The 57,671-nt window shown below is 49.6% G+C and carries 48 protein-coding genes, 5 tRNA genes, 2 rRNA genes and 2 pseudogenes (2 of these 57 cut by a window edge); 45 read left to right on the top strand and 12 right to left on the bottom strand.

Annotation, left to right across the window (positions count from 1 at the left end; translation table 11 throughout):
• The 25 genes from EL645_RS08880 to EL645_RS08765 form a co-directional block, all read left to right on the top strand.
• Window positions 1–637 carry the 3' portion of a cytochrome c oxidase assembly protein gene (locus tag EL645_RS08880; RefSeq protein ID WP_126549686.1) on the top strand. Its footprint begins 272 nt before the window's first position, so 637 of the gene's 909 nt are visible here — the last part of the coding sequence; its start codon lies beyond the left edge, outside the window; it ends in the stop codon at window positions 635–637.
• 261 nt (window positions 638–898) lie between these two features.
• Window positions 899–2,041 carry a cytochrome c oxidase subunit II gene (gene coxB / locus EL645_RS08875; protein WP_246035528.1) on the top strand — a complete coding sequence of 381 codons (1,143 nt, stop codon included), beginning with the start codon at window positions 899–901 and terminating at the stop codon, window positions 2,039–2,041.
• A 53-nt stretch (window positions 2,042–2,094) separates the two neighbouring features.
• Entirely contained in the window at window positions 2,095–3,789 is a 1,695-nt protein-coding gene (gene ctaD, locus EL645_RS08870; RefSeq protein ID WP_126549684.1) for a cytochrome c oxidase subunit I, read from the top strand.
• A 50-nt stretch (window positions 3,790–3,839) separates the two neighbouring features.
• Entirely contained in the window at window positions 3,840–4,214 is a 375-nt protein-coding gene (locus EL645_RS08865) for a hypothetical protein (protein WP_126549683.1), read from the top strand.
• A gap of 56 nt (window positions 4,215–4,270) precedes the next feature.
• Complete coding sequence (locus EL645_RS08860; protein WP_126549682.1) at window positions 4,271–4,885, top strand: cytochrome c oxidase subunit 3; 615 nt, start codon at window positions 4,271–4,273, stop codon at window positions 4,883–4,885.
• A gap of 234 nt (window positions 4,886–5,119) precedes the next feature.
• Window positions 5,120–5,536: a hypothetical protein gene (locus EL645_RS08855; protein ID WP_126549681.1), complete on the top strand. Its 417-nt coding sequence runs from the start codon at window positions 5,120–5,122 to the stop codon at window positions 5,534–5,536.
• Between the two features lie 185 nt (window positions 5,537–5,721).
• Complete coding sequence (locus EL645_RS08850) at window positions 5,722–7,749, top strand: ATP-binding response regulator (RefSeq protein ID WP_126549680.1); 2,028 nt, start codon at window positions 5,722–5,724, stop codon at window positions 7,747–7,749.
• 168 nt (window positions 7,750–7,917) lie between these two features.
• Window positions 7,918–8,562, top strand: coding sequence for a response regulator transcription factor (locus EL645_RS08845; protein ID WP_126549679.1), 645 nt, complete (start codon window positions 7,918–7,920; stop codon window positions 8,560–8,562).
• A 173-nt stretch (window positions 8,563–8,735) separates the two neighbouring features.
• The gene (locus EL645_RS08840) at window positions 8,736–9,350 is read left to right on the top strand and encodes a type 1 glutamine amidotransferase domain-containing protein (RefSeq protein ID WP_126549678.1); all 615 of its coding nucleotides are present in this window, start codon (window positions 8,736–8,738) and stop codon (window positions 9,348–9,350) included.
• 177 nt (window positions 9,351–9,527) lie between these two features.
• Complete coding sequence (locus EL645_RS08835) at window positions 9,528–10,139, top strand: TlpA family protein disulfide reductase (RefSeq protein WP_161977239.1); 612 nt, start codon at window positions 9,528–9,530, stop codon at window positions 10,137–10,139.
• A 13-nt stretch (window positions 10,140–10,152) separates the two neighbouring features.
• On the top strand, window positions 10,153–10,611 hold the full coding sequence (locus tag EL645_RS08830; protein WP_126549676.1) for a hypothetical protein: 459 nt from the start codon (window positions 10,153–10,155) through the stop codon (window positions 10,609–10,611).
• A gap of 13 nt (window positions 10,612–10,624) precedes the next feature.
• Window positions 10,625–11,083, top strand: coding sequence for a cytochrome c maturation protein CcmE (locus EL645_RS08825; RefSeq protein ID WP_161977238.1), 459 nt, complete (start codon window positions 10,625–10,627; stop codon window positions 11,081–11,083).
• 9 nt (window positions 11,084–11,092) lie between these two features.
• On the top strand, window positions 11,093–12,988 hold the full coding sequence (locus EL645_RS08820; RefSeq protein WP_126549674.1) for a heme lyase CcmF/NrfE family subunit: 1,896 nt from the start codon (window positions 11,093–11,095) through the stop codon (window positions 12,986–12,988).
• Window positions 12,988–13,125 carry a hypothetical protein gene (locus tag EL645_RS39180; RefSeq protein WP_161977237.1) on the top strand — a complete coding sequence of 46 codons (138 nt, stop codon included), beginning with the start codon at window positions 12,988–12,990 and terminating at the stop codon, window positions 13,123–13,125. Before EL645_RS08820 ends, EL645_RS39180 begins: the two co-directional genes overlap by 1 nt.
• Entirely contained in the window at window positions 13,122–13,328 is a 207-nt protein-coding gene (locus tag EL645_RS44050; RefSeq protein ID WP_126549673.1) for a cytochrome c-type biogenesis protein CcmH, read from the top strand. The genes EL645_RS39180 and EL645_RS44050 overlap by 4 nt, the downstream gene beginning before the upstream one ends.
• 8 nt (window positions 13,329–13,336) lie before the next feature.
• Window positions 13,337–13,717: a cytochrome c-type biogenesis protein gene (locus EL645_RS44045; protein ID WP_126549672.1), complete on the top strand. Its 381-nt coding sequence runs from the start codon at window positions 13,337–13,339 to the stop codon at window positions 13,715–13,717.
• Window positions 13,717–14,085 carry a hypothetical protein gene (locus EL645_RS08805; RefSeq protein ID WP_136625186.1) on the top strand — a complete coding sequence of 123 codons (369 nt, stop codon included), beginning with the start codon at window positions 13,717–13,719 and terminating at the stop codon, window positions 14,083–14,085. Before EL645_RS44045 ends, EL645_RS08805 begins: the two co-directional genes overlap by 1 nt.
• Window positions 14,063–15,313 (top strand): transthyretin-like family protein, encoded by a 1,251-nt coding sequence (locus tag EL645_RS08800; RefSeq protein ID WP_126549670.1) that lies wholly within the window; start codon window positions 14,063–14,065, stop codon window positions 15,311–15,313. Before EL645_RS08805 ends, EL645_RS08800 begins: the two co-directional genes overlap by 23 nt.
• Window positions 15,310–16,083 (top strand): heme ABC exporter ATP-binding protein CcmA, encoded by a 774-nt coding sequence (gene ccmA, locus EL645_RS08795; RefSeq protein WP_126549669.1) that lies wholly within the window; start codon window positions 15,310–15,312, stop codon window positions 16,081–16,083. Before EL645_RS08800 ends, ccmA begins: the two co-directional genes overlap by 4 nt.
• Complete coding sequence (locus tag EL645_RS08790; RefSeq protein WP_218031792.1) at window positions 16,080–16,769, top strand: heme exporter protein CcmB; 690 nt, start codon at window positions 16,080–16,082, stop codon at window positions 16,767–16,769. Before ccmA ends, EL645_RS08790 begins: the two co-directional genes overlap by 4 nt.
• Window positions 16,770–16,862: 93 nt before the next feature.
• Window positions 16,863–17,609, top strand: a complete 747-nt coding sequence (locus tag EL645_RS08785; RefSeq protein WP_126549668.1) for a cytochrome c biogenesis protein — start codon at window positions 16,863–16,865, stop codon at window positions 17,607–17,609.
• Window positions 17,610–17,626: 17 nt separating this feature from the next.
• A complete protein-coding gene (locus EL645_RS40225; RefSeq protein WP_174845295.1) occupies window positions 17,627–17,779 on the top strand; it encodes a hypothetical protein in 153 nt (50 codons plus the stop codon).
• Between the two features lies 1 nt (window position 17,780).
• Complete coding sequence (locus EL645_RS08775) at window positions 17,781–18,281, top strand: DUF3054 domain-containing protein (RefSeq protein WP_126549667.1); 501 nt, start codon at window positions 17,781–17,783, stop codon at window positions 18,279–18,281.
• A 276-nt stretch (window positions 18,282–18,557) separates the two neighbouring features.
• Window positions 18,558–19,664, top strand: a complete 1,107-nt coding sequence (locus tag EL645_RS08770; protein ID WP_126549666.1) for a DUF4097 family beta strand repeat-containing protein — start codon at window positions 18,558–18,560, stop codon at window positions 19,662–19,664.
• Between the two features lie 117 nt (window positions 19,665–19,781).
• Complete coding sequence (locus EL645_RS08765; protein WP_126549665.1) at window positions 19,782–21,035, top strand: DUF4097 family beta strand repeat-containing protein; 1,254 nt, start codon at window positions 19,782–19,784, stop codon at window positions 21,033–21,035.
• Window positions 21,036–21,143: 108 nt separating this feature from the next.
• Here the strand turns inward: EL645_RS08765 and EL645_RS08760 are convergent, their stop codons facing one another.
• Window positions 21,144–23,123 carry a S1 family peptidase gene (locus EL645_RS08760; RefSeq protein ID WP_161977236.1) on the bottom strand — a complete coding sequence of 660 codons (1,980 nt, stop codon included), beginning with the start codon at window positions 23,121–23,123 and terminating at the stop codon, window positions 21,144–21,146.
• A 463-nt stretch (window positions 23,124–23,586) separates the two neighbouring features.
• Between EL645_RS08760 and EL645_RS08755 the strand changes: the two genes are divergently transcribed.
• The 5 genes from EL645_RS08755 to EL645_RS08735 all read left to right on the top strand — a co-directional run bounded on the left by EL645_RS08755 (window position 23,587) and on the right by EL645_RS08735 (window position 28,722).
• Window positions 23,587–24,645, top strand: coding sequence for a coiled-coil domain-containing protein (locus EL645_RS08755; RefSeq protein WP_126549663.1), 1,059 nt, complete (start codon window positions 23,587–23,589; stop codon window positions 24,643–24,645).
• Window positions 24,611–25,891, top strand: a complete 1,281-nt coding sequence (locus tag EL645_RS08750) for a DUF2851 family protein (RefSeq protein ID WP_161977235.1) — start codon at window positions 24,611–24,613, stop codon at window positions 25,889–25,891. Before EL645_RS08755 ends, EL645_RS08750 begins: the two co-directional genes overlap by 35 nt.
• A 464-nt stretch (window positions 25,892–26,355) precedes the next feature.
• Window positions 26,356–27,153 carry a pseudouridine synthase gene (locus tag EL645_RS08745; RefSeq protein ID WP_126549661.1) on the top strand — a complete coding sequence of 266 codons (798 nt, stop codon included), beginning with the start codon at window positions 26,356–26,358 and terminating at the stop codon, window positions 27,151–27,153.
• A gap of 127 nt (window positions 27,154–27,280) precedes the next feature.
• On the top strand, window positions 27,281–27,967 hold the full coding sequence (gene cmk / locus EL645_RS08740) for a (d)CMP kinase (protein WP_126549660.1): 687 nt from the start codon (window positions 27,281–27,283) through the stop codon (window positions 27,965–27,967).
• Window positions 27,964–28,722, top strand: coding sequence for a lysophospholipid acyltransferase family protein (locus EL645_RS08735; protein ID WP_126549659.1), 759 nt, complete (start codon window positions 27,964–27,966; stop codon window positions 28,720–28,722). Before cmk ends, EL645_RS08735 begins: the two co-directional genes overlap by 4 nt.
• 79 nt (window positions 28,723–28,801) lie before the next feature.
• Here the strand turns inward: EL645_RS08735 and EL645_RS08730 are convergent, their stop codons facing one another.
• The gene (locus tag EL645_RS08730) at window positions 28,802–29,044 is read right to left on the bottom strand and encodes a DUF2630 family protein (RefSeq protein ID WP_126549658.1); all 243 of its coding nucleotides are present in this window, start codon (window positions 29,042–29,044) and stop codon (window positions 28,802–28,804) included.
• Between the two features lie 81 nt (window positions 29,045–29,125).
• Window positions 29,126–32,806 (bottom strand): UvrD-helicase domain-containing protein, encoded by a 3,681-nt coding sequence (locus EL645_RS08725; protein WP_126549657.1) that lies wholly within the window; start codon window positions 32,804–32,806, stop codon window positions 29,126–29,128.
• Window positions 32,807–33,172: 366 nt separating this feature from the next.
• On the opposite strand from EL645_RS08725, the gene EL645_RS08720 reads away from it, so the two are divergent.
• The gene (locus EL645_RS08720) at window positions 33,173–33,856 is read left to right on the top strand and encodes a hypothetical protein (RefSeq protein ID WP_126549656.1); all 684 of its coding nucleotides are present in this window, start codon (window positions 33,173–33,175) and stop codon (window positions 33,854–33,856) included.
• Window positions 33,857–33,877: 21 nt separating this feature from the next.
• Window positions 33,878–34,624, top strand: a pseudogene (locus tag EL645_RS45315) (type III pantothenate kinase); the annotation flags it as partial.
• A 221-nt stretch (window positions 34,625–34,845) separates the two neighbouring features.
• Here EL645_RS45315 and EL645_RS08710 read toward each other — a convergent pair.
• The 7 genes from EL645_RS08710 to EL645_RS08680 all read right to left on the bottom strand — a co-directional run bounded on the left by EL645_RS08710 (window position 34,846) and on the right by EL645_RS08680 (window position 37,861).
• Window positions 34,846–34,919 (bottom strand) — tRNA-Ile (locus EL645_RS08710).
• A 48-nt stretch (window positions 34,920–34,967) separates the two neighbouring features.
• Window positions 34,968–35,041: transfer RNA gene (locus EL645_RS08705), tRNA-Ile, on the bottom strand.
• A gap of 34 nt (window positions 35,042–35,075) precedes the next feature.
• Window positions 35,076–35,192 (bottom strand): 5S ribosomal RNA (gene rrf / locus EL645_RS08700).
• 40 nt (window positions 35,193–35,232) lie between these two features.
• Window positions 35,233–35,305 (bottom strand) — tRNA-Ala (locus EL645_RS08695).
• A 3-nt stretch (window positions 35,306–35,308) separates the two neighbouring features.
• Window positions 35,309–35,382, bottom strand: a tRNA-Ile gene (locus EL645_RS08690).
• 198 nt (window positions 35,383–35,580) lie between these two features.
• Window positions 35,581–37,058 (bottom strand): 16S ribosomal RNA (locus tag EL645_RS08685).
• A 311-nt stretch (window positions 37,059–37,369) separates the two neighbouring features.
• Window positions 37,370–37,861 (bottom strand): DUF6249 domain-containing protein, encoded by a 492-nt coding sequence (locus tag EL645_RS08680; protein ID WP_126549655.1) that lies wholly within the window; start codon window positions 37,859–37,861, stop codon window positions 37,370–37,372.
• A 132-nt stretch (window positions 37,862–37,993) separates the two neighbouring features.
• Between EL645_RS08680 and EL645_RS08675 the strand changes: the two genes are divergently transcribed.
• The 4 genes and pseudogenes from EL645_RS08675 to EL645_RS08655 all read left to right on the top strand — a co-directional run bounded on the left by EL645_RS08675 (window position 37,994) and on the right by EL645_RS08655 (window position 41,279).
• The gene (locus EL645_RS08675) at window positions 37,994–38,530 is read left to right on the top strand and encodes an RNA polymerase sigma factor (RefSeq protein WP_161977234.1); all 537 of its coding nucleotides are present in this window, start codon (window positions 37,994–37,996) and stop codon (window positions 38,528–38,530) included.
• Between the two features lie 82 nt (window positions 38,531–38,612).
• The gene (locus EL645_RS08670) at window positions 38,613–39,182 is read left to right on the top strand and encodes an anti-sigma factor family protein (protein WP_126549653.1); all 570 of its coding nucleotides are present in this window, start codon (window positions 38,613–38,615) and stop codon (window positions 39,180–39,182) included.
• A 263-nt stretch (window positions 39,183–39,445) separates the two neighbouring features.
• A pseudogene (locus tag EL645_RS08660) lies at window positions 39,446–40,149 on the top strand (UbiA family prenyltransferase).
• Between the two features lie 59 nt (window positions 40,150–40,208).
• Complete coding sequence (locus tag EL645_RS08655) at window positions 40,209–41,279, top strand: class I SAM-dependent methyltransferase (RefSeq protein ID WP_126549650.1); 1,071 nt, start codon at window positions 40,209–40,211, stop codon at window positions 41,277–41,279.
• 186 nt (window positions 41,280–41,465) lie between these two features.
• On the opposite strand, the gene EL645_RS08650 is transcribed toward EL645_RS08655, so the two are convergent.
• Window positions 41,466–41,539: transfer RNA gene (locus EL645_RS08650), tRNA-Pro, on the bottom strand.
• 930 nt (window positions 41,540–42,469) lie between these two features.
• Between EL645_RS08650 and EL645_RS08645 the strand changes: the two genes are divergently transcribed.
• From EL645_RS08645 to EL645_RS08620, 6 genes are all read left to right on the top strand, one after another.
• Entirely contained in the window at window positions 42,470–43,039 is a 570-nt protein-coding gene (locus EL645_RS08645) for a DUF11 domain-containing protein (protein WP_126549649.1), read from the top strand.
• Window positions 43,040–43,579: 540 nt separating this feature from the next.
• The gene (gene pheS, locus EL645_RS08640; protein ID WP_126549648.1) at window positions 43,580–44,626 is read left to right on the top strand and encodes a phenylalanine--tRNA ligase subunit alpha; all 1,047 of its coding nucleotides are present in this window, start codon (window positions 43,580–43,582) and stop codon (window positions 44,624–44,626) included.
• A gap of 47 nt (window positions 44,627–44,673) precedes the next feature.
• Window positions 44,674–47,208 (top strand): phenylalanine--tRNA ligase subunit beta, encoded by a 2,535-nt coding sequence (pheT, locus tag EL645_RS08635; RefSeq protein WP_126549647.1) that lies wholly within the window; start codon window positions 44,674–44,676, stop codon window positions 47,206–47,208.
• A 540-nt stretch (window positions 47,209–47,748) separates the two neighbouring features.
• Window positions 47,749–51,342 carry a BACON domain-containing protein gene (locus tag EL645_RS08630; RefSeq protein WP_126549646.1) on the top strand — a complete coding sequence of 1,198 codons (3,594 nt, stop codon included), beginning with the start codon at window positions 47,749–47,751 and terminating at the stop codon, window positions 51,340–51,342.
• 231 nt (window positions 51,343–51,573) lie between these two features.
• Window positions 51,574–53,727 carry a BACON domain-containing protein gene (locus EL645_RS08625; RefSeq protein WP_126549645.1) on the top strand — a complete coding sequence of 718 codons (2,154 nt, stop codon included), beginning with the start codon at window positions 51,574–51,576 and terminating at the stop codon, window positions 53,725–53,727.
• A gap of 110 nt (window positions 53,728–53,837) precedes the next feature.
• A complete protein-coding gene (locus EL645_RS08620) occupies window positions 53,838–54,143 on the top strand; it encodes a 2Fe-2S iron-sulfur cluster-binding protein (RefSeq protein WP_161977233.1) in 306 nt (101 codons plus the stop codon).
• Between the two features lie 130 nt (window positions 54,144–54,273).
• Here EL645_RS08620 and EL645_RS08615 read toward each other — a convergent pair whose 3' ends face one another.
• Window positions 54,274–55,437 (bottom strand): hypothetical protein, encoded by a 1,164-nt coding sequence (locus EL645_RS08615; protein WP_126549643.1) that lies wholly within the window; start codon window positions 55,435–55,437, stop codon window positions 54,274–54,276.
• 635 nt (window positions 55,438–56,072) lie between these two features.
• On the opposite strand from EL645_RS08615, the gene EL645_RS08610 reads away from it, so the two are divergent.
• The 3 genes from EL645_RS08610 to EL645_RS08600 all read left to right on the top strand — a co-directional run.
• Window positions 56,073–56,306 (top strand): hypothetical protein, encoded by a 234-nt coding sequence (locus EL645_RS08610; protein ID WP_126549642.1) that lies wholly within the window; start codon window positions 56,073–56,075, stop codon window positions 56,304–56,306.
• Complete coding sequence (locus tag EL645_RS08605) at window positions 56,303–57,187, top strand: SDR family oxidoreductase (RefSeq protein ID WP_161977232.1); 885 nt, start codon at window positions 56,303–56,305, stop codon at window positions 57,185–57,187. Before EL645_RS08610 ends, EL645_RS08605 begins: the two co-directional genes overlap by 4 nt.
• 162 nt (window positions 57,188–57,349) lie before the next feature.
• Window positions 57,350–57,671, top strand: the start of a protein-coding gene (locus tag EL645_RS08600) for a proline dehydrogenase family protein (RefSeq protein ID WP_126549640.1). 587 nt of this gene lie beyond the right edge of the window; 322 of the gene's 909 nt are visible here — the first part of the coding sequence; it begins with the start codon at window positions 57,350–57,352; its stop codon lies beyond the right edge, outside the window.

Genomic DNA, 57,671 nt, shown 5'->3' with positions numbered 1-57,671 from the left:
GATAGTTGCTCCTCCGTTGATGATCGTGGGTATGCCTGCCTGGTTACTCCAGCCGCTACTCAAAAGACGTGTAATCTACAAGGTAGGAAGGTTTCTAACCTATCCAGCAGTAGCATTTGTCATATTCAATGCCAACTTCTGGCTCTGGCACGCACCGGCCCTCTATGACGCAACGCTTTATGATCCTAGTCTACATATTCTGGAACATATGACGTATATCATCACGGGTATCATCTACTGGTGGCCGGTCTTTAGCCCGCTTTCTGAAGGATGGCCTCGCCTCTCGATGGGTGGTCAGTTACTCTATATCTTTCTAGGCGGCATGCCAACAGTCTTACTGGGAGCTGGTCTGACCTTTACAGATCCTCTTTATGAACCTTATATTCATGCGCCGCGCGCATGGGGCCTTTCGCCTGCAACAGATCAGCAGTTGGGCGGCCTGATCATGTGGATCCCTGCCAACATCGCCTACATTATTGTGGCGAGCGTGTTCTTTATTCGTTGGATGCAAGCTCAGGACGAGAAACAGCGAGTGGAGGAGGCGCGCCTTTATAGTGCGGAAGCTGAGGATGAAAGTGAGTTCGAAGAAGAGCAAGGCACTGCTGAGCGTATATCTGCTAGCGATGTGTCATTATAAAGGATTGTGGATCTGCTCTTTTTCGAGAAGAATGGCAGGGATGCTTTTGGGTAGCTCAATGAATTGATCAGCGTGCTTTCTCTCAAATAGTGGGGAGAAAGCGCTTCTCCGTTCAGGTTCTTGTAAGGTTCGATTTTGAAATTGCAAGTTTTGTGTTAGGCTCCATCGCTACACTACACCAGTACAGTGGAAAAATGTCGCCAAAACAAGACATCATCGTCCATCGTCAATCAATTGTTTAGGAGAGATTTAGACGTGAGGATGCCGGTATTTCATAGGACAAAGCGCTGGCTAGCATTGCTCGCCTTGCTGTCATTGTCCTCAATTCTATTCGCCGCCTGCGGCGAAAACTCACCCTCTATCTTGAATACCGCAGGGCCAGTGGCTGCCAGTGAGAGCGGCCTGTTCTGGTTGATCCTGGGTATTTCCATAGTGATCTTTGTCCTGGTCGAGGGCATATTGATCTTCTCCATTCTCCGCTATCGTGAGCGCCCTGGAACGCCAAACCCGTTCCAAAATCACGGTAACTTGAAGCTGGAGCTCGTTTGGACTGTTATTCCGACGCTTGTACTTTTTGTAATTCTTTTCTTTACCATCCGTGGTCTGCTTTATGTAGCTCCTGAAAATGAGCCTGCTGCGACGGCGGCCCAGCCAAGGATCGAGGTTACCGCCATCGGTCACCAGTGGTGGTGGGAATTCTATTATCCGAATTACAACGTCACAACCGCTGACACGTTGGAGGTGCCAGTCGGCACAACTGTGCACGTCAACCTGTTTTCGAACAACGTGATCCACAGTTTCTGGGTACCTGCTCTGACTGGTAAAACAGACCTGATACCTGGCCATGCCAACACCAAGTGGTTTGTGGCGGAAAAGCAGGGAACCTATACAGGTATCTGTGCCGAATATTGTGGCACCCAGCATGCGAATATGCGTTTTAACGTCAAGGTAGTCAATAATGATGACTTCAAATCCTGGATGTCGACGCAACAGCAGGCTGCATCTGCTCCAACGGATCCCCTGGCCCAGAAGGGTGCTGACCTGTTTAAAAATCAGTGTGCCTCCTGCCATGGCATCGTTGGTGTGAACCTGAAGCAGTTCTACAATACAGCTCAGGAATGTACCGATCTGCCTGGTGGTAAGCCTAATGGTTCACCACAATGTCTGATTGGGCCAAACTTGACGCACTTCGGCAGTCGCAGCCTGATTGCTGGTGGTGTGTTGGATAACAATACCGAGAACGGTAACTGTGATCCAAATAATCCAAAACTGAAGGAACAATGTAACCTGGCAAAATGGTTGAATGATCCCCAGGGGATTAAGCCCGGGAATGATATGAACATTGGTTCGCTGACCAATGAACAGATTCAACAGTTGGTTGCCTATCTGGAAGGGTTAAAATAACCTGCCTTGCCCTGTTACCCTTTGTTTAGGGCTAGACACTGGAGGATTTGCGCATGGCGACTAGCACCATCGGCGAACACACCACGACAACTACAACTACAGGTGTGCGTCGAAAGCGCTTTAGTGAAACCTATATTGGTGAGTGGATAACAACGACCGATCATAAGCAACTCGGTTTGATGTATCTAATCACCGGTTTCTTTTTCTTTGTTGTGGGCGGTATGGAGGCTCTCCTGATCCGTACACAGCTGGCGTTGCCGAATGGTAAGGTACTGGATCCTAATACTTATAACCAGATCTTTACCATGCACGGTACGACCATGATTTTCTTGTTCGTTATACCTGTGCTCTCGGGCTTTGGTAACTATGTGGTGCCGCTGATGCTTGGCGCGCGCGACATGGCTTACCCGCGTATGAATGCCTTTGGCTTCTGGCTGGTACTCTTTGGCGGTATCTTTATGCAGGCTAGCTTCCTGTTTGGTCAGGCACCAAACGGCGGTTGGTTTATGTATGCTCCGCTGAGTGAGTTGACGGCTGGTCATGCCTACCAGGCTACACCGTTGATGAATGCCGACTTCTGGCTGCTGGGCACGACCCTGCTGGGTATCTCGTCCATCGCCGGTTCGCTCAACTTTGTCGTCACTATCTTCAAGTTGCGCGCCCCTGGCATGAGCATCAACCGTATGCCATTGTTCTCATGGATGATCCTGGTGATGTCCTTCCTGCTGCTGTTCGCTCTGCCCAGCCTGACTGTGGCCAGCGTACTGTTGCTGCTGGACCGCCACCTTGGTAGCCATTTCTATCAGTATGGTAGCGGTGGTGATCCACTGCTCTGGCAGCACCTCTTCTGGTCCTTTGGACACCCAGAGGTGTATATCCTGATCTTGCCAGCTTTCGGTATTATCTCTGAGGTTCTGCCGGTCTTCTCGCGCAAACCTATCTTTGGTTATACCTTCATCGCCTGGTCTGGTGTGGCTATCGGTTTCTTGAGCTTCACCGTGTGGGCACACCACATGTTCGCTGTTGGTCTGCCTTCGATTGCTCAGGCTTTCTTTGCTACCAGCACAACCCTGATCGCTATTCCGACGGCGGTAAAAATCTTTAACTGGCTGGCGACGATCGTGGGTGGTAAGCTGCGCTTTAATGCTCCGATGCTCTTTGCGCTCGGCTTTATTGCTATGTTCTTGATCGGTGGTTTGAATGGTGCCGCTCTGGCGGTTGTGCCATTTGACTATCAGATCACTGATAGCTACTTCGTCGTGGCTCACATCCATTATGTACTCTTCGGTGGTACTGCACTGGCAGTCTTTGCGGGTATCTACTACTGGTTCCCCAAATTCACCGGCAAATTGATGGATGATCGCCTTGGCAAATGGCATTTCTGGGTCACCTTTATCGGCCTGAACCTGACCTTCTTCCCCATGCACATCATGGGTATCCTGGGCATGCCTCGCCGTGTATATACCTATCCTGGTAACCTGGGTTGGAATGACCTCAACCTGATGGCTTCCATTGGTGCTCTGATCATTGGTATTGGCGTAATCATGTTCATGATCAACATCATCAAGAGCTTGAAGGCTGGCCAGGCAGCTGGAGACGATCCATGGGATGCCTTTACTCTGGAATGGGATACCACTTCTCCTCCGAAGAAATACAACTTCCTGGAGATCCCGGTTGTTCGCAGCCGCCGTCCCTTCTATGATAAGAAGTATCCAGATGTAGCTGACTGGAAATCCGTCATTCACTAAGTATGAGTGACCTATCCACCCCGGTGGAACAAGACTAGTAGAGGTATAAGGTGTCTCAAGAACAAACAGACCGCGTAGAGCAGCCGGTGTTAGCGGAGGAGAGCGACGCTTCTGTCGCTCCTCTCGCCAGCGGCACGCCGACCCCCGACTCTGCGTCATCGGATCAAATGCAGGCGTCGCAAGAGGGGGCCACAACTACGGGGACCCAGCCCAAGAAGAATCCAACCGGTAGGAAGCGAGCCAGGGGCAAAGGGCGCCTGGTTAACGCGGAAGAGGTAATGCCGCGACCCAGTTTGTGGCCGCTAGGTATGGCTTTCTCGCTTGCCTTCGTCCTGTTTGGTGTTATTGCTGGCCCGGTTGTGCTTGGGATCGGTATTGTACTGCTTGTTGTGTCGGGTGCGGGTTGGGCTTTAGAGCGTCGATAAAAGATGGGCTCGCCCGGTGGTGAGCCTCATCTTTATAGAGTTAGGGAGTTACTTGTATGAGTGCTGCTCATGGCGAGCAGGTAAGGATTTTAGAAGAGCACGGCCAGGAAAGCGGACGCAGTCTCAACTGGTGGGGCATGGTTTTCTTCATCGGCTCAGAAGCTCTGATCTTTGCCAACCTGATCGCTGCTTTTCTCTATTTAGAGATCCGTAACAGTGGCCAGATCTGGAGACTGGAATTTAGCTGGGTTCCTTTCATTGCCAGTATTCTTCTGTTTTCCAGTAGTGGCTTTGTGCACTATGCAGGCAATGGAATTCGCAAGGGCAATCAGAGACAGTTGATTATTGGCCTGGCGGGTACGATCATTCTGGGCGTAGCCTTCTTATGTTGTCAGGGCATCGAATATACCACGTTGATTACTGGACCGGAGCATTTTACCATTTCCAGTAGCATCTTTGGTTCAGCCTTCTTTGCTTTGACTGGCTTCCATGGTTTGCACGTTACGATCGGTGCTATCTTCCTGCTTGTGTGTCTGGTCCGTGCCACACGTGGCCATTTTACCAAGCAGCAGCATTTTGCCGTGCAGGCGGCTGAAATGTACTGGCACTTCGTTGACGTGGTCTGGGTATTCGTGTTTACGCTCGTTTACCTGGTACCACTGCTGCGCTAAGCATCCTTACATTGCGCACGTAGGTGTTGGTGACCTGATATCTATTGCAGATATCAGGTCACTCTTGTTAAAGAGAGTATAGAGGTATCTTAAAACGCTTCAATTTGACTATACCCGCTTTCCATTGCTGTAGCTTCTTAATCATCGTCTCGGGTGGTAAAAATATGTTACAATTGGAAAGCAAGCTTGACCACCAAATGTACCGTTTTGTTTTGGAGCAAGAAAGGCAGTATCATGAAAGACGCAATGCACAGTGGAGAGTCTGTCGTTGTTGTTCAACACAATGATGATACGCGCAAGCGAAGGAGCCGCGCGCCTCAATACTGTTCAATCTGTACTGCACGTATCTGGTTTGATCCAATCGATCTGGTTGAACCCGAGGGTGTGCCTGAGCCCAGGCTTTCATGGGTGCTCTGTAAAGCCTGCCATCAATCTCTGCAGATCGAAATGAATCGCTCCCCTGTACGCTCTCCCCTGCGTTTGCGTATTGCGATGGGAATGGTGGCGACTGAACGTTGGCCCCATGCCTACTCTACCCGGGTGCGCGAATATATTAATGATCGGCGCCTGGTACTCTTTATCGCCATTGGCTTAATTGTGGCTATGGTTCTCCACTTGATCCTTATTGTGATGATAGCGGGCCTCAAATAACAGTCATTCTTTACCTTTGAGTACTATCCAATAGCTTAAATTTATCTATGCTAATCAGGCTGTGAAGCGCGCTGGCAGGCTCTTTTCCTCCTGTTTTGTGGAACCGTCTGCGGTTGACTCTTTTTGCTAGAATATGAGTAGCCAGGTTCTACACATCATTCACAGGCGGGAAAGGGTTGTTTTGGATGTCCTCCTTCACCGATCACAAACACGATAAAATTCCTAGCGGCTTATGGATCGCGGAAAATGCTACGACGCTGACAGAGTCAGCCGAGCGAGGCGTTGAGCCTATTCCAGCGGGTTTTAGCCGTGAATATCAGGTTCTTGCAGAAATGTGCGCGAGTATGAGTAGCGGCTTCATGCTGCTCAATCCGCGTGAACGTGTCACGTATTCAAACGAGAGCGCACTGCGCCTGTTGCGGGTTAACGGATACGATCAGGATAGCCTGCAGAGTTTTGATGTGCACAAACATTTGCTGTCCCTGGCTGCGAAGCCTCAGGAGGCCCGTGTAGAACTGGACCAGGTCTGGCAGCATGTCGATCAAGAATATTCCGCCGATCTCTCGCTGGCCGATGCGGCCGCGAACTGGCTGCGTGTCCGAAGTTTTCCTGTGCGCAACGAACAAGGAACCTTCCTGGGTCGCGGTGTCTTGCTGGAAGATGTGACCCTGGAGCGCGCGGCGGCTGATTCCCGCTCTGAAACCTTGATGATGGCCGCGCATGAATTTAAGACCCCACTGGCTATTATTAAAGGTTGTGCGACCACCTTGTTAGGTGGCTCGGCCCGCTGGGATCCAGCCATGCAGCGTGAGATGTTGCAGATGATCGATGCTCAATCAGATCGTCTGTATGACGTCTTGAACACTCTACTGGATGTCTGGCGTTTTGATACAGGCACCCAGCCGCTCCATCTCTCCCAGGTTCAATTAGCTGAACTCTTGATGCAGCTAGTAAAACGCTGGCAGAACCAGGCGCCAAGGCATCGTTTTGTACTGGATCTGCCTGAGGGGATACCCGCCGTGACCTGTGATGCCCTGCGGGTTGAACAGGTCTTAAACCACCTTTTGAATAACGCGGTCAAATATTCGCCCGCTGGCAAGATTGTGCGCCTCTCATTGGAAGCCAATGAAGAAGAGGTCCGCATCAGTGTTAGCGATGAAGGCGTTGGTATCGCTTCTGAGTACCTGGATCGCATCTTCGATCGTTTTTACCGTATCGAGCATGCCAGTAAAAGCCATTCTCAGGCTAAGGGTATCGCCTTTGGTGAGCGCTCCGCGGATACAGAGCATGTCAGTGGGAGTGGCCTGGGCCTGTCCTCGGCGCGTGCCACCATTGAGGCTCATCATGGTAAAATCTGGGCCGATTCCGCTGGTCCTGGTCAGGGGGCAACCTTCTCCTTTACCCTGCCCTTAACTTCACGGCGCGTGCTGGCCTCTCCTAGCGGCGTGTCCACGCTCGAGGAACCAGAGCTTGTCTTGCAGCAGCAACGAAAAACGCGCACCTCGTCTTTGAGCCAGGGTCGCTATATACGTGTACTACTGGCTGAGAATGATGCTCGCCTGGCACGCTATCTGCGGGCCAACCTGGAAGAGCAGCAATATCGCGTCCAGGTGGTGAGCCACGGTATTCAATTCCTGCGGCAACTGGAACTGGAAGAGCCAGATATTATCCTGCTCTCTACGCGCCTGGCCGATATGAGTGGTATCGAACTATTGCAACGGATGCGTGAATTTTCTAATGCACCTGTCATGATGCTTTGCGATGCCTGTGAGGAAGAGGAGCGCGTACAACTCTTTGATCTGGGTGGCGATGATCTGATGCTTAAGCCATTCGGGATGAAAGAATTGCTGGCGCGCGTGCGGGCCTTGCTGCGCCGCCAGGCACCGCCGGCGGAACATACCCAGAACCAGACCATCTTTACCACTGGTGAGCTCACCATTGATTATGCGCAGCACCTGGTTACGGTCAGTGGACGCACCGTTCAACTTAGCCGCACCGAATATAAGTTGCTCAGTACGCTGGCCCAGAATGTTGGTATGGTCGTGACACATGAATTGCTCCTCGAAAAGGTCTGGGGCCCCGAATATAATCGCGATATCGATTTTATCTGGGTCTATATCAGTCGGCTGCGCCGCAAGGTGGAGACCAACTCCCGGCGACCTGAATATATCCTGACAGTTCCAGACGTTGGCTACAAACTGGCAAAACTTTAACTTCAGCACATTCCAATAGTGCTGAAAGTAAGAGCAAACTAAAAATATTCAGGTCACTGTAAGGGGATAACCCTAGGTATCAAAGATATTGTAATGTGTGCCCGGTATGCTTAATAGGTAAAGCAATACAACCTGTCAGATAGACTTTGTAGCGATAGAGGTGCACATATGTCGCAAGGGCAGAAATCATCAGCCGCAACTGTACTTTTGCTGGAAGCTGACCCTTCAATGCGTCGCTTAATCAGCCTCGGTTTACGCCATCGTGGGCTAGAGGTAATCGAAGCGAATTCCCTGGCAACTATTTCTTCGACTGACCTTCAGTCTCTTGACCTGCTTATCCTGGACGTCGATGAGGGCGTTTCCTGTGATTGGACCTTGCTTCAGACTGTACAGGAGCAGCCAGAACTTTCGAGCTTACCTACGGTTGTTTTATCCTGGGACCCACCCCTTGAGGAGAAGAGTAGCTCTCTGACCACTATTGCGCAGTGTGTCTGTGTCAATAAGCCATTTGATGCACGGGCCTTGCATGATGGGGTGGATCACCTGTTATTGATGCGTACCGTTGAAAAGGGCAAGCAGCTGGCCCTGGCCGAAGCCGCCTTACTGGATGCATATCGCAAGGATAGCTCTCCTAGCATCTGGCCAGTAGTTACCGCAGCCGGTGTCTTCCTGGCTATGATCGGTTTTCTCTTCCAATTTGTACTGACGATGATCGGCCTGGTCATTATCGTGATTGGATTGTTGCTCTGGACCATTGGCTGGCATAGCAGGATTGAGGCCGCCCCTGAGATCGCTTTTAGCGTTGGTAAGTAAGGGATGAAGTCATGCAAATCTCTCATTTTCGATATTTACACATAATTAAAATTCTCGCTGATATCTAAGCTCACTAAAAGCTTATTGTTGAGACACGATTATCTTTTGCCACGCGTAATAGAACATGTCAATAGTTTAAAGCTGTTGTTAGGTAGTAAAAGGAAGGTAGAACTATGCAAACAAGTGGTAAAAAATTAGATGGATTACGTGTCGCAATTTTAGTCACGGATGATTTCGAGCAGGCCGAAATGACCGAGCCTCGCAAAGCACTTGACCAGGCTGGAGCTACGACAAAAATTATCTCCTCCAAACCCGGACAGGTACAAGGTGTGAATCATGACGAGAAAGCTGATAGCTTTCCTGTTGATATGACTTTTGATCAAGCCAATCCTGGCGACTTTGACGCCCTCTTACTTCCTGGTGGCGCTATCAACGCAGACACCATTCGTATGGAGCCCAAAGCTCGCGAGTTCGTTCAACAGATCGACAAGAGCGGTCGCCCAATGGCTGTCATCTGCCACGCTCCCTGGCTCCTGGTTTCAGCTGGAAGTGCCAAAGGGCGCACAATGACCAGCTACTACACCATCCAGGACGACCTGCGTAACGCTGGTGCCAACTGGGTAGACCAGGAAGTTGTAATTGACCATAATCTGGTCACCAGCCGCAGTCCACAAGACCTGCCGGCATTCAACTCCGCTATCGTCTCCCTCTTTGCTGAATACAAAGAGAAGGGCCTGATCGCCTCACCTACCAGTTCGCAGCGCGCCCAGGATGTCATCTCTGGCTAATAAACTAAACAAGAGTCCCGTTTAAGAAAAAATATTCCAGCGGCTACAGCCGCTGGAATATTTTTTCTTAAACGTTCAGGTCTTTGTAAGGTGATGGGAAATGCTTGCAAGTTGGCTATCAGGCTCAAGCACCATAATCAGACTGGTATTAATTATCATGTAAGAATTGGGCAATGTATGGAAATCAACGAAACTACAACTACTAAACGATCGCGTAAGCGCAGCATCGTCGTCTTTGTGGTCACCAATATACTGATTATCGGCGTGCTGGTATTGCTCTGGACCCAACTCACAACGCCGGCATCGACCGCCACCCATTCGCAGGACGATCCATCGATCGCGGGCGAAGCCTCCAGTCCCCTGGTAGGCAAGGCGGCCCCTGCCTTCGATTTACCGCTTCTCAACGGTAACGGCGAAAAAGTGAAGCTGTCAGATTATAAAGGGAAACCTGTCATCGTCAACTTCTGGGCATCCTGGTGCGATCCCTGTAACCGTGAGGCCCCATTCCTGCAAAGTTCCTGGTTGGACTTAAAGTCTAAGGGCGTAGTAATGGTGGGTATTGATGGTGGAGAGACCACCAGTTCAGGTATTAAATTCTTACAGAAATATGGAGTTACTTACACCAATATAGCCGACAATGTCGGTGGTGATACCAGCATCTCTTATGGTGTAACCAACATGCCAGAAACCTTCTTTATTGATCGCAATGGCAACGTTGTGTCGCGTTGGATTGGTGAAATTGACTCTGCGGGTCTACAAAAAGAACTGGCAAAACTTCAGGTGAATTGAGGCCACAATCAGCATGTGGGAGATACGGTGGCTTGTCCGCCTTGTGCATATTTTAGCGGCCAGCGCCTGGGTCGGCGGAAGTTTTATGTATCTGGTAGTGGTTATTCCGGCCTTACGTAGCGGAGGACCCGCACCAGCGATTGCGTCAAAGATCGCCGAGCTTTTCAAAAGTATGGTCAACATCTGTGTTGGCCTGCTGCTTTTGAGTGGAGTGTATCTAACCTTTGATCGCTTGACACAAACAAACCTGGGGCTACCATATATTATCGTATTAGCTCTAAAAATCCTGGGAGCGTTAGGACTGTTTGTGCTGGCCATGTATCTGGGTCAGAGCAATATTCGGCGCCTGGCGAAGCGCACAACGCGCCTCTCAAAAGCCGCCCCACAGCTGATGTTAGCCCTGGGCATCCTGGTATTTATACTTGGCGCGCTTCTCAATACTATCTTTGAGATGACGATCGCGCCACATTGATGGAGGTCGTATTGTGCAGCCTGCTTTAAATGCATCTAAGGACGAGCCGAAGAAGAAGAAGACACCGCCGCGCAAGCGCATCCCGTTCAGCTTCGTTCTGGCAGGAATCGCCATCCTTGGCGCTATTATTTATCTCGTCTATGCCAATACCCAGAGTAGCGCGGTCTATTATTTGACCGTGCCCGAACTACATCATTGTACTGATTGCGTGGCACGTTCCGTGCGTGTCTCAGGTATTGTGCAAAAGGATTCAATTAAACGCAACGATCAAACTGAGAGCGTCTCATTCTCGATTGCTGATAGTAATCAAACGTTGCCTGTCACCTATAGTGGTGTTGTGCCAGACATTTTCAAGCCTGGCGTTCAGGTGGTTGTAGAGGGACATTACACTGGTAGTGGCCCATTTGAGGCTCAGACCTTGCTGGCCAAGTGCCCTTCAAAGTTCCAGTCTGCAACCCCCACAGCGAAATAAGGATTGACTGTGTATTTTTCAGATCTCGGCATAATCGCTATTATTCTGGCACTAGGGTTTGCTCTCTATACTATCATTGCCTCCGTTTTGGGCGCCGTGCGTTCGGCGCCACAACTGGTGGTAAGCGCGAAGCGCGGCCTGTTAACCGTAACATTTTTCCTGGTGCTGGCCTCGGTCGCCCTGGTGGTGTCGTTTCTATCCCATGATTTTGGGGTGAACTATGTTGCTCAGCACTCCAGCCTCTCGATGCCCTGGTATTTTGTAACGGCCGCGTTTTATGGAGGTCAGGAGGGCTCACTGCTCTATTGGGCCCTGGTGCTTTCCCTCTTTTCCGCCCTGTTTGTTGTGACCTCCAAACGAGCGCCTGCCGCCCTGGTGCCCTATGTCATGGCGACCTTAATGGGCATCGAAGCCTTCTTCCTCTTTATGTTGTCGACCCTTTCAAATCCCTTTGTGCGCTCCTCCATTGCGCCTAAGGATGGCGCGGGTCTGAACCCATTATTGATGGACCCTGGCATGCTGGTGCATCCTCCTATGTTGTTGATGGGATACATGAGCTTCTCGCTACCATTCGCCTTTGCGGTGGCGGCCTTGATTACTGGACAGCTCAACGCCGAGTGGTTGCGCTCAATTCGTCGTTGGATGCTGGCGGCCTGGACCCTGCAGACGGCTGGTTTGCTGCTGGGGGCCTGGTGGGCCTACCACGTACTGGGTTGGGGCGGCTATTGGAGCTGGGACCCCGTTGAGAATGCGGCCCTATTGCCCTGGTTGACGGCTACCGCTTTCCTCCATTCAACAATGGTACAGGAGCGACGCGGTATGCTGAAGGTCTGGAACCTCTTCCTCGTCATGGCCTCCTTCGCGCTCTCGATCTTTGGTACCTTTGAGGTACGTAGTGGATTGATCAGCTCGGTCCATTCTTTTGCCTACTCAGATATTGGTTCCTATTTCTTTGCTTTCCTGGCGGTTGTGTTGCTATTTTCGAGCGCGCTCTTCTTCTTCCGCCTACCCCATTTGCGGGCCGAGCAAGAGTTTGATTCGGTGGTCTCGCGTGAAGGCGTCTTCCTGCTCAATAATCTCTTGCTGGTAGGTATGACCTTCGCGATTCTGTGGGGAACACTGTTCCCTCTGCTTTCGGCTGCCTTCCAGGGACAGACGATGACGATGGGGCCTCCCTTCTATGATCAGGTAGTGGCGCCGATGACGGTCCTGTTGGTCGTGGCAATGGGCATCGGACCCTTGCTGGCCTGGCGCCGTACTTCGATGGCGGCTCTCTGGCGCAATATCAGCGTGCCGGCTATTCTGGCGGCGTTGTGCGCCGTGATACTGCCACTGGCGGGTGTGACGGATGTGTCAGCCAATATCGGGTTTACCGTCTGTATCTTTACTGCCGGGGCCGTCCTTTATGAAATCTGGCGTGGCGCTCGCGTTCGCCATCGCCACGGAGAATCTTATCCCCGGGCCGTTTATATGCTCTTCCAACGCTATCGACAGCGTTACGGTGGCTATGTGGTGCACCTTGGATTAGTCTTTTTGATTGCAGGTATTATCGGTTCGCACTATTTCCAGCAGCAGAAGGATGCGACCCTCAAGCCTGGTCAGGAGATGAGTATTGCTGGCTATCGTTTTACCTATCTGGGCAACCTGGATGAGAAAGATACTGATAAAGAGACTATTTCCGCACAGGTCCAGATCTGGCGCGATGGTAAGTTGCAGCACTATATCTATCCGGGGCGTGTGATCTATAATAGCTATCCCGATCAGCCAACCAGTATAATTGAGATCAAGACCTTTGTCGCCACAGATGTCTATGTCTATCTGGCAGATTGGCAGGGGCGGCGCAGGCTACGATTCGTGTCTTTATTAACCCATTGGTCCCATTTGTCTGGTGGGGAGGAATCCTGATGTTGCTGGGTGGTATCTTATGCTGGTGGCCGGTACGCCCGCGCGCGCAGGCTAAAGTTCGCGCAGGCAGCGAAGTGGAGACCGATGCAAGCGAGCAGAAGCCTGTAGAGGTGGCTGATGGAGGCGTGATAGCATGAGTACCCAGAAAAAAGTTGTGCGGCAGAAACATTCACTCTTATTGCTTCTGGCTGCCCTGGCCCTGGTGGCGGCTGTCTGGTCCTGGTTGTTCTTTGCCACCCCTAAACAGCAGACGGTTGATCAGCGTGTACACGACATCGCTTCCCAGCTGCGTTGTCCGGTCTGCCAGGGTGAATCTGTGGCCGACGCCCCTCTGGCTTAGCCCTTGAGATGCGTGGTATTATTCGACAACAGGTACAGGCTGGCAAATCCAATCAAGAGATCATACAATACTTTGCCAATCGTTACGGTGAAGGCAACATTGTCTGGGTACCACAGTGGCAGGGTTTTACGCTGCTAGCCTGGATCGTGCCCATTGTGTTGATGCTGGCCGGTTTCCTCTTTCTTTTCCTGGTAGTGCGGGATTGGCGTAAAGGAGCCGAGCCTGCGTTAGCCGGGCATCCTGCGTCTGGTCCACCGTCCCAGGATCAGAAGCCACTTGAACTTCAGAATGAGACAGATGCTGAACTGGAGCGCTATCGCGCACAGCTAGAACAAGAACTTGCCGCCGATGACCCGCTCTTCAGGCGGTCTACAACGGAGGCAAACTAATGGCGCTCATGATCGCAACCATACTGGGTCTGCTAGCCCTGGCTTTTGTGCTATATCCGCTCTATCGCAGCCCACTCCAGGGGAGACTGGCTCACCAGGGCGCACAGCTGGATGAGCAACCGCCAGCAGAGGCAACTGAACTGATGGAGCAAGAGCAACTGGCCCGCTCCGCTATCCAGGAGGTTGAGCTGGATTATCAGCTTGGCAATATTGAGGAGCCTGATTACCGTTCCTTGCGTGAACGCTATATGCGTCGCGCCCTGACCGCCTTGAAGTCGCGCTATGAGCGGGAGCAAGAGATAGATGATGATATTGAGCAGCAGCTACAAAAGCTAAAGGAGTCTTATGAGAAAACTGATCACGAGTAGCTTACTGCTGATCTCAATACTTGCCCTGACCATGTTCAGCTGGCAGGTTTCGCCAGCCCATGCCGCGACTGACAATGGGCAGGTCTCGGGGCAGGTATTGGATGGGACCAATAAGAACGCCCCGGTGAGTGGCCAGACGGTTATCTTACAATTAGCTCAGGGTAGTAGTACACGCGATGTTGGTTCGGCTAAGACCGATGGCCAGGGGAAATTTTCATTTAGCAAGCTGGCGACCGACCAGACAATCAGTTATGTGGCTTATACACGTTATCAGGGTGCCCAATATATTAGTAACCCTGTCAGCTTAAACCAGAAAGCGGCCCAGGTTGCCAATGTACAGGTCTATGAAGCTACTACCAGCACAAGCAATGTTGCCGTAGTCCGCTCCACGGTATTGATGAGGCAGGATGATCCCTCTAAGGGCGTGATCAACGTTTCGCAGGCTTTCTCGTTCCAGAATCTCAATAACAAGACCTATGTTGGCTCTTTGAATGCCAGCAAGGGTAAGCCCAACGCGCTGTTCTTCTCCCTACCGACCGGGGTACGCAATATCACATTGGGTAATGGCTTCGCCGGCTACCAGGTTATTCAGGTCCAGCAAGGATTCGCTACCGATGCGGCCCTGCTACCCGGCACCAACGAATTTTCCTACTCATATGATGTGCCATATACAGGTTCTACCTATTCCTTCCCATATGAGACCCAATATCCGACTGTCTCGCTCTCGTTCCTGGTTGATCCGAATTTGCACGCCAGTTCAAAGAATCTGACCTCGGCCGGAATTGTGAATGCCGACAACCGCGCCTATCATGCTTTCAGTGCTTCAGTGTTGCCAGCGCATAGCCAGGTCTCGGTGGCCCTGGAGGGACTGGCGGTCCCGGCCAGCAATGCCAGCTCGCCATCATTTAACTCTACGACGATCTGGCTGATTGTTGGCATCCTGGTGCTAGTGGCGATTGTGATCATGACCTGGTTCCTCTTGCGAGCCCAGCGTAAGCGTGTAGCCACCAATCAGCAACCGCATACAGGCAAGTCGTCGCAAAAGGCTAGCACACCCGTTACCCCTGTTCCCGACAATCCAGAACAGGCATTGTTGCAAGAATTATTGGCATTGGATAAAGAGTACGAGGCTGGCAAGATTACGAAAGAGCGCTATGACAAACAGCGTGCCAGAACAAAAGCACGCTTGCGCACGCTGCTAAGCGAGAAGGAGACCACGCGGCGATGAGCAGGGCTGGTGAACGCATTGCTACTGACCGTCCTGCTCCAGCTCATTCCGCTGTAGATGCTCCAACGGCATTGGCAATCGAAATTTCCAATCTGAAGAAGAGTTATGGCCTTAAGCCAGTGTTGCGCAATATCCAGCTGGCTTTGCCACAGGGACAAAGGATGGCCTTACTGGGCGCCAATGGCGCGGGCAAGACCACCCTCTTACGCATCCTGGCCGGACTCAGCAAAGCCGGTTCTGGTACGGTGTGCCTGAATGGATTGGATAGCCGCTATGAGTTGCAAGAGATTCGCCAGCAGATTGGTTTTGTCGCCCACCAGCCCTACCTGTATGAAGAATTGACGGTATTGGAAAATTTGTTATTCTTTGGTCAGCTCTATGGGGTTAAGCAGGCGCGCGAGCGTGCCAATGCGCTTTTACAGCGTGTAGGGATGGAGCGCCGAGCCAAAGAACGTATCCGCGTCCTCTCGCGGGGACAGGTGCAGCGTGTAGCCTGGGCGCGAGCCCTGCTACATTCACCACAGATCCTTCTGTTGGATGAGCCGGATACAGGCCTTGACCAGGATGGCAATGATCTGGTAGCAGCCTTGCTGGCTGAGCATAGCGCGCGCGGTGGTAGCATGTTGTTTACCACCCATAATTTGGAGCGAGCCCTGGCCTGGAGCGATCAGCTCGTGATCCTGGCCAGTGGGCGCGTTGTCTACCAGCATGATGCGGCCACTTTAAGTCTGGAAGAGCTACAGCAGCGTTATCGGGAGGTGGTGAAATGAAGATGGCGGGCCTCTTCTTTAGTCAGCTCTGGGCTATTTTGTGGAAAGACATTCGCTACGAGCTGCGCAGCAAGCAGACCTGGGTTGGTATGGGCATGTTTGCCCTGTTAGTCCTGGTGATCTTTAATTTCACCTTTGAATTACATGCCAGCAACGTGGCCGCAATTGCACCTGGTGCGCTCTGGGTAGCCTTTATCTTTGCCAGTTTACTGGGCCTGGGAAGGACCGTGGCGGCCGAGCGCGAGCAAGGTTTGCTGGATCGGCTGCTATTAACGCCGGTAGATCGCAAGGCCATCTACCTTGCCAAACTGCTGGGAAATTTGCTATTTATCGGAGTAGTAGAAATTGTGGCCTTGCCGGTCTTTGCCATTCTCTTTAATCTTTCGATCTGGCAGGGAACAACCTTACTGGCACTGATACCCATCGTCTTATTGGGCGCGCTGGGCATTGCTTCAGTTGGAACACTCTTTTCGGTACTGGCGGCCAATACGCAGGCGCGGGAATTACTCCTGCCCATTCTGGTCTTTCCACTGGTTGTTCCGGTGGTTATCAGTGCGGTAAAGGCGACTACGCTACTGCTCGTGCCTGGCGTCAACGAACCACCGTGGCTTAGTCTACTGATCGCTTTTGATGTGATCTTTCTCAGCGTCTCGACGCTGTTATTTCAATATGTTGTTGAAGAATAAGCAGATTGTGAGGACTCTAGACGGCGTCGTATTTCTGGTCAAGCAAACGGCCATACGACTTCTCTTGAGGGGAGTTCTTTGAGGAGTGATTTTATGGCTTTAGTCAATCAGATAACTGGTACAGAGGGACAGCCTGCTGCGACCCGGCAGTCAGCATCGTCGGGAGGGCGCTGGCCTCTCGCTTCCCTTATTCTGGGAGGGTTAACCGCGCTCACGCTGGTCCTGGCTCTCTGGATGATTTTTTTCTATACCCCCGTCGATGCTCTGCAGGGAGAGACGCAGCGTATCTTTTACTTTCATGTGCCGACAGCCTGGGTAGGGATGCTCTCTTTCATTATTGTCGCGGTTACCGGTATTATCTATCTCTTCAAACCCGATGCGCGCCTGGATTGGCTGGCGCGTGCGGCGGCCGAGGTTGGCGTGGTTTTTCTCACCATTACCTTGATCCTCGGTGCGGTCTGGGGTAAGCCTATCTGGGGTGCCTGGTGGGTCTGGGATGCCAAATTGACGGCCACCTTGATTCTGTGGTTTATGTATGTAGGATATTTAATGTTACGCAGTTACATGGGTCAAACGAGTGAAGGTGCGCGTGCCGGAGCAGTGATTGGCATCATTGGTGCAATCGACGTGCCGATCATCTATCTCTCGGTCAACTGGTGGCGTGGCCAGCATCCTGTCCCCCAGGTGGGTGTTCAAGGTGCGCTACCACCACAGGCAACCATAACACTCATGGTGGCCCTGGTTGCTATAACCCTGTTATACGCTTTTATGATGGTGCAAGCTTATCAATTGCAGCGCCTGCAAGCATTGGCTCAGCAGTTACGTGCGATTGTGGAATAAGGAAAAAGGACTGAACGATGCAAACGTATTTGATCGCGGCCTATATTATTGCCTGGCTGGCTATCTGTATCTACCTGGCTATTTTAGCCATGCGTATTCGTGGTGTGCGCACAGAGCTGGCTGCCGTTGAAGAGCTGGTGCGTGAGCAGCAGTTAGAAAAGGAGCTCTAGGATGGCTGTCAAAGATAAAAACACAGTGACCACATCAGCTATTGAAGGCAGTAAGCCTCGCAACCAAAAAGAGGCCCGGCGGCTCTGGACACTAATCATTGGTGATGTCCTGGTCTTTTTAATTTTTTCCGTTATTGGTCGCCAGAGTCATGGCGAGGATAGTGGTCTGAGCGCGGCCTTCAAAGTTGTCTGGACCGCTTTGCCGTTTGCTATTAGCTGGTTTTTAATTGCCCCTTTTATGGGAGCATTTCGTCGTGAGTTGATGACCGAGCCGCGCCAGATTGCCCGCAAAACTGGTTTTGCCTGGTTAGCGGCCTGGCCACTTGGTGTTATTTTGCATTTTGTTTTCGAGCAACATCTGCCCGACCTGGTTTCTGTCATCACCTTTGGCCTGGTTACCCTGATCACCAATACCGTGTTCTTATTTGTCTGGCGCATCCCGTTCGCCATGACCAATCACACAAAAGATACTCAAGCTCAGGTTGCTCCCAGGAAAAGGTAACACAGCAATCTCCTTCTTTCCATCCTGCTTCGTTCTAATGTAGTACAATACATGTGTGTATGTGAACAAAGCAGGATGGATTTTGTTTGCGCGCTTGTATAAATGACAGCGAGGACTAATGCTGTCTATTCTTTGCCTGGGTATGTCGTGATAGGGATGTTAAGGTGTCAGGCTTAGTGTTGGATGTGGGTATTGGAGGCAGCCATCTGCATAATCGTGGGCCACGAGTGTGCTTTCACCGAGAATGCAGTATGTTGTAAATGTGGGGGACTGTACATGGGCAAACAACAATCAGCATTTGATGATTCTCAGGAGCCGCATGGATCTTTTGAAGGGCAGACAGATCCAACTTCCCCAATTGATATGGATTCATATCAGCAAGCACAAAGAGAGAGAGATGGAACACACACACCCTTTTATCCAGAAGGACATCGTGGCTTGCTCGAAATTTTTTCTCATCGTGAGCTGGTAGGAGAAAAATTGATTCCATTCCGTGGCCCTTCTCCCTTTATGAGTGTTATAAAGTTTATTCCCCCCGCTATTATTCTACTACTACTGCTATTTATGCTTGCTGGTGGCGGCAACCTTTTTAAGCAAATGGTACAGGCCAAAACTACGACCACCCAGCAGTTGATGGTCGACCAGCCTTGTAATATAGTGATATATGATGCCCAGGGTCAGGTGCATGTTCATGGAAGTACTAATGATGATGGGCCAGTTATCGTGCAATCTACTAAATATGACACTAGCTGGTCCCCTCAGGTCAATAACATGAATGTGGATGCGCATGTGGTCGATTATGGACATACAATCCTGATCAATGTTGAGAAACAAGGAGGCAATAGTAGTACCGGTGGGCAAGGAGTTGACCTGGATGTGGCCGTCCCCTCATTCATCAATGTCCAGGTAACAGCCGACGATGGAGCTGTAAGGATTGATGGCATTACCGGGAACATGAACGTTGAGGCCAGTGATTCGATCAATGCACAGAATATCAACAGTGGTAACGGGCGTATCGTTTTCCGTGCACGTGATGGAGGCATCGATGTTGACCAGCTTGAAGGGCAGGTTGCCCTTTCCACCTATCAGGGGCATATCGAGGTTGGTAGCGCCTATCTTACCGGTTCCTCACGTATGAGAACGCAAGAGGGCAAAATTGTTTTTGATGGGAATGTCGATTCTGAGAGCGATTATAGTTTTGAGACACAGAGTGGCGCCGTCGATCTCTCGTTACCATCTAACGCTAGCTTTAACCTGCATATCTTTGCCGCACATAGCGCGGTTGATAATGAGTTTGGCAGCAACATTGTTGGTCCTGGTCCTCGCGCTCATATTGGGATCACGACTACCTCTGGGAATGTGGAAATCAATGAAGACAATTGAATCTTCTAACTGACCCTGTATCGCTTTAGTTTTATCCTTGCCACTCCGATTGTGGGTAGTAGGAGTGTGGATTGAAGGGTTGAATTGTGCTGTTAATAGCATGAAGGGGCAAGTGTGATGAGCAAACCGGATTCTTCGTATCTAGAGACTGGCCAATCGTCTCCTAAAAGCCAGAAAAAGCAACAAAAATCGCCTCAATCAGATAAGGCGGAGCAGGCGGAAGTCCAGGAGACGCCTGCTCCTACTGATGAAAGTGTCTTGGAGATTCCAACCACGGAGTCGGATGTAGCCGCACCAATCCAGGAAGAGGCTCAGGCAGAACCAATACCTTCCGAGCCAGCGTCTGAAGCTGCATCTGAGCCAGTATCTTCTGAGTCAGTGCCATCTGAGCCAGCGCTTGAAGCTGCATCTGAGCCTGTCCTGGTAGCACCACCAGCCCCACCGAAGTCAGAAACGGGCCCCTGGTCTCCATTATCGGGCCGCCCTCCCACGCCCGGCTGGCGTTTTCCCCGCTCAAGTCAAAATGATCTGGGGATAATCCTGCTTGTCACTTTACTGGTGGCATTACTGATGGGCATGATTACTGTGGGGTTAATTAATAGGGTTGGTACACAGAACTCGACTGAGAGCTACTTTTTTCAGCAGCAAGCGCATCAAAAGATTATTATTAATAATGATACCGGGACCATCCATATTCACAGTCAGCAAAATGGTCCATTTGGTTTTCAAGTCAGCAAATACTCAGAAGGCATGGGGCTTGGTCTTATCAATACTGATGTAACTTATAACCAGGATGGTGCGAAGACGACTGTCAATGCCCGTCTCGATCCAGACTATCTATTCGCTGGTTCGCGTGGTGTCGATATCGATGCAACGGTACCGCTGGACGCTGCTGTAGAGGCTTATACTACAACTGGCACTATTACTGCCACTGGTACAGTAAGCCAGTTGTCTGCCAGAACCAATAATGGCTCGATTGTCGTCGAAAATGGTGCTGGAAATATGACCCTGCAGGCCGATACTGGTTCTATTGCCACCCATAACGTGAGAGGTCAGCTAAATATGACGACACGGCAGGGGGATATCGAGATGCACGAGGTTCAGTTATCAGGACAATCCGCCATCACGGTGGAAAGTGGGGCGATTACCTTTGATGGTTCATTGGAACGTAGCGGCAATTACCATTTCACCACCATCAATGGGTCGATCAATCTGTCATTGCCCAGGTCTGAAGCATTTCACCTCACCGTCAGCAATGGTTCAGGTCCAGTGACCAATGCGTTTGGTCGCTTCACCAATGGCAAGAATCCGCAGGCACCGATTACAGTAAGCACCCAGCGAGACGCCATTACGATCCATCAAATGAAATAACTTTGCCTGCTGGCTATAATAATGGTAGAGATGATGCGTATATAAAGAGAGTGCTCTGGTATAAGTTCAGAGCACTCTCTTTGATGTTAAGCGATCTTTATGCCATACTCAGACAATCTGGTGAGGCTGATTATTACCCAGAGCTTCGGCTGCATCGGACGTGGTTGGATTTACCTGAATTTTGGGCAGCTTCTGTGTATTCTCCGGTTTTTCATAACTTGCGCGCTGAAATTTATACTCTTGTTGCGCATCGCTCATGGGAAATGGCATCTGCGCCACAGAGCTAGCTGGATAGTCGGCAGCCGTATAGCGATCATGTATCCCTACCGGCCACTCTTTTAATTTTTCTACCGCCGCACTATCAATCTCACCCCTATTAGCCAGAGTCTTGTTCTTGATCACATTCAGGTTTGGTTCCTGGGTGGGCTCATAAGCCACTGAGGACCCGGCTGCGGCTCTTGTATGCGTGGCAGGCTCTGATAGCTGATTGGCTGCAGAAAAGCCCACAGGCGTGGCTGGTGAGGCTGTTGCTTGCATCTGTTGCCAGTCTTGTATTGGCTGGGGCGTTTGCGGGACATGCTGGCTATCAAATTCCATAACTGTACTGGCGGGTGTGGCCGTTGGCTGTGGCGTTGAATATGGTTGTGGTCTGTGCCCATTTCCCATGTAACCAGTTTGATTGGATGGATAATAAGCAGGCTGGTGAGGCGTGTTACCATTCTGATAAGCCTGTCCGCTGGTTTGATAGGCCAGTTGTGGTTTTTTGCGCCGTGAGAGCAAGAACCAGGCCAGCAATGCCAGTATGATAATAGCCGCAACAAAGATGACGGCTGCTGTTATAAGTGGTGCCATATAATTTGTCTGTGGTGGCTGCGGTAATTTCTCATGCATGGACTGTTGTGATGCATAGTCCATAAAGGGATTGATCGCCTGGAAATTGGGATAATCCTGTTGGAGCTTATGAAAATCGGCATAAGCTTTATGCCAGTGTCCATCTCCATTAGAGGTATAATTATCAAACGCCTGCTTCCAGGCTGTTTGAAACTTGCCCGGCTTCATATCGATCTTGAGATTACTGAGTAACTCTTTCGCGCTGTTACTGGCCTGTAGGAAACTGGTGCCGATAGGGGTTTGAGCATATTGATTATAGAAACTGACCACCCCAACAATATTGCCCTCACTATCCAGGGCCGGGCCTCCACTATCCCCGTGCTCAACATTGCCTCCAACCTGAATCACATGGTCTTTAATCGAGCTCACATAGATCTTGTTTACAGATGAGGTTAGATAGGTATTAGGATCTGGCTTGGTAGGATCTCCCAGGTCCCCGTTGCCTGGGAAGCCGATAATTGTCAATTCATCTTGTTGCGAAACATTGGAAGAGTCTCCCAGTGTGACTGAAGGGGTGTCTTCCATATTGACATGAATAATAGCAACATCTCTCTGGTCTACCGCGCTTTCCTGCTCAACCTTATCTACCTGTGCATGAAATTCCTGTGGTACATTGGAGAGCTGGTCAGCATTCATCACGCCGGCATAGTCCCTGCTGAGATAGACCTCGCTCTTTGGTTGATTATAATTTGACTCCGAGCGAAAGATACCGTAAGCAAGGTTGGTATAGGCATCTTCTTTGGTATAAGGGGTCTGAACCTGGAAGTTTTGATTGACATAATCAGCGACATCCTGGGCTGCATACATTTGTAAAACGTCATCCATTGATTTATCGTGTGGAGGGTGGATGACATGATCAGCAGTCAGAATGTCTCCGTGTGAACTAATAAAAGTACCGCTACCTGAAAGTTGCAGATCATAGTAGCCACCATTGAGTGGGAATGTCGCGCTCTGTGTGTTGGTAAAATGGACCGTCAGGCGTCCACCCAGCGTGGTGATAATACGAACGACGGCGGGCTTGGCCAGGTCGACTGCTCGTACCACCGGATTGGTGACGTTGCCGCCAGGGGTTGTTTCGGCCAGGGCCTGCCCCGGAATAGCAAAAATGCTCAACAGAGAGATAAACGCGAGTGAGAAAAGAGAAAGTTTTTTTCTACTTGAAGGATTAAATAATACCATAGAGTTTTTTGTACCCATTATGACCTCATGGCTCTCATTTTTTGAGAGGTGTATCATTCCTATTTACACATACATCCTGCTAATAAGCATCATGCAGCAGCGCGAAAAGACGATGCTCATTGAGCATAAATTATTCTTCTATAATTTATCAATATGTCTCTTCTCTTGCGTTGTGCTTGTTTGTCTGCAGGTCATCATACAGTACTTGATCATGCTTGTCTACAATATAGTATAAAATCCCTGTCCATTAACTTATCAAGTGCGTGATGTTCTTGTGATGTAGGGCTTTAAATAGGAAATAAGGGGTAAACTCTTTAGAGCTAGAGAGAACAAGTATGGTATCCTGAGGTACGTCTACATTTTTGTTTAATTTAAAGTGGTAGTAAGTGGGGTGGGTTGATGAGTACGATGTGGATATGTTCAAATATTATTAATATATGTAGAACAGAGCTTGAATGCACCCTCTGGAGGACCGCATATCATGGGCAAAAACGATTCCTCTTCCCCACAAGACAAACTGTCGCGCAGCAAGAAGAAATTGAACAAACAGAAACGCCGTCTGCAAGAGCGCCTTGAGAAGGCACGTAAAGCGAGAAAAAAGAGTGAGGAGCGCCTGCAAATTGCTCAGGAGCGCTTCCAGGTAAAGGCGGAACGTGTCCAGCAGTTGGAGCAGCGACTTTTAACTATCCAATCCCGCTTAATTACTGTTTCGCTTCTTTCCAGCGCTGATATCAGTACTGGCGAAGGCTCTTCTGTCTTTGATGAAGAGGAACTATTTATGGAGTGGGATGTTTCATCCGCCGACGAGCAAAGTGAAGCCACATATAGGTATGAAGATTCCCTGAACGAACGGGCGGCACATGTACATGAGGAGGCTGACGCCCTGGCCCGAGATGCGCGGTCCATTGCCGAAGTGGCGGAAGATGCGGCCAGGATTGCGGTCGCGCGTGCTGAGTACGCAGATGATCGCCTGGCAAAAGAGAGTATTGGTCGCCACCTGGCACAAGAATATGAACACTTGCAGGTAGAGGCCGAGCGAGCGCAGCTGCTAGCATTGGAGACAGCGCAGGCGGCTGAGGAAGCGGAGCAGCTTCTTTCATCCCTGATTTCTGAAGAGGATGTAACCCCGGTAGATATCGAATTGGAAGAGCTTTCCGTCGATGCTACTTTCCTGGACAATGTAGCGAAGGAGAACGATGAGATGTTTGATGAAATAGAGAAAGATGATGATGCATTTGCTGCTGTGGCATCGCTTATTCTGGCGGATGCTGAGGCGGATGAAACGGCTGAGTCAGTTGCTTTACTGGAGGCCAGTAGTGAGCATGTGGTGGATGCCCATGAATTGGTTAAACAGGCAGAATATACTTTGTCCCTGGTACGTGCGGCTGTCAAAGAGGGTACTTTGAGTGGTGATGATGCGGTGCGGGCGTTTACTGCGGCTGAGATGGAGGTGGTACATGCTCGTTCGCTATTGAAGAATGTTGCAGGGCAGCCGGAGGAGCATCATGCCAATGATAACGAAGGGGATGGCGAGCAGTAAAAGTAGCCGCTGGGATGCGGCTTATAGCCCGGTCTCTATGCCCAGGCCGGATGCGCAGTTTTATGAGCCAGAGCAGCCCTATGAATATGAGGTTGCTCGACGCTGGTGGAGCTTGCCACGTTCTATTTGTCTGCCATTGCAGCAGGGTGGTTGGTGCCAGGTCGTGTTTTCTGGGCGTCCTGGCGGAGCGATGGGACCCGATGTCCGTGATGCGGTATTGCGCTTTATTTCTTCTCCTGTCCAGCCCCAGGACCTACCGGTCGGGCAAGCTGAGCAGTTAGAAAAAGTAGTTGGGGATGTGGAATTCCATGTGCGCTCCAGTGATTGGCGTACCCATCAACACCAGTCTGATCCAGTCTATAACCATGTGCTCCTGCATATTGTCATGGTCTGTAACGATTCTCAGCCCACCAGGCGTCAGGACGGCACTGTGATTCCTACCTGCACCCTCGCTGATGTGTCGGCTGCTCATAAGCTAGTTTCATTTCCTCTGGTTGATAAAAGACTTGAGGCCTGGCCTTGCCAACAGTTAAGCGATCCACAGCGGCATAAATTATTGCAACGTGCGGGTCTTTTGCGTTTTGAGGCCAAATGCCATCGTTTCCTGGAGGAATTGCATGCGATGGAGCCCGCGCAAATACCAGAACTAGAGCCTTATGATCGTTCTCTCTTCCTTGCGCTGTCCGAAGGACTGGGTTATGGACGCGATCGAGAGGTTTTTCGTGCCCTGGGGATGCGCCTGTTATTGGGGCGTGGCGAACTTTCCGCACCGTTAGGGCGTAGCCTCTGTCCCGCGCCCCTTGATCATAGCAGACTACATGTACTGATGAACCTGTTCTCACGCTGGCGTCCTCCCGGTATCTGGCATACACTATGTGCTTGTTTATTGCCACCCAATGGCGCGAATGATCCCACTTTGATCCTGAACGAACTGCGCGCCTGTTTTCGTAAGACTGGTCTGAGCATGGCTCGCACCGATATTCTCTTATGCAATGTGGTCTTTCCATTCGCGGCTGCCGTAGCCTTGCTTGAGCAGCATGAATTGCTGGCGGAGCGCGCCCGTATGCTCTACCTACAGCATCCCGGCCTGCCATCCAATTGGATTACACGTAGTATGTGTGCTCAGCTACAACTCTCCAAAGAACCGCATGGCAGCTGCTTACAACAGGGGTTGCACTATATCTATCAACAAACCTGTCGTGAGAAAGATTGCTCTAGCTGTATCATAGGCTTGCAACGTATATAAAATAAAATGTAAATTATAGGATATCGAGGTTACTATTATATGGACAATAATTCAGTCGCTTATGCTCCCTGCCCAAATTGCAATGCTGATGGCAGCCGTCGTCAGTGGAGAAAGACATATGGCCATTATATAAATGCGTTAAGGGTTGACAGTGATGCTTATCCTAATATGGGTTCTAATATGGGGGCGCTGGTCTGCACAAATTGCGGCAATGTCCAGCTCTTTGTAGACCCTGACGATTACTATAATCATTGATATTCTCTATTCGACTGCAAAAAAGTAGCGTGAATCTCTTGCCGAATACGTTGAGATGGTGTAGTTTAAAGAGCGCCCTACCGATGTTATTAATCTGGTTGGGCGCATTGGCAATAATATTATTATAGAATCCTGATAGAATCCTGTGAGCGATTGAGCAGTCGAGCAGTATGTTGATGAGGACGCCAGTAGGATGGGAAAGCGAGTATATGAGTAACGAGCAGAACTTAGAACAGAAACAAGGGTCTGAAAGTAGCCCAGAAGGGGTGCGTTTGGCCCGCTTTCTTGCTCACGCCGGCGTGGCTTCGCGGCGTCATGCAGAAGAACTGATCCACGTGGGCCGGGTGCAGGTGAATGGGCAAACAGTGACTACCCAGGGCGTGCGTATAGATCCTGAGCGCGATCAAATATATGTAGATGGGAAGCGTGTGCAGCCTACAAATCGTAAGGTTTACATTCTGGTTAATAAACCAGCCGGCTATATCAGCACTGCCTATGATCCCCAGCAGCGCCCAACCGTGTTAGCCCTGGTCCCTCCGGAGATTCGCCAGCTGCGTGTCTATCCCGTTGGCCGATTGGATAGTGATACCAGTGGACTCCTTCTGCTGACCAATGATGGTGATTTTGCTCTGCAATTGACTCATCCTCGCTATTCTACCCAGAAACACTATGAAGCGCTGGTACAAGGCCATCCCACTGCGGAGGCGCTGGAGTCCCTGCGCAAAGGCGTCTCTATCAATGAGGACGATGGCAGTGTTTATCGGACCTCGCCAGCGGATGTACGGGTAGTGGGACAGAGTGGAGCCGGGACCAGCCTGATTCTGACCTTGCATGAAGGACATAAACGCCAGGTCCGGCGTATGTTGAGGGCCGTTGGCTATCCCGTGCGCCAATTGACGCGTGTCGGTGTGGGTGAGCTAACCCTCCAGGATGTTGCACCGGGCAAGTGGCGTTACCTGACTGATGCCGAAGTTCGCCAACTCAGGAAAGAGTCCACGAACGATTAATGCCACAAATTGAGTACAAACGAGATTTCGCAGATAAGTAGCGTTTGGCTGCGTGTGAGCAATATCAACCGGGCAGGATATGGTATAATCCGTTGAGTTATGATTATCATCGATACACGGAGGATTCATGTCTGGGCCACAATGTATAGCAATAGACGGACCAGCAGGCTCGGGAAAAAGCACTATAGGTGAACAACTCGCCCGTCAATTAGGCTACCTTTATGTCGATACAGGAGCAATGTATCGTGCAGTGGCCTGGCTTGCTCTTCATGAGGACGTTGATATTAACGACGGTCCTGCATTGGGACGACTTGCACAGCGGGCGGATGTTGTGATTAGTCATCCCCATATCAGCGATGGCCGCCAGTATACGGTAACTGTCAATGGACAAGATGTTACATGGGACATTCGGAAGTCGGATGTGACTCGGGCGGTCTCGGCTGTATCTTCTCATCCCGAAGTGCGTAAATTGCTGATCGAGCAACAGAGGGCGATGGCTAAACAGGGCCGCGTTGTCATGGTTGGCCGCGATATTGGAGCGGTTGTCCTACCAGATGCAGAACTAAAAATATATTTAACGGCCAGCCTGGCCGAGCGAGCCAGGCGGCGCCACACTGAATTAGTCGAGCGCTATGGTGCAGTCCATGAGAATGTACCCCCACTTGAAGATCTGATCCGTGATATCGAGCGCCGAGATGATATTGATCACGACAATATGCGACCAGCGATAGATGCTATTGTAATTGAAACTGATTACCTCAGTGTGCCCCAGGTACTAGATACTATCGCGCCCTATGTGGAGGATACTGTATGAAGCAGGATATGGATGCTACCGAAACCAAAGCGGCGGCTCCTATTAAAGGCGAGCCTAAGAAGAAACCAGAAAAGAACCTGTATGAGCCCTATTCAACCCCACGCGTCCTGTATGAAATGATACGCTTTCTGGCCAAAGCGGTCTTCTTTCTGGCGGCGCGTGTTCATTTGCGTGGGCGCTACAACGTTCCCAAAAAGGGACCCTATATTATTGCCGCCAACCATCTCTCCTGGACGGATATTCCCCTGGTTCCAGCTTATATTCCTGGCAAAGTAGTTTACATGGCCAAGGAAGAATCATTTTATAGCAAAGTTGGTTGGCTGGTTCGTTTCCTGGGAGCCTTTCCTGTCAAGCGCGGTGAAGGTGATCGCCAGGCGATTCGGGCCGCGCAGGAACAGCTGAAGCAGAAGAAGGTCTTTATTATTTTTCCAGAAGGCACGCGCAGCAAAAACCATGCTCTTGGCAAGGCGCATGCTGGCCTGGGAATGATTGCACTACGTTCAGGGGTGCCTGTTATCCCGGTCGCGATCTGGGGTAGTGAGAACGCGTTAAAGAAATTTGGGGCCCATGTGACCATCTCTTACGGCGAGCCTATCTTGTTGAAACCCAAGGGCAATAAGATTACGCGCGAAGATATCGCTGATGCCACTAACGAGGTTATGAAGCGCATTGCTGAGATGATGCCAGAACGTTATCGTGGTGAATATGCTGATCTCGCTGCGACTCCCCCGGTTGATATCACCTCGGTGAATTAAAATAGAGCGGCGAGCTTCGAGATAAAAAAAGAGTCATGGGCAAACATACTGCTCGTCCATGACTCTTTTTTTTATCTATCTACTGTTTGTAATTTTCAACAGTATTGGGATCGCGCACCTCAGCCTCATCGGGATTCAGGCCTGCATTGCGACGGGCGCGGCGCTGCCGCAGCAGATCCCAGCATTGGTCGAGACCTACTTCCAGGTCTTTAACGCGTTGCCGCTGATCTCCTTGAATCTTGCCTTCTTCTTCCAACTGGAGAAGGTGGTGTTCTTCGTTAACAAGTTCTTGAATATGTTGAAGAATTTCTTTATCGTTCATCGTTTCCCTCTGTATATCGATAGTTCTATGCTGCACAGTGTATACACGCACCGTGTAGCGCCAATGGATACGCTCTACAATTTAAGCTGGACAAATAAAGAAAAACGGGCAGCCAGGACAGCGTTGAGCATCTTTAGGCTGCGCCGGATAGCGATGCTCCTCTAGTCCCTTAACCGCTTGTTCGACTTCTTGATAGAGATTTTTCTCTTTTTTCGCTGTAATGGTGATGGGCGTATTTTCACCTGTACTCATATTATGACTATGAACTTCAACACTCTGGCCCGGATACTGCTGCCGATAGGCCAGGTGATATAAAAGGTCTTTGGGCCTGGGATCATGTTTTTCTTTCGCACGCCCATAGCTGGTCCGTATAAAACGATCTGGTTGTTGGGTGGCCGTATTGGCTGTTTCCACCCGATCTATAGGGACATGGACGCGGGTGCCAGCTATCTCTACATTATAGCCGGGTTGCAGTTGCCAGCTCACCTCTTCCTGGGAATGCAGGCGGCGGCGGATTGATTCGACCACCTGCTGGCCATGTTCCTCGTACATAGTCGCGAATGGCTCTGTATGGCCTCCCAGGTCTTGCCAATGCTGGATATAGAGCTCCTGAATTTCCTGCTGGCTGGGTAAGCGGGCTGGATCTTTAGATTCGTCCAGTTGTTTATGGATCGCTTCAACTGTTTTGCGCGTGGCCTGAGTAAAGAGCCGATAACCATCGGGCTGATCTTCAAAATGATAGATTGAGCTGTAGACGTATTTGCGGGGACAATACAGGTAGCTTTCGATGGCATAGGTGCTCAAGGTTGGTGGGCTCATCGCGGCAATAAACTCTTCGCCAGGTTGTGAACTGTGTATGCCAACGATGTCATTTTCTTCCAACAATGTGCCCGCATAGTGTTGATTCCAATGCTGCTTAATAATGCGGTCTTCGCCTAGACCCGCTTCAAGGGCATCCAGGTAGGGAGAGCGTTGATATTTCTGTTGCGCTTTGCCATAACGTTCGCTATAGCTTAGCACCAACTGATCGCGTGCCCGTGTCACTCCAACGTAGAAGAGACAGGCTTCGCCCACCTCATGGCTATTGTTCTCCGTTGAGAGCATACCAAGCGGCGGTTTAATGCTGCCGCTACGGGCCGAAGTGGGAAAGCGCCGCTGCATCAGGCCGGGCATATAGACCACTGGAAATTCTAGTCCTTTACTCGCATGTACCGTCATGACATTGATGGTATCCGTTTCGGCATCTGCCTCATCATTGCTATTCTGCCGGCTTCCACTATCCTGGCGCAGTTGTACCAGGAGCCTGAGATAATCAAGGAAATCGCGAACCTGTTCTTCAATCGATAGCGGCTCACTGACCTCTGCTGCCCCTGTTCCCGCATGGCTGGTTGACTGCTGCTCTAATTTCTGACGCAGCAGGAGCTGCTGATCATAATGCCGGGCTAGCTGCAGTAATTGTTGATAGCTTGCTAGCTGTATACTACTGAGTTTGTCACCAGGCCGTGCCAGCAGTGAGCGGATCAATGAGGTTTCAATAAAGAGATATTGTGCCAGTAGAAACCAGATATTGGGTGCCCTGAGCAAAGCTTGCAAGGTGTGTGAGATACGCAAGAGGGTATGACGACCCTCAATGCTGATAGTCAGTGGCAATTCGCCGCTTATCAGCATTGAGCGAACAGTCTTGCCCGGCTCGCGTGTGGCTAGCAGCAAAGCCTCGATATCAGCCTGGCTCAATGCATGCTCGGGCAGTCTCGCCAGGCGCAGGAGACCCATGCCACTGCTATCCGGGATCAACAGGATGGCCGAGAGCACATCCTTAATATGCTCTTGTTCAAGAATGCCTCCCTGTTCGATAACAGGCAGGTTCGCATCCATCAGGGCGGCTGTGATCTTATTGGCCTGGCTACGTGTCCGGCAGAGCACCACCATATCTTTAAAAGCATAACCTTGAGATTGCTTGTTGCGTATATCTTCGATCAGGCTGGCTATCTCGCTGGCTTCATCTGGTGCTTTGGCGATCGTCACATAGGTATCGATATTAGTCAGACGTACCGGCTGATTTTTGCCGATTTCCTGCCCAAATTCAAGCTGTTGACAACGAAATGACTCAGCAATCGCTACCAGGTCGGGTCGCGAACGATAGTTACGACTGAGAGGGAGAATCCTGGCGCCTGGAAAGTCCTGTTCGAACTGGCTGATATTAGCGGGTGAGGCACCACGAAAGCCATAGATGGCCTGATTGGCATCACCGACCACCCAGACTCGACCGGCTGTGCCAGCCAGCACACGTAGTAAGACACCGCTGGCGCGATTCACATCTTGAAATTCATCTACAAGGATATGCTCAAATGTGTGTTGGAGTTCCGCCAGGACAGCTGGATGCTCGTTAAGGAGCTGGATCGCGGACACCAGCAGGCCACCATAATCGGTATCACCGCGCCGCTGTAGCTCTTGTTGATAAAGGGCATAGACCTGCGCTACCTCCAACGCTTTTTCCGCCTCCACCTGTACTTTTTCGTCGCTTGCCTGTGCCTGCATTGCTTGTGCCAGATTCAGATATTGTTCTGGCGTCACCAGTTCGTCCTTTGCCCGTGCAATAGCCTTGAGCATATCGGGAAAATAATGGGTTGGGGTTTGCAATAAACGATAATGGTGGAGCTTCATTGCATTGGCTTGCTGGCGCAACATCAAATAGCCCTCCGCCTCATCTACGAGTGAGAAATCTGGCCGTAAGCCAATCAGGGTCCCATACTGGCGTAACAGGTTGGCGCAAAAGGCATGGAATGTACTGATGGTTGGCAGTGTCTGCCCCGACTGAGAGAGTAGTTGCTGTAAGCGTTCCTCCATTTCCAGCGTTGCTTTGCGTGAAAAAGTCAGGGCCAGGATGTGTTGGGAGGGGATCTGTAGGGTATTAATCAGATAGTCGGCCCGTCCAATTAAGGTGCTTGTCTTGCCGCTACCCGGACCCGCTACAATAAGCGCCGGTGTCTCGGCCTCAATAGCCGCTTGCTGAAATTCATCATAGCGTTTTTTTGCTGTCGCAGCCGCAGGATCTACTCTAGCCGGTTTGGCCGCAATATCCTCTTCTGCCACTTTGACTGTTGGTGTGGTACTTAAAAATCCAGCCAGGCGATTTAGCAGGGCCGCCGGCGAGACCGCAAAGCGAGCCGCCAGTACATGAGCCGGTACAGCTTCCTGCACATATAATGTATAGAGCCTGGCTGCTGGCATCAACAGTTCTGCCGCAAAGACATTGGCGGCCAACTCACGCTCACTGCGTGGATCATACCCATGGGGGTTACCAATCTTTTCCTGCATCAACTCCTGCTCAAGGAAAGTAGCCATATCTTCCTGAATATCATTATCATGGCAGGGATGAGTAGGGGAGGGCTCTGGAATTGACGCATAGGATACCTGGGCGGAAAAAAGCACATTGTATTGTTCTGAAAAACGTTGTAAGCGCAATCCATTGCGGCAGTGAAGCAAGGCATGCCCGATTTCATGAGCCAGGGTAAAGCGCCGGAACGTCTCATTCAATGTACGACAGATCCAGATCAGATCTTCCTCTTCATCTGGATCCATAAAGCCATAGGTTCCCTGCGCGTAGTCCTCTACATTAAACGTACCAATATGCAATCCTAACCATTCAGCTAGATTATCAATGGGGGTTATATCATTGGTCCACGCAGGATTATCTTTCCTATATTCTTCCAACACCAGCCGGGCCGCAGCCTCAACCGTTAAACGTAATGCATTATCCACAGCGCGCTCCCAGCGTCTCTATCAGAATGTGTCTTATCCTCATGATCTCCGCGATCTTCACGTCTGAGTTTGAGCGCCAAAGGCGCTCAAGAAGTTTTCTTGTGTGGTGCAAAGTGCGCCCGGCGCACTTTGCACCACACAAGAAAAAAAGCTCGGGCGCGCCAGCGCACGTCCGCGCAAGAGTGGCATACCCTATTATATCGCATAGAGAACTTCTGTGCAGCTTTTCGCCGTGTTCATTCTTTTCAGACCATGGATTTTCTGATAGTCATGCTGCTGAAGATATTTTTTCCAAATGGACTGTTCTCTGGTATAATGAGTGCCAAATATAAGATGGTGCCATATATCTTTACAAGGAAATTCAAAATGGACGCAGAAGAGATTCTCGCACAGGCGAATACGAGCGCGGAACTTCCAGCTGGCTGGTCTTCCTTTCCACTTCTCAAAGGGAAAGTCATCTGGGGGATTGTAGGTTGGATCTTTGGCATTTTGATGGGTGCAGGCTTACTGGCTTTAATTGTGCCCATCGTTATACCCGTTAATTTTCAGCATGGAACATTTTCCATTATTTTAACCACTTTTTTGCTGGCAATATTGGCGTTTATCTTCTTTGGTAGCATCTATATGTTAATCATTGACATCGTGCGCGTAGCCCATCCCGAGCAGCATATGATTGTGCTAACCCCGACAGATTTTGTTATGCGTGAGGGAGCCAAAACCACGCAGGTGCCATTGAAGAACGTGCGCCATGTAACTCCTCGTGGACGAGCTCCAATTGATCGTAGCGCTGATGATGCAGGTGTACGCAATATTCAGGGCGCCGGTGAAAATGTGTTTGGCTTTATCTTTGGACGCGGAACGACTGAGAGTGGTCAGAAGCAGAGACGCAAACGCGTTCGCACTCCAACTTCGCTGGCTTTTGTAGATGATCGCACAGACACTGAAGTTACGGTTGTCAATGATAATGCCCATGGAGACCCCTTTTTGATTGCCGCCGTAATCAAAAAATACGTGGCCGGAGCCCGGTCAGAGGAAAGCATCCAGAAGTAGTATGTCGCTGTTGACATATTTATGTATCAAACTTTTGAGCATAGAAGGGGCTTATATATGCTACTTGCACTTGATATCAGCAATACAAATATCAAGTTTGGCCTATATGATCACGATGTAATGAAGCATCGCTGGGTTGTATCTACTGTCAGGCAACGGACAACTGATGAGTATGCAATGGTCCTCAGTGATCTATTGCGTCATGTTGGTTACATCTTAACCGATATCGATGACATTATCATCTCCAGCGTCGTTCCTCCCTTAACGCCAGTATTTGAAGATCTGGCAACGCGTTACTGTAACCTTGAAGCGCTGGTGGTCAACCACACCCTGGATCTGGGAATTAAGCTCCTGGTAGATAATCCATGGGAAGTTGGATCAGATCGTATTATGACTATCATCGCGGCCCATCATCTCTATGGAGGACCTGCCATCGTCATTGCCTTCAGTACCGCTACCACCTTTGATGTCGTTTCCGCTGAAGGAGATTTTCTTGGTGGTGCCATCGCCCCTGGCCTCTCTATCTCGGCTGAAGCTCTAAGTAGCTCTGCCTCACAGCTCTACCGGGTCAACATGACCCCACCGCGTTCAGCGTTGGGGAAAAATACCATCGAGAATATGCAGTCAGGTATCATCTATGGCCATGTCGGACTTGTCCAGGGTCTCATCGCACGTATCAGCAAAGAGATACCAGATGTTATCCATGAGAGCGAAATTAAGATCATTGCCCATGGAGGGATGGCACAACAAATGGCACCGATCATTCCCGAAATTCAATATGTCAACCAATATTTGCCTCTTGAAGGGTTGCGCCTCATCCATAATCGACTGCGCGGCCCCGATAGTTTCGAGGGTAAACTTTTTCATAATAGAGTATGGTGGGGAGATGGCAATCGCCACCTCCCCACCATACTCTATAAAACTTCAAGCAAGCACCGTAGGAGCACAAAAAAAATAAGACAGCAACTGTGCTGTCTTATCAAAAAAAGTGGGCCTTCCTGGACTCGAACCAGGGACCTCAGTCTTATCAGGACTGCGCTCTAACCACCTGAGCTAAAAGCCCATAGCTATGGGCGAAAAAATAAGACAAGCAAATGCCGTCTTATTAAAGTGGGCCTTCCTGGACTCGAACCAGGGACCTCAGTCTTATCAGGACTGCGCTCTAACCACCTGAGCTAAAAGCCCGCATCTCTTTTTTTATAATTTATACAAGCGGGTGGAATGGCGACGTCTTATTTTCCCACGCAGTTGCCCACGCAGTATCATCAGGGCTGGAAGGCTTAACTTCCGTGTTCGGGATGGGAACGGGTGTTTCCCTTCCGCTAATGTCACCATCCCACCCGCGTGTATAAACAAGCGGATGAGAAAATCCGAAGTGGAGACGAGGAGATTCGAACTCCTGACCTCCGCCGTGCAAAGGCGGCGCTCTACCAACTAAGCTACGTCCCCATATGGGCCTTCCTGGACTCGAACCAGGGACCTCAGTCTTATCAGGACTGCGCTCTAACCACCTGAGCTAAAAGCCCGCTTTATGCGGTATATATGGGTCTCCATTACATAGTGGCTGTTTGAACCTGAACAACTAAAGAGTGGTAAGGCGGAGCAGTCAAACGCCAATCTTTGACAAGCTCGTTTAGATCTCTTACTCTGTGAAGTAAGACCGACCTAGGAGGTGGATGAGTATAAAACGTCTTTCATTGAAAGACCTCATCAAAGCTCCCTAGAAAGGAGGTGATCCAGCCGCACCTTCCGGTACGGCTACCTTGTTACGACTTCACCCCAATCACTGACCCCACCCTCGACGCTTGCCTCTCTTGCGAGTTAGCCCAGCGGCTTCAAGTGTTGCCAACTTTCGTGGTGTGACGGGCGGTGTGTACAAGACCCGGGAACGTATTCACCGTAGTGTGCTGACCTACGGTTACTAGCAACTCCAACTTCATGGAGGCGGGTTGCAGCCTCCAATCTGAACTGAGGCCAGGTTTGACGAGATTAGCTCCCCTCGCGGGTTCGCAACTCTTTGTCCTGACCATTGTAGCGTGTGTGTCGCCCAAAGCGTAAGGGCCGTGCTGACTTGACGTCATCCCCGCCTTCCTCCGTTTTAAAACGGCAGTTTCGCTAGAAAAATCCAACTAACGACAGGGGTTGCGCTCGTTGCGGGACTTAACCCAACATCTCACGACACGAGCTGACGACAGCCATGCAGCACCTGTGGATCCGCCCCGAAGGGACAGCCCGTTACGGCTGGTGCAAATCCATGTCAAGCCTTGGTAAGGTTCTTCGCGTTGCATCGAATTAAACCACACGCTCCGCTGCTTGTGCGGGTCCCGTCAATTCCTTTGAGTTTTAATCTTGCGACCGTACTCCCCAGGCGGACCACTTACTGTGTTAACTACGACACTGAAGGGGTCGATACCCCCAACGTCTAGTGGTCATCGTTTACGGCTAGGACTACCAGGGTATCTAATCCTGTTCGCTCCCTAGCTTTCGCACCTGAGCGTCAGGTACTTCCCAGGACACTGCCTTCGCCATCGGTGTTCCTCCGGATATCTACGCATTTCACCACTCCACCCGGAATTCCGTGTCCCTCTGAAGCCCTCAAGTCAGACAGTTTCCATGGTCCTTCGTCGGTTGAGCCGACGACTGTCACCACAGACTAACCTGACCGCCTGCGTGCGCTTTACGCCCAATAAATCCGGACAACGCTTGCCCCCTACGTATTACCGCGGCTGCTGGCACGTAGTTAGCCGGGGCTGATTCCTCTGGTACCGTCCGTTCTCGTCCCAGAGAAAAGCAGTTTACGATCCGAAAACCTTCTTCCTGCACGCGGCGTTGCTCGTTCAGGGTTGCCCCCATTGACGAAAATTCCTCACTGCTGCCCCCCGTAGGAGTCTGGGCCGTTCTCAATCCCAGTGTGGCTGATCGTCCTCTCAGACCAGCTATCGATCGCAGTCTTGGTAGGCCATTACCCCACCAACCAACTAATCGAGCGCAGGCTCGTCCTCAGGCGCCCTTGCGGGCTTTGCTCGTTGCCGAGCCTATGCGGTATTGTCGGCGATTTCTCGCCGGTATTCCTCACCTAAGGGTAGATAACCCACGTGTTCCTCACCCGTCCGCCACTCCCTGCTTGCGCAGGGCGTTCGACTTGCATGTGTTAGGCACGCCGCCAGCGTTTATCCTGAGCCAGGATCAAACTCGCCATCCAAATTTTATATATGCAAATCTCTCTGCAGAGATTTACTATGCAATCTTATGACAAGCTTATCAAAGCAATTGACTGGCTTATGTTTTTCTGTTTCCTTACCACTCTTCAGTTGTTCATGTTCTTAAGCAGTTGTATATGCTATGGATGCGTCTCAGACTTTACTGTCTGGCGCAAGAGAGATAATAACACTGACCGGCTTTCCTGTCAAGCTTTTTTATACGAGTTTCTGAGAATTGGAAAAAAATACTTCCAGAGTCTTCTGATGCGCTTTTATAATGAAAGAATTCCCTTGCAGGGGTTGTATATACGCATTATTCACCGCAACTATCAGGCTCTAACTTTCTCACAGTATCAGTCTCGATGACCTTCTTTACGCTCGCTAAGAGGAATGACTTTGGGATCTCCCGCTTATCGCCATCGTCTTTAGCATCGTCAGTATCGCTTTGTGAATTTTGTTCTAGATAATAGCTTCCTGTGAGTGCCAGTCCCACCCCAAATGGGATCAGACCTGGTAATAACCAGGGACCAATATGTAGTGGGGTCGCAGCCAGATTGCTGGGCAGCAGAAAACCAACAGGATATAGACCAACCAGCAGAGTCAGTCCAACCATCATGGTAATTAAGCCTGCTCGTAGGATGCCTCTATTGCGGCGTTGTCGACGTGTCTCCCTCGGATGGAGTCCTCGGCTAATCATAGCCATACGCTCACGATGTTGAATGTAACGCAATAAAACAATAAATCCGAGGAAAATGGCCAGGGCTATTAGCCAGCCAATTAAAAGGACGATGGCATTATATGACATTTCGGGCTACCTCTTTATGCAGATATCTTTCTGTATGATAAGATACGGTTAACCGAGATATATGTTTCGTCAAATTAATGAAACATATCCATTTGATTTGTTCTCTAAACTAGCATGATGAGTGAGTATCTATTGCAGCCACCACATAGTATTGGAATGTCGCTTCCAAATATAGCTTCTGCACCTGCTGAGCAGGATGATGCTGAGCTTGTAGTTGCGAGCCAGGCTGGTGATCAGGATGCATTTGCTATTCTGGTCCAGCGTCATCAGCGCCGTGTCTTCAATCTCGTGTATCGAATGTTACAGCAATACGATGAGGCAAATGAGGTCACACAGGAGACCTTTCTTGCTGCATGGCAGGGTTTGCGCTCTTTCCGAGGAGACGCACGCTTCTCAACATGGTTGCATCGTATTGCCTATAATTGCGCTTTAAAGCAATTAGAGCAACGAAAACGAGATAGTGCGTTACAAGTTGCTATGCAGGCGGAGGCTGTAGATAGCGATGAGCGCATTGGTGATGAGTTAGAGGCGCATGACAGACAGGCTATTGTACGAGAACATATTTCAACTTTACCAGCTAAGTATCGTGTTGTTTTAGTGTTAAGACATTTACAAGAAATGACCTACGAGGAAATGGCTGAGATTTTGACTATGCTATCGGGACAATAAAGACGCACCTCTTTCGGGCAAGGAATCTGCTGAAGGAGCGTTTAGAGGCGTTTGATCAAGAGTGGAAAACGAGAGGTTAGTCATGCATTGTGCTAAAGCAACCCGTCAATTACAGTTGTATGTTGATAAGCAGCTGAATCTGGAGCAGACCCGCGCTCTAGAGTTGCATCTCTCAACCTGCTCTACCTGTTGCCGTGAATATTTCTTACTTGAGGAAATAAGTCAGGCTCTTAATCGAATAGAGTTGGTGCGCGAACCAGAAGATTTGACCATGAATATCATGCGTCGCGTGGCTGTAAGCGCCCAGCAAGTAAAGGTAAACGAGCAGGAAGTGCGCTCATTTGCGAATTTCCGACCTTCTTTATCCGAGATGTTAACTGCTATCGCCCTGGCAACTATTACAATGCTAGGCATTATGTTGGATCAACCGTCAGTGCGCGCGGTATTGCCGATTGGGAATGGACACGATCCACTCTCCTTATTTATGATTTCTTCATGGCATGCATTGGTCAGCATTAATGCTGATACCATGATGCTGTTTTTGTGGGTACTGGGAACTCTGCTTGGTATCTGGATTACATTAGCGGTGGCAGGGTCGGATATGCGCGATCAATGGTATAAAGCTGTCATAGATCGTTTGCCAGTATGGTAATCTCTCTCGTTACCATTTTTGTTTGGAATGTATGATGGGTTGCTGGATAGTCGTGGTGTTGGTGGAGTTGGCAGATTAAGGGGGCGCACCATAGAAACTCAGAAACAGCGACAGCCTGGCGCCAGAGCGCTGGGCTTTTTTTGGCTCTGCCATCCTGGACCGGTTTTGTTACATACCCTGGCTGTCACTATTTTTGCCCTGCTGGCTGCCTGGCCCATCTGATCTGGAGCACATTACTCCTGGTTATTGGCGCCCACGTAGCTATGCAATGTTCTATCGCTGTCCTCAATGACTATTGTGATCGGCAACTGGATATAATAAGTAAGCGTCAGAAACCAATTGCGCGTGGGCTGGTAACGCCTCGTGAGGCGTTATTCTTTGGATTGGCATGGATCGCCATTATGTTCTTGTTGCTATTGCCTCTCAACAGGTTGGCCTTGTTGCTATCTGTGCTCTACCTTATATTGGGGCAAGGCTATAACCTGGGACTAAAATCAACCCCATGGAGCGGTATTGTATTTGCGCTGGCGATGCCCTGATTCCCGTCTATGCTTTTGTGGGCGTGGGTCATTACACTCCTGCTCTCATATGTTTGATTCCAGTGGCTGCCCTGCTTGGTATTGCTCTGAATCTTGCCAATTCGCTACCTGATATCGCGGAAGACGCGGCTAACAAGGCACGTACCCTGGCGGTTGTATTGGGAGAGCAACGAACCCGCCTGGCCTGTCCTTTGCTTATCCTGGCTACTGAGGTGCTGGTAATCATCTTTGCCGTGATGAATGTTGTTAATATGCGTGCCTGGATCATCTGGCCTACGCTAGGACTGGTTTTCATGCTGGTCGTTTGGCTGTTTGGCTGGTCGTATCGTGGCTTGCGTCCATTAAACTACCGGCATTATTTCTTGTTGGTGGTCTGTACCTGTCTGCTACTGGCCAGTGGCTGGCTGACCAGCATCTTCCTGGTTTAATCTTTCTGGCTTAGTAAATAATGAATGGATGATAATGTTCCTGATGAAAGGTACTACGCATGCCATTACGCTTATCACCTCTGGACCATATTCTGTCACGCTTAAATTTAATACCTGTACCTTTGTTTGACACACCACTTGTGCCTGGTATCGCGCAGGTATTAATTACTGCCTGTGAGCTCAACTTATTTGATACCCTGGCGGATGAGCCCCTTACGCTGGACGCGCTGGCTGAGAAATTAGACTGCCATCCGCAGGGGCTGGTACTTTTACTTCAGGTACTGGTGGCGGCTGGATATATTCAACTGCATCGCGGTCACTATCGCAATACCAGGGTAACACGGCGCTGGCTGCTTACATCCTCACCCACTTCTATTGCTCCATATATTGTGCATAGCCCGGACATTGTCGACATCTGGAAGCATTTACCAGCTGCTATTCGAACTCACCAACCCTCATTGCGTATGCCTTACGATGAAGATGCCAGCGATCCTGAATTGCAACGTCAACTGGCACGTCACTATGCGGGCCTGGCCGCGTTAGCCACCGTGCTTGGTGGAGAAGTTATTCGCAAGATCCGGTTGCCTGCTGGAGCCAGCAGTCTGGTGGATATCGGGGGCTCTCATGCCGCTTATAGCGCCATGCTCTGCCGTAAATATTCACGCCTTCAGGCCACGATACTAGATATTCAACCTGGTATTGAAGCCGGCTTGCAAAACGTGGAACGGCAAGGCTTGTCCAAACGGATCCATTTTGTCTGTACTGACATTGTGCGTGACGCCTTTGAGCAAACGTTTCCCGCTACCTTTGATGCCGCGCTTTACTTTCAGATCGCCCATCTTTTGCAGCCCGAGCAGAATCGTGCCCTGCTAGCCAAAGTAGTGGCGACCCTTAAGCCAGGTGGACAAATCTTTTTTGTTGACCAGGTCACCAACCAGACGCCCTACTCCCGGCTTGCCAACACCATGGTACAACTGATGGCTATGACTATGGAAGTTGTTGGTGGCACCTGCTATCCCTTTCCAGAAGTTAAAGACTGGCTGCTCTCATGTGGCATGGAACAGGTACACCAGCACCGCCTGTTAACCCCCGGTGCTACCCTGATCACCGCCAGGAAAAAACTATCCTGATGTTTTTTTGATATGACCATTACTTTAGATAGAACCTCTCAATCTATGAAACATTTTTAGTGGTATATTATTTAAAAATCAATTAGTCGGCATACGTGGTTTGATCAGGTTGGGTTTAGCTTGGAAAAAGCAAAAAAAACAAGGTCTGAAGCTTCTTTAAGAAGACGTTTCAGACCTTGGCTCTAGTCGGGGTGAGAGGATTTGAACCTCCGACCACTACAACCCCATTGTAGTGCGCTACCGGGCTGCGCTACACCCCGCTGTTCTCATTGGAACAGGCACAAGTATAGCAGAAAAAAAAATTCAAGTCAAGCGATTTTGGTGGATTTTTTTGTTATTTCCCCCAATTTAGCAGATCTTTGCGGTGTTTTATCAGGTATAGCCGCTCACTTCCCCTCCTTTTCCTGATTTCTGGTGCTTGCAATACCTTTGCACACTATGATTTTTTGTGTCAGGTTCCCTTAAATAGGAGGCCATTCTATTCTATATCTGTAGCATTTATTGTGTTAAAAATCATTTGGCGCTTAATTGTATTAAAGAATACATGCGCTTATAAAATGCTATCTGTTCAGGAAACATCTATTATGTGAAAAATGCAAAATAATTGTTAATATGTGATGTGTATACTGTAATTAGGTGTTATGTGGAGGAGAAGGTAGAAAAGAAGATTTTCATGGGTTGGGTTGTTATTTACTCTTCGCACATCTTTTACTCTCTCCTATGTTTGTGATTACATAAAGGAGTTCCTTAATGCAAAAATTGAATGTGGCGAAGAGCCACCAGAAGTATTCACGTTTCTGGGTAAGAGCCATATTGCTGCTTATTTTCCTGTTGGGTAGCCAACTTTCAAGTGTGTTTTGTATGATTCATGGCTCAAGCTATAATGCACGTGCTGCTGCTTCACAACAGCGTATATGCAAGAATCATGAAAATAAAGTCACATCATGCCAAAAATGCAAATTACCATACAAGCACTGTATTTACTCTTCGACATTTTACTTTCTATGTTTGATTAATAAAGGAGTTCCTTAATGCAAAAATTGAATGTGCGAAGAGCCACCAGAAGTATTCACGTTTCTGGTAAGAGCCATATTGCTGCTTATTTTCCTGTTGGGTAGCCAACTTTCAAGTGTGTTTTGTTTTCATGCCATGTGCACGCTGCTGCTCCAACAAGCTATAATGCAAGAATCATGAAAATAAAGTCACATCATGCCAAAAATGCAAATCCTACAAAACCTGTTACTACACCAGCGGTTGATCTGGCGATGAATTTGACTTTAGATAATTCATTGCCGTTGAGCTCCGGAGACTCTATAACTTTTAATTTGAGTGTCACTAATGTTTCGGATACAGATGTGCAGCTCCAGCCAGGGGATCTTGGCATTGATTATGTGCTTCCCGCAGGCTTAGAGGATGTGAGTACTACAGATCAACAGTGGAGTACTACCTATATTGGAGTGGCCAGCCCGCTAGAGATTGTGACGACAAATAATAATACAGTCCTCTTACATCCGGGTGATAGCACAGTAATACTACAGATTTCTGGAGACTTATTGGATAGTGCAGTTCCTGCTCTGACCAGCACCGCTACCCTGAGTTATGATGAAGATACAAATCCGGCAAATGATACAGCTACCTTAACAGTTCCGATATCTCCGGCGATGCCTTTGGCAGCAGTGCCAACGAAGATATTGAAGGTGAAGCAGCCACCAGTTCCCGCACACGCTCACTCTCGCCTCAAGTTGAGAGCGCACTTTTAGATCTTCGCTGATTGCTGCCGTTATGCAGTAATCAGCCAGCGCTTTGAGTGCCAACTATATTAACGGTGTATGACTGTGCAACGCAGACAGTCATACACCGTTAATATAGTTAACTCGCCTTATCGCATGAGGTTGTGGAATTCTTACGCTAGACTTTTGTGCTCCAATCTGGTATCCTAGATGGTAGAAAAAATGTACTGCAATAGGCAGTGAAAAGCGATGATGGGGAGAGTAAGCGTCTAGATGCGCTCAGGGAGAGAGGGCCACCGACTGTAAGCCCTTTTGCGTGTTGATTTGCTGAAGTTCACCCCAGAGCTGGCTGTTGAACACTAATGTAAAGTAGACAGCCCCGGATAGTCACCGTTATTGGACAAACCGAGTGGAATGCTGGGTCATGCTGTATTTGCTCTGCATCTATATGTTTTAGATGCGTCAGACTATGAACTCATCATTCAATACGGGTGGTACCACGGAGCTTGCTACGCCGACAACTTCGTCCCTGTTGACGAATGTCGGTTTTTTGATTTTTTGGGAGGTTGTATGATTGGACAACTCGAACAGTTGCTCGGACAACTTGATATGCTGCGGGTGCGGGCTATCGAGGAACTGGAGCCGATCAACACATCTGCTGAGCTAGATGATTGGGATACACGCTATCTTGGACGTAATCGTGGCGAACTGAAGAATTTCTCTTCGGTCATGCCAAAACTCTCTAAAGAAGAGCGTCCCGTTGTAGGTCAGAAGATTAATGCGGTGAAGTCGGAGTTAGAGCGTAGTCTGAAAGAGAAGCGTGAGGAATTAGAGCAGCGGGAATTGATGCTGGCCCTGGAAAAGGAGCGCATTGATGTGACGTTGCCGGGTCGCGCCTTGCCGGTTGGCACAATGCATCCCATTTCGCGCACGATTCAAGAAGTGACTGATATCTTTGTAAGGATGGGTTTCAGTGTGCTACAAGGTCTGGAAGTAGAGACCGATTATCATAATTTCCAGGCGCTCAATATTCCCACCGATCATCCCGCACGTGATATGCAGGATACCTTCTGGGTTGCTCCTGGTGAGGTGTTATTGCGTACGCAGACCTCTCCGATGCAGATTCGAACTATGGAGCAATATCAGCCCCCCGTGCGGGTCGTGGTCCCTGGCAAAGTGTACCGCAATGAAGATATCGATGCCACCCATGAGGCGATGTTCCATCAAATTGAGGGTCTGCTCATCGACGAAGTGTGCACCATGGCAGATTTGAAGGGCTGCCTGGAACGTTTCGCCCACGAAATGTTCGGTCCAGAGCGACGTCTACGCTTCAGAGGCAGCTACTTCCCTTTCACCGAGCCAAGTGCTGAGGTGGATATTAGCTGTGGATTGTGCAATGGAAAAGGCTGCCGCTCCTGTAAATATAGCGGTTGGCTCGAAGTGCTGGGTTCAGGTATGGTCCATCCCAATGTATTACGCAATGTGGGCTACGATCCCAAGAAATATCGTGGGTTTGCTTTCGGTATGGGTGTTGAACGTATCGCAATGTTGAAGTATGGTATCGGAGAAATACGTCTCTTCTCCGGCAATGATCTGCGCTTCTTACGCCAATTGTAGTAGCGGGCGTGGAGTATAGACGGCGATTTTAAGAAGGAGAAGACGCTATGAGAGTTCCTTTAAGCTGGCTCAAGGAGTACGTTGAGATTACGCAGTCACCTGAAGAACTGGCCCATACCCTGACAATGGCTGGTTTAGAGGTTGAGGCGATTGAATATATTGGTCAGAGTTGGGGCGATAAAATTATTACCGCCCAGATCGATCACCTGGAAAAAGTAGAGGGATCTGATCACCTCAATTATACAAAAATTAATACAGGCACCAGCCAGATAAATGTTATCTGTGGCGCGCCCAATATTCGCCTGGGTGACAAGGTGCCGCTGGCCTTGCCTGGTGCTCAGGTTGGAGATATTACCATCAGCGAGACGCGTAAATTTGGCTATGTCTCGCAGGGCATGCTGTGTTCGCCGCGTGAATTAGGGATGGGAAATGACCATTCTGGCATCTATATTCTGGAACCAGATACCGCCCTGGGACAGCCGTTGGTGGATCTGCTGGGCGAGGTTGTGCTGGATTTTTCTATTAAGGCCCATCGTGGTGATCTTTCCTCGATTATTGGGATTGCCCGTGAAGTGGCTGCCCTGACGAAGAAGCCGCTACGCTTGCCTGAGCCTCGTTTCCAGGAGCAAGGTACGCCAGCTACTGAGATGGTTAAGGTAACAGTTGAGGATACAGAGCTGTGCCCGCGCTATACGGCGCGTGTTGTAAGCGATATAAAGGTTGCCCCATCACCCAATTGGATGGCTCGTCGCTTGCTGGCCGCAGGCCTGCGACCAATCAGCAACGTCGTGGATATTACAAACTATGTATTGTTAGAATATGGCCAGCCACTGCATAGCTTTGATTATGACCTGGTGCCGGAACAGCATATCATCGTGCGCCGCGCACATGAAGGGGAAGAACTGACCACACTGGACGGAGTCAAACGTAAGTTAACCCCCGACATGTTGCTGATCACTGATCCCACTGGCCCAATCGCCATCGCCGGAGTAATGGGTGGTGCCGCCAGCGAGGTCAGTGATAAGACCACAACAGTGCTGTTGGAGTCCGCCAATTTCCATGCTGGCAATGTTCGTCGTACCTCAACCGTGTTGGGCTTACGTACCGATGCCTCCAGTCATTTTGAGAAGGGGCTGGACCCCGAACTGGCGCTTGAGGGGGCGAATCGTGCCATGCAATTGTTGACGGAACTTGCGGGTGGTCATGTGCATCCGGGGATTGTTGATGTCTATCCACGCCCTGTACAGCCGCGCACATTGGAATTCTCGACCGATGATGTAGAGTGGTTGACCTCAATGAAAGTAACGCAAGGCGAAGTAATTGAAGCCTTGAGCGCCTTGAATTTCAGCGTGGCTGCCCTCGAAGATGGCAAAAATATGCTGGTAACCATTCCAACCTATCGTACTGATGTCACCCAGAACGCCGACCTGGTTGAAGAAGTTATTCGCTTGATCGGTTATGAGCATATTCCAAGCACTATTCCCGATGGTCCATTGCCCGAACAGACGATCGATCGCTGGTTTGAGCGTGAGCAGACCATTCGTAACTTGCTGATTGGGGCTGGCCTGAACGAAATTGTGACCTATACCCTGACCAGTCGTGCCCGTATGCTAAAGTTACTGGCCCAGGCCGATTTGAATGCTGCCAGCGTGCTCTTGCAGGCACCAAATCGATCAGCCGCCCAGGAAGAGGCGCGTATAGCTGCCAGCAACGTAAATACGACGCTGACAACTTTAGATCCTCATGCATTACCGGCGGTCACCATTGTGAATCCGCTCAGTTCAGACTTGGAAGCGTTACGTTTGACTTTGATGAGTAATCTGCTGGAAACCATTCAGGAGAATAGCAAACATAACAAAGCAGGCCTGCGCTTCTTTGAAGTGGGTCGCCGTTATCTACCCACGGGCAACAAAGCGCAATTGCCAGATGAGCGTCGCACGGTTGCTTTTGCCTTATCTGGCCCGGCGGAGAACTCCTGGTTGCCAGAACTCTCGCATCCAGCAGATTTCTACGATGTAAAAGGTGTCGCTGAGACCTTGTTGGCCGGTCTGAAGATCAGGAGCTATCGTTTCACGCCTACTCAGCATCCTACCTTCCATCCAGGCCGCTGTGCCTTGCTGGAACTGGCCTATATTACCGAAAGTGGAGACCAGGTCTTCCGTCCCGTTGGTGTCTTAGGTGAGGTCCATCCACTTGTGCAGCAGCGCTATGATCTTCCTCTGCGTGCTTATCTTGCCGAGTTTGATCTAGAAGCTCTCTATGCGGCAGTGCCTAGCGAGATTGTGTATCAGCCAATTTCACGCCATCAAGAGTTGACGCGTGACCTGGCGCTGGTAGTGGATCAGCATATCGCGGCCCAGGATATTAAGAGAGATATTGTACGTCATGGCGGTGAGCTATTGCGTTCGGTCGATCTCTTCGATGTTTATACTGGCGATCCCATTCCAGCCGGGAAAAAGAATCTGACCTATACACTGGTCTACCAGGCACAGAATCGAACCCTGAAAGATGCTGAAGCAAACGAATTGCAGGAACGCATCATTCGCCTGTTAAATGAAGATTTTGGCGCTATCCTGCGCTAGATCATGCCACATGTGTACAACAGGAGGAATTTCACCCTCTCCGTCCTTCCGGGGAAGGACGGAGAGCTACCATTGATATTTCTATTGCGCGTAAAATGTTAAAACGCAATGTTATTTAATGTAATAAGAAACGCATTATATTAATCTTTTTGGCTAATAAAAACTGGTAGCGTGCTTACACAGTTGAAAAAAGTATGCATACATTCTATAGTGTAGACACGTACTATATATCTTTCATATTTTTATGTTAATATTCTGTGCGGCCGTTTTATCTCCTGCTCTGTGCCCTTCTGAAGGCCAGAGAGTTTCTACGTTGGAAAGATTGGAACTCAAAATGCCTATTTTTGCTGTTTCAAGTGACAATTGTCAATTGCCAACGTTTAATCATTGTGAGTTACTTACAATGATTAAACCAGCGTCTTTTAACTGTCAAGTGGAGGGATGTGCGTGCCAATAGACATTTGTCCGCTTTAATAAAGTGAAGAATTGGCATGTATTGGGTATGTTTTCTTATATTTTATCACCAGAAGAGCAAAAAGCATGAATCAATGTTTGCGTTGTAATCAGCCATGTAGTGTTTCTGCAATCTTATGTGAGCAGTGTCGCTTACAATTACAACGACCTGGTCGACAGGACGAGCTGAAAGCGAAAAGCGGAGAGACAATTGCAAATTATTACGTATCTCCTCCATCTGAGCAGATGGCACTGAAGCAAAATGATATATCCATGGGGCCCGATGCCAGGATTTCTGCTTCGACACCTGCTCAGATGGAGGAGCCCTTTTATTTTGAGCCCATCAATGAGGAGGCCAGCGGCGCGAAACCTTCTCATTCATTCCTGCCAGCCGAGTCATTTGCGCCAGAAGCGGATCTATTGTCGACTGATATGGCGTCGCTTTCTTCTGCCGCTACCGTTCCGATGAGTGCTTTTTACCCGGAACCTGATATCCCTGCTCAAGATGAGCAAGAGTGGGCAAATGCGGCTGAATATTCGGCTGCAGCGGACCAATCGTTGCATATGTTGAATGATGCTGCCAGAATGATTGCAGAGGTAGATGGTGAGCCTGCGCAGGGTGGCAGAGCACCACGAGCATCGCGGTTATCGCCATTGCGCGATATCTCGGCGGACATTCGCCGCGAGAGCACCCCTTTACCGGCAACCGCTTTCAGTACAGAACATATGCGCAATGCACTGGATGAGCATCTGCCCGACCTCTGGCCATGGTTACATACAGCGGAAATCGACGAAGAGAAAGATGAATGGATCGATCACACTGATCCATTGCTTTCACGGCGTTTCCCTTCGAGTACCCAGATCAAGCAGATAGAAAGAACCGACCGCTTCCGTGCTCTAGGCTATCGAATGGAGTTATTCTGGCAGGGTGTTCAGCAATCGCCGCGCAAATGGATACGTATTTTATTTATCGTCATGTGTTCGATAGCTATTGTGGCTCTGGCTGTGGATGCCGTCCTGGTAACTTTTTTAGAGCATGGAACGCCTTCGTTCGCTGGATCGCCACCCACCATGACGCTTTCTACGCGTTTTGCTAATCAGGGTGACCTTGTCACTGTTCATCTTAAAGATTTCCCTCCCTCCGCATTAGTTGTAATGTCGCATGATCTTCAAGAACATGTGACACTGGTTCGCCAGGGCGATATTATTCATATTGGTCCAGAGGGAACAAAAGATGTCGTTATGTCGATCGATGAAGATTGGGAGACTGGATCGCATACCATAGAGGCTGAAGACATTAACACACGTTATACCGCGAGTGCAATGTTATCGATTGGCATTGGTCCAACACGTCCCGCTCATTTACAATTGGATGCCACAGATATTGATCTTGGTTCATCCTTGCAAGGTGGAAGCACTTTAAGGACCATCCATTTAATTAATGCTGGTGGAGGTGTCATCAGTTGGTCCGCCAGCAGTAGTTCCTCGTGGTTGCAGTTTACACCAAATCATGGCATGTTTAGTGATCGTGAAAGCATTCAAGTCGCTGCCGATCGTACAAAATTAAAGCCAGGAGAATATGACGGGAAAATCACATTATCCTCCAATGTGAGTGCGCCACAAGATATAACGGTCCATATGAAGGTATTGGCAATTCCTGCCAACGCAGGGGCGGTCTTGAGTGTCGCTCCTCCTGTAATGACCTTTACTGCTACTGATGGTATGTCAAATCCACCCTCCCAATCCCTGGTTATCTCAAATCCTGGTAAACAGCCATTGCATTGGTCTCTGGATGGTCAGTTACCTGCGCTACAATCTGATACTAATTCATATGTAAGTAGTTTAATCAAATCCACCAACAATTGGGTGAATGTAAGTGCCAACTCTGGCACAGTGCTTCCAGGGTCAACGGAAGCAGTAAACATCAATGTTCATAGCCTGGCTTTGTTGCCTGGTACTTACACTAGTTCATTAAAGTTCACGGCTACAAAAGCTTTGAATAGCCCACAGACCGTAGGGATCTCATTGACAGTGTCGCCTCGCTGTAGTTTGTTACTCAGTACTGGTAATTTGTTCTTTACCACCGTGGCTGGTCAGGATGGCACTAATAATCAAGTGTTGAACATGATGGGGAATGCCAGTTGCAATGATAATACAAATTGGAGTGTTTCATCTACAGTGCACTGGTTAACTATCACGCCTACCAGTGGTCAATTGATGAATGCTGCTACCGCATCTACTACCATTACTACTAATACCGCCGGTATGGCACCGGGGACCTACAACGGAACGATTACTGTCACTATGGCTCAAAGTACGCAGACGGTCGCCGTTCAGTTGATTGTGCAGCCACCGCCGCCGCCATCGGCCCCAATTATGGGGGCATCACCTTTGAATTTGAACTTTAGTGTTACAAAGGGACAGAGTAATCCACCTGGCCAGAGCATCGCTATCGCGAATACCGGGCAAAGCGCATTGACCCTGGCTGTAACACCTAAACCACTCTCGACGTGGCTAAGTGTAGTGCAGACCCCCACTATTATTCCTGCTGGTCAGACCAGTAGTTTGATGGTAAATGTGGATGCCAGTAACCTGACGCCTGGAAGCTATACGGGACAGATCGCTCTTAGTGGTGTGGATTCCAATGGTAATCCAGCCAGTGGTAGCCCCCAGACTATTGGTGTAACCTTTACCGTTTTTGCACCCTGTACTTTAACTTTCCCTTCGGCGACCTCACTGGCCTTCAATTCAGTCCAGGGTAGCGCCGATCCTGCGCCACAGCAATTCACTTTTACTGCTTCTGGTAATTGCAACTGGCCATTGACCTGGAAGATCGATCATAGTGCAGCGGCCTCATGGTTGAAGCTTTCACCTGATAATGGACAGTTTACGACCAGTTCTCAGTCAGCAACGGTAGTGATCAATCCTACTAATGCAGGTTTGCTGGCAGGAAATTATAATGAATCTGTCGCTATTAGCGCGACAGATAGCAGCGGGCATACTGTTCCTGGTAGCCCTCAAACGTTGTCAGTAGCGTTCGCGATCCAAAAGCCCTGTACTATTCAGGCTACCTCGCCCGGTCTTACTTTCTCAGCTAACCAGGGCCAGACAGGTACCGCACAGAGCATTCCTTTGAGTCTGTCCGGTAACTGTGTCCTACCTGTATCATGGACTGCTACGGCTAACAGCAGCTGGATTAATTTAACCTCTGCTTCGGGAAGCGATAATGGGCAGGGTAGCGCAGTGGGTGTGAATATTGATGCGAGCGGTTTAAATATTGGTACCTATAATGGTATTATTACGGTATCTCCTAGCGGTAATGGCGGCTCCGCAGTTGTTGGTCAACCACAAATACCGGTAACGCTGACAGTAACTGGAACTACTGTCAGTGTAACAGTAAACTCATGTGCGACTTCTGATTGTGCATCGCCGGTGCCATTGGCCGGTGCCCTGGTTTCACTCTCAGATTCGACTGGTAAAATTATTGCCAGTCAGACGGCTGATGTTAATGGCGTTGCGACCTTCTCCAACGTGCCAATTGGTACATACACAGTGGTTGCCAACGGAACAGACATCGCCCAGGTGTTATATTCGGGCAGCAGTTCGGTTGCTGTGACTGGAAATGTTGTCAATTTGAGTATTAACGCAATAGCTGCTAGTACACCCACGCCTTCTCCTTGATGGCGTTGCCTGATCGCAGTAATGATAGAGCAAGAGGCCCGCTTGAACACAATAAAAGTTCAAGCGGGCCTCTTGCTCTATCATTTTATTTGCACATATAAATATTGCAGGTTGTAACGTATCTATAATAGGGGGCTAGAAATGCGCAGATAGATATTTGGGATTGAGGCTATTTTTACGTCTTTTTATTATGAATATTCCTTGCAAAATCAGAGTTAAAAAAGGTGGATTATGAATACCAGACGTTGTATCTATTGTCAGGCTTTACAACTTGCCGAAGCTCAGACATGTAGCCGCTGTGGACATGAGTTAGCTCATGCACCTGTACGCGGGATGCAACAGGATTCAATGCCACTGGCTGCCTCTCATCGCGCCGGACATACTGTAGGGTTGCATCCTGAAGATCAACCCTACCAATCCAGTATGATGATGGCTCAACGTCCAGCATCTGATGAAAAGGAGCCTCTACCTCGAAGTAAGCAGGCTCCAGAGCATATTGTATTTCCTTCTACTTTGGAGGCCTCGGCTGTGAAGGCGCGTCGGACGGCGCTCTTACGCCAGCGGACAGCTAGCAATCGGCTTGGGAATGAGCGAGATGCGGTACGCTGGTCACTACCTGCCCGGCGCAATGTTGGTTTCTCCCGCCGCACTATTTCTTCGCTATTGACGCTCTCATGCATCTTCTTATTATTGTCGGTTAGCATTATCGCTTTTGTTTTAATCGGTCGCCATGCAACGATTGCTACTGCGGTAATTCAGGCTACGCCCGACACATTGCGTGCCGATGATACCTTTACCCTGTCAGGAAGAGGTTTTTCACCACATGATGAAATAACTTTTTTTCATGATAATCATCACAACTTTCTTGACGAAAATGGACAACCACTGTCCATCCACACTGATAATCTGGGGGCTTTCTCACTGCAAGCTCAAATACCCGGCGATTGGGGAGTTGGGGTGCATCAGATCGATGCGGTGGATAGCGCGCGCAGCGTGGAGGCGGTAACTGATATTCACATAAAAGAGCCATCCACCCAGCCATCCGCGCTCCAACTTTCGCAACACGATTCCAGTTTTCCCGCGGCTGCTCCTGGCATCATTTCCAGCCAATCAATTATTTTATCTAATACTGGGGGAGGCCAGCTTTCCTGGGCTGCAAGTAGTGATCAAACATGGTTAAGTACCTCTCCCAGCAGCGGTACCTTTTCTGGTAGTCAAAGTGTGCAGATCGTAGTAAATCGAGGCAACCTTGTTCCCCAGCCATATAGTGGACATATTACCTTTACCCAGAAAGGGAATAGTAGTGTGGCTCTCGTTGTGAATGTCTCTATGGAAGTAACGCCTGCTCCGGCTGTCTTAACTCTTTCTACGACCCGGCTACACTATTCAGCCAGTAACAGTCAGGACCCGGCAGATCAATCAATTACCCTCCATAATAGCGGCCAGAAGGCCTCTAGCTGGTCTATCACTACCGCCATGGGTAATAATAGCAACTGGTTTACAGTTAGTCCGGACCATGATGAACTGGCGCCAGGAGCCAGTGAGACGCTGATTGTCAGCGCGCACTCCTATCACCTGGCCGCCAGCACGTACCAGGGAACCATCCAATTTTCAGGTGGGACAGATGCTAGTATCGGAGTTGTAATGGATGTGGTGGAAGCGGGAAACCTGGTCGCTTCGCCACCTGCGCTTAATTTTACCGCCCTGGCCGGCCAGGCAGCGGCTAATCAGACTGTGACCCTCCAAAATAGTGGTGGTTTTGCTCTGGATTGGGAGAGTAGTGTCGCGACGACAGACCAGGGAAAATGGTTGCAGATCTTGCCGGGCAGTGGTTCGCTGGTAGGTGGTGAACAACTACCGGTAACTGTAAGCGCAACTGCTAAAGGGTTACGTCCAGGCTCCTATCAGGGGACGATTACCTTTACCTCTTCAAGTGGTAATATCCGCCAGCTGGCTGTGGCACTGGTGGTTACTGCTCCTCCTACCCCTGCCATCAATGCGCAGCCCGGTAGCCTGAGTTTTACAGCCGTAAAGGGTCATGATTCTCCTGCTCAGACCATTACTGTACAGAACACGGGCAATACTAATCTACAATGTACTATCGTTGTGGATGGGATTGATAAAAGCCTGCTCACAGTCATACCCTCCCAGGGCAACATAAAAGCTGGTGAAAGTATAACTCTAACTGTAGTTCTTCATACTCCTCAGAATGGATTTACCCTATCTACTGCCACGATCCTGATTACAGGTACAGCGCCAGATTCTACCACTGTGCAGCAAAAAGTCCAGGTAAACATCAGTAGCGCTGCCCCGGCCCAGGCGGCAACCCCCCTGCCAGCTAAAACCGCCCGGGCCGCTGTCTGGCAGTCTCAGCGACCCGGATAGTGCCTGCCGCTCGTTTTATTGACGCTCCTTACCTTCTGTGCTATAGTCTGACAAGGCATAATCAAGCTATGCTATATAAATAAGCTATTACTATTGCGGAGGATAGAGTCGTGCCAACCATTACATATGTACGTGAGAATGTACGGGTGGAAGTGCCCGAAGGAGATACTGTCCGTTACCCAGCGTTAGAGAACGATGTTCCCATCTATTGCGGCCTTTACAAGTTCGCAAACTGCCATGGCAATGGTTTTTGCGGCACTGACCGCGTTGCTGTCTCCCCTTCTACCAGTACCAGTGAGCTTTCTTTCATGGAGAAGTTCTGGTTGCGCAGCGACCTGAAGAAGAATCCTAACATGCGCCTGGCCTGTCAGGTAAAGGTTTTTGGTGACGTCTCAGTCGATACGCAGTGCAAGTAAACACATATTTTTTATGAAGGCACATAAAGAACCCCGGGTAACGAGCCTCTTCTAATCATTTCCAAGCAGTAGAAAGCGCGTCCCGGGGTTCTTTATGTGCTTTTTATGTGTTGATCGCGTTCATGTTTATTTATCTGACGGCAAAATAGAGTCGCTGGGCAAATTGATTATTCCAATACAGTTCTACATAGCCTGAAAGACGGTTCGGGAACTGCATGGTCATCTGGGTATTATAGACCGATGCCGCATTGTAGGTAAGCTTCTTTGGAACCGATTGAGGCGTATAGAACTTGCCATTGGTATACCATTTAGCTGTGACAGTGCCTTCCTGACCCTTCGGCGGTTGAACGCTAAAGGTTAGATAAAAGGTCTGGCCAGGAGAAAACACAGTTACCGACTGCACTGGTAGATTATTTTTATCAATATGGGTAGCCAGGGAAGCCGCCGGGATAATATTCACGGCGGGCCCACTATCTTTAGCTGTAAGCTGGGGTGGGTCCGGAATGGTCTGGTTATTTGCCGGGATACTTGAGACGGGCTTGCCGTTATAAAAGGCAACCAGCTTGTCCCAGTTTCCGCTGGCCTTGGCATAATAACCTGCGCCAGAGCAAAGCAAGAGCCCAACAATCAATACGCTTAAGAAGCCGCTGATCACACGATGTTTGGGTACAATTGGACGCGGTTTGGTGAACATTGGAGGTACATGTACCACATCTGGATTTAACGGTTCGGCTGGCAAGAGGTGTTCAACCGCCTGTTGTGGGACTAATTGCAGCGAGATGGTTGGCTGGCGTCCTCCAGGTTGTAGGTCCATCCCTCCTTGATAAGGGACTGGTAACATTGATTGCTGTTGATCTTGTGGCGCCGCCAGGCCTTGTTCGCCTGTCTGTGCTCCTAATTGCCCGGAGGGCTGTTGCCAGGAGGGCATTGGATTGAGTGGCTCAGATTGTTGCCACGCAGGAATTGGATTATATTGATCCGATGATTGTTGCCATGCTGGCATCGGGTTTGCATTGGTCTGCCAGGAATTATTGGAACCGGGTTGGGCGTAATTATTGGTTTGCCAGGGGTTGGCAGCAGCATTAAATGGCATTTGAGAAACCTGTGGCTGTTCCCATTGTCCCCCAGATGGCGCGCCGTTCTGCATGGCAGGGCCACCCCAGGATGTAGCATTAGGAGCCCCGGCTCCCCAGCCAGCGTGTTGAGAATTATTTAGCAGCGGAGATGGCGCTCCACAATTCGGGCATGGTGCCTCATTCGCTACACGTGCTGCTTTACAAAAGGTACAGAACATTTTCCTCGCCTATCTTATAGAATTCTGACAAATACGCTTAAGTCTACAATTGTCAACACAATTTTACACTACACCACAGTAACACTTAACTCCCGGTTCGATCAAGTTTTGCTGTTTGCTTTAGGGCAAAATGGCTATATATAATCCGCATATCTCCATTTTGTTTCATGGTATATCAAAACTAAGCTGCTAAATATGCTTCACTTGCGCGTGTTCTTTGCCAGGTGTTACCATGGATTCATTGTTGGTGTTTTTCCTACCTACAGATACTATATAATCATGACACCGCTTCAGGACGTGTAAGAGAGTGTCATACTCTCGTGATCATCGCCTATAGCCTGGATGATTTTTCGCACCTGCGGTGCTTAGAAATCTTTGTGTTGGGGCATCAGGGCGCATTCGCGCCCTGATGCCCCAACACAAAAAACAGCGTGGCCGCGCATGCGGTCGCCTGTGTGGGGCGCTCAAGCACCCCCGAGCTTTTTTTCTTGCGTGGTGCAAAAAGACTTCTTGAGCGCCCTCGGCACTCAAACTCAGGCTTGAAGAGCGCGGCAATCATTGAGGATAAGCTACATTCTAATAGAACGACTGAATGTTGATGATATGTATAGTTGGAAGGGCATTTCTTTCAATTTATGGCTGAGACGCAGGAACAATGGTATAACAGGCAAGCTATTGAGCAATTAGCGCAACATATCCCTTTTGAGCGTGATCTAGCCTGTAAAGCTGAGCTAATAGAGATGTTGCGGGGTCTTGTTATTCGTCATGGTCGAGGGATGGACCCACTATCATTTGGTTTTGAGGCACGCAACGAACTTATACGTCTTGGCTTATGGAGCCGTATTGGGCCAGAAGGGACACAAATATGACAAGAAAGACTATTTTAATTACGGGGTGTTCAAGCGGATTTGGTCGCCGTACAGCCCTGGATTTGGCGCGCCGTGGCTGGCATGTTTTGGGGACGGTGCGTAAGGAGTCTGATGGCGCCAGCCTGGTACAGGAAGCGGAGCAGCAGCACTGTGGCTATAATATTACTCCGCTGCTCTGCGATATCACCCATGGTGAGCAGATTGAAAAGCTGCTGGCCGAGGTCAAAGATATTTTGTTGGCGGAGCAACCAACCTCTCGCGGCGAGACGCCACACCTGGATGCATTGCTTAATAATGCCGGTACCGCTTATGGTGGCCCGATTGAATTGATGCCTTTAGAAGATATACGCGCGCAGTTTGAGCTTAACGTATTCGCCCAGGTTGCGGTCACACAGGCATTTCTGCCTTTACTCAAGGTTGCACGTGGCAAGATTATCTTTGTAAGCAGCATTTCAGGTCGTATCTCTGTTCCTGTCACAGGAGTTTATTCTGCCAGTAAATATGCGCTGGAAGCTTTGGGTGATGCCCTGCGCCTGGAACTGGCCCCCTTTGGTGTGCGTGTCAGTATAATCGAGCCAGCCTCCAGCCCTACAAGTATCTGGAGAACAAGTCTACAACGCTCATTTGAGCATATTGGTGACGCTAGCGAGAATGGCCCTTATGTCCGTCTCTTGAAGATGGCCGAAAAGTCCGCCATCCAATCCAGCCAAACCGGTTTCCCGGTGCAAAAATTTGCCGACACGGTTGTGCGTATTCTAGAGAGTGCGCGACCGCGTGCGCGCTATGGCGTACCTTTTTCCGCCTCTCTATTGATGACATTGCGCCGTCTCATGCCCGATATTTTATGGGATCGACTGATCCGTTTAGCCATGCGCTGGTAAGCTTGTACTGTCCTCATAAAAATCTGGCAAACACCCTGCTTCCTTGTGCTATTATAGGTAGAGCAAATAAATTTTGCAGCTGGTGACAGGAATGATAGCTTCGATCTAAGCGATCGCATATCATTCATTTTTTTGCTTCTCCTCGCTGAAAGGATGCCAAAGATGCTCAAAGATACCTTACTCTACCTCGCCCAGAATCCGCGCTTACGCGATTTCGTGGTGCAGAATAAAATTACTCGCAATGCTTCGCGCCGCTTTGTCGCGGGTGAAGTGTTGGAGGATGCAGTACGTGCCACACGCGCGCTCAACAATCGTGGGATTCAGGTGGCGTTGGATTTGTTAGGTGAAAATGTGGCTCTCAAAGAAGAGGCCACGGAAGCGGCGCGGAATTATATAAATGCCATTGAATTAATTAGCAGGACCCAGATTGATGCCAATATTTCTATCAAATTAACTGCCCTGGGCCTCGATATTTCTCCTGATT

The organism is Dictyobacter kobayashii (assembly GCF_003967555.1).
GTDB lineage: Bacteria > Chloroflexota > Ktedonobacteria > Ktedonobacterales > Ktedonobacteraceae > Dictyobacter > Dictyobacter kobayashii.
Note: the sequence above shows the minus strand (reverse complement) of the source record. Positions and strands in the feature narration are given on the sequence as shown.

Excerpts from the sequence above, each read along its gene's own strand:
- coxB (WP_246035528.1), top strand. The coding sequence starts at position 899 with ATGCCGGTATTTCATAGGACAAAGCGCTGGCTAGCATTGCTCGCCTTG.
- ctaD (WP_126549684.1), top strand. The coding sequence starts at position 2,095 with ATGGCGACTAGCACCATCGGCGAACACACCACGACAACTACAACTACA.
- EL645_RS08860 (WP_126549682.1), top strand. The coding sequence starts at position 4,271 with ATGAGTGCTGCTCATGGCGAGCAGGTAAGGATTTTAGAAGAGCACGGC.
- EL645_RS08855 (WP_126549681.1), top strand. The coding sequence starts at position 5,120 with ATGAAAGACGCAATGCACAGTGGAGAGTCTGTCGTTGTTGTTCAACAC.
- EL645_RS08850 (WP_126549680.1), top strand. The coding sequence starts at position 5,722 with ATGTCCTCCTTCACCGATCACAAACACGATAAAATTCCTAGCGGCTTA.
- EL645_RS08845 (WP_126549679.1), top strand. The coding sequence starts at position 7,918 with ATGTCGCAAGGGCAGAAATCATCAGCCGCAACTGTACTTTTGCTGGAA.
- EL645_RS08840 (WP_126549678.1), top strand. The coding sequence starts at position 8,736 with ATGCAAACAAGTGGTAAAAAATTAGATGGATTACGTGTCGCAATTTTA.
- EL645_RS08835 (WP_161977239.1), top strand. The coding sequence starts at position 9,528 with ATGGAAATCAACGAAACTACAACTACTAAACGATCGCGTAAGCGCAGC.
- EL645_RS08830 (WP_126549676.1), top strand. The coding sequence starts at position 10,153 with ATGTGGGAGATACGGTGGCTTGTCCGCCTTGTGCATATTTTAGCGGCC.
- EL645_RS39180 (WP_161977237.1), top strand. The coding sequence starts at position 12,988 with ATGTTGCTGGGTGGTATCTTATGCTGGTGGCCGGTACGCCCGCGCGCG.
- EL645_RS44050 (WP_126549673.1), top strand. The coding sequence starts at position 13,122 with ATGAGTACCCAGAAAAAAGTTGTGCGGCAGAAACATTCACTCTTATTG.
- EL645_RS44045 (WP_126549672.1), top strand. The coding sequence starts at position 13,337 with ATGCGTGGTATTATTCGACAACAGGTACAGGCTGGCAAATCCAATCAA.
- EL645_RS08805 (WP_136625186.1), top strand. The coding sequence starts at position 13,717 with ATGGCGCTCATGATCGCAACCATACTGGGTCTGCTAGCCCTGGCTTTT.
- EL645_RS08800 (WP_126549670.1), top strand. The coding sequence starts at position 14,063 with ATGAGAAAACTGATCACGAGTAGCTTACTGCTGATCTCAATACTTGCC.
- ccmA (WP_126549669.1), top strand. The coding sequence starts at position 15,310 with ATGAGCAGGGCTGGTGAACGCATTGCTACTGACCGTCCTGCTCCAGCT.
- EL645_RS08790 (WP_218031792.1), top strand. The coding sequence starts at position 16,080 with ATGAAGATGGCGGGCCTCTTCTTTAGTCAGCTCTGGGCTATTTTGTGG.
- EL645_RS08785 (WP_126549668.1), top strand. The coding sequence starts at position 16,863 with ATGGCTTTAGTCAATCAGATAACTGGTACAGAGGGACAGCCTGCTGCG.
- EL645_RS40225 (WP_174845295.1), top strand. The coding sequence starts at position 17,627 with ATGCAAACGTATTTGATCGCGGCCTATATTATTGCCTGGCTGGCTATC.
- EL645_RS08775 (WP_126549667.1), top strand. The coding sequence starts at position 17,781 with ATGGCTGTCAAAGATAAAAACACAGTGACCACATCAGCTATTGAAGGC.
- EL645_RS08770 (WP_126549666.1), top strand. The coding sequence starts at position 18,558 with ATGGGCAAACAACAATCAGCATTTGATGATTCTCAGGAGCCGCATGGA.
- EL645_RS08765 (WP_126549665.1), top strand. The coding sequence starts at position 19,782 with ATGAGCAAACCGGATTCTTCGTATCTAGAGACTGGCCAATCGTCTCCT.
- EL645_RS08760 (WP_161977236.1), bottom strand. The coding sequence starts at position 23,123 with ATGGGTACAAAAAACTCTATGGTATTATTTAATCCTTCAAGTAGAAAA.
- EL645_RS08755 (WP_126549663.1), top strand. The coding sequence starts at position 23,587 with ATGGGCAAAAACGATTCCTCTTCCCCACAAGACAAACTGTCGCGCAGC.
- EL645_RS08750 (WP_161977235.1), top strand. The coding sequence starts at position 24,611 with ATGCCAATGATAACGAAGGGGATGGCGAGCAGTAAAAGTAGCCGCTGG.
- EL645_RS08745 (WP_126549661.1), top strand. The coding sequence starts at position 26,356 with ATGAGTAACGAGCAGAACTTAGAACAGAAACAAGGGTCTGAAAGTAGC.
- cmk (WP_126549660.1), top strand. The coding sequence starts at position 27,281 with ATGTCTGGGCCACAATGTATAGCAATAGACGGACCAGCAGGCTCGGGA.
- EL645_RS08735 (WP_126549659.1), top strand. The coding sequence starts at position 27,964 with ATGAAGCAGGATATGGATGCTACCGAAACCAAAGCGGCGGCTCCTATT.
- EL645_RS08730 (WP_126549658.1), bottom strand. The coding sequence starts at position 29,044 with ATGAACGATAAAGAAATTCTTCAACATATTCAAGAACTTGTTAACGAA.
- EL645_RS08720 (WP_126549656.1), top strand. The coding sequence starts at position 33,173 with ATGGACGCAGAAGAGATTCTCGCACAGGCGAATACGAGCGCGGAACTT.
- EL645_RS08680 (WP_126549655.1), bottom strand. The coding sequence starts at position 37,861 with ATGTCATATAATGCCATCGTCCTTTTAATTGGCTGGCTAATAGCCCTG.
- EL645_RS08670 (WP_126549653.1), top strand. The coding sequence starts at position 38,613 with ATGCATTGTGCTAAAGCAACCCGTCAATTACAGTTGTATGTTGATAAG.
- EL645_RS08655 (WP_126549650.1), top strand. The coding sequence starts at position 40,209 with ATGCCATTACGCTTATCACCTCTGGACCATATTCTGTCACGCTTAAAT.
- EL645_RS08645 (WP_126549649.1), top strand. The coding sequence starts at position 42,470 with ATGAAAATAAAGTCACATCATGCCAAAAATGCAAATCCTACAAAACCT.
- pheS (WP_126549648.1), top strand. The coding sequence starts at position 43,580 with ATGATTGGACAACTCGAACAGTTGCTCGGACAACTTGATATGCTGCGG.
- pheT (WP_126549647.1), top strand. The coding sequence starts at position 44,674 with ATGAGAGTTCCTTTAAGCTGGCTCAAGGAGTACGTTGAGATTACGCAG.
- EL645_RS08630 (WP_126549646.1), top strand. The coding sequence starts at position 47,749 with ATGAATCAATGTTTGCGTTGTAATCAGCCATGTAGTGTTTCTGCAATC.
- EL645_RS08625 (WP_126549645.1), top strand. The coding sequence starts at position 51,574 with ATGAATACCAGACGTTGTATCTATTGTCAGGCTTTACAACTTGCCGAA.
- EL645_RS08615 (WP_126549643.1), bottom strand. The coding sequence starts at position 55,437 with ATGTTCTGTACCTTTTGTAAAGCAGCACGTGTAGCGAATGAGGCACCA.
- EL645_RS08610 (WP_126549642.1), top strand. The coding sequence starts at position 56,073 with ATGGCTGAGACGCAGGAACAATGGTATAACAGGCAAGCTATTGAGCAA.
- EL645_RS08605 (WP_161977232.1), top strand. The coding sequence starts at position 56,303 with ATGACAAGAAAGACTATTTTAATTACGGGGTGTTCAAGCGGATTTGGT.